The organism is Segeticoccus sp., from assembly GCF_035708005.1.
Genome location: NZ_DASSTI010000045.1, coordinates 1 through 48,355, shown reverse-complemented (window position 1 = coordinate 48,355; position 48,355 = coordinate 1). Strand labels below are relative to the sequence as shown.

Here is a 48,355-nt window from a genome sequence, read left to right as displayed (position 1 = left end):
CGCTGGCTGGACCCGCAGGCGCTGATGATCCGCGAGTCGCTGCAGCGCTGGGTCGGCGCGGCCGTCACCGGCGAGGTGACGCTGCGGCTGCGGCGCGGCGAGGACTACTCGATCCTCGACACCACGGGCCCCGCCTTCAGCTACCACCCGGACAAGCTCTCCATGGAGCGGACGCTCGACTCGGCGTTCGGGCCGGTCGACCGGATCGGCCAGCTCACGATGCGCAACCTGGACATCGCCGACTCCCGGGCCAAGCTCGAGCAGTATGCCGGGATCGGGATGGTGGGCAGCTCGCACCCGGCGCTCATCGGGGCTGCGCAGGCCGCTTCGACGGGCTTGATCGGCACGATGCCCGCCGGCGCCGCCAACGCGATCGCCTCACGCGGCAGGGCGTCCGCCGAGGACGAGCTGCTCGACCGTGCCGCGATGGAGTTCGGCACCGACTGACCGCCGCGCTCCCTGCCACTGACCACCTCGTTGGTGGCGTGTCGCACGCGATTTCGGGCGCGAAACGCCACACGCGAGGTGGTCAGTCGCGGTCGGGGACCGGCCGGCTCGCCGGCGGGGGTAGGGCCACCGTGCGGACCAGGTTCCGCACCATCGCGACGAAGGTCAGCACCCAGGCGGCGAACGCGACCCAGAGCTCGCCGTGCCCGATGCCACTGACGATGGGCAGGTGGTCGGCGCGGCCCAGGTAGAGGCCCGCGGCGGCATACATTCCGAGCGGGAAGATGATGCTCCACAAGGTGGCCTCGTAGCCCAAGGGGATGTGGTGGCGCCAGTGCCGCCACCAGCCCGCGGCCACGAGGACCGGGATCAGCCAGGTGGCGAACGCCCAGAACACCACGGAGGCGCCGCTGATCAGCCCCCGGGTGGCCGCGACCATGGGCGCGTCGGCCATCTCGACGATGCGGGCCCCGGCCAGCACGGTGATCGCCGCTGCCCCCATCGCCACCCAGTACGGCGGGGACAGGTCGATGGGGCGCAGCTCGTAGAGCAGCATGCGGGCGGCCACGAACACGCCGGCCGAGGCGTAGAGGAAGACGCCCACCGACCAGGAGAAGACCGCCACGACGGCCAGGACGTCGCGGGTGTAGCCGGTCGCCATCGGTTCCAGGGTCGCCGCGGAGGCCGCCACGGACTGGCTGGCCACCACCCAGATGAACCATGTCCCGTTGGCGGCCGTGATCACCGGGCGTTGGGTCCGGCTCAGCACGGCGGTCCAGGGGATGACGTAGCCGAGCACCACCCAGGTCAGAGCTGCGACCGCGAGCAGGCCGGCGGTCACCGTGTGCAGTCCGTCCAGGGCCAGGCGCACCCCGAAGACGTTCGTGCCCGCGATGAAGGTGAAGAAGCCGAAGGCCCGTCCGGGGTCGATGAAGTCGTCCACGATGGCGTCGCGGTAGGCCATCAGCCGCCACAGCGTGAGGACGACCAGCGAGACGTAGGCGATGCCGCACACCACCAGCAGCGCCAGCGACATCGTGACCCGGCCCGCGAGGTGCATCCCGATCGAGAGGATGCCACTGGCCATGACCAGCGCGAAGTAGCCGGGGGTCAGGCCCCGGACGGCCTGCTGCACGCGGCCCGCCAGCGACTCGCTCATCTGCGCAGGTTATCCGCGGCGGGGGGCCCCGGCAGGGTGCGCGGGCCCCTACCGCCTCGTGGTGGCGGTCATCAGCCCCTCGGGATCCACTCGTTCGAGGACGGCACCGGCGATGGAGGACAGCTGGGCCACCTGCTCGGGGGTGAGGGCGTCGATGACGTGCCGCCGCACGTTGGCGACGTGCCCGGGGGCGGTCTTCACGACCAGGTCCCGGCCGTCCCCGGTCAGCCGGACGTTGGTGGCGCGCCCGTCCTCGGCGCAGGGGAAGCGCTCGACCAGGCCGCGGCCCTCCAGCCGCCGCACCACGTGCGAGAGCCGCGGCAGGGTGGCGTTCGTGCGGCCCGCGAGGGACGTCATCCGCAGCGTCTGCTCGGGCGCCTCGGAGAGGACCGCGAGCACGAAGTACTCGAAGTGGGTCAGCCCCGCGTCCCGGCGGAGCTGCCCCTCCAGGACCCCCGGGAGCAGCTCGACGAGCGCCACGAGGCGGACCCAGGCGCGCAGCTCCTCCTCCTCCAGCCAGTCGGTGTCCATGGGGCCAGCGTACGATCTAGTTGACGGAACAACCAAATGCGTGAGAGTGTTGCTTGTAGCGACAACAAAGTCGAGCCGGCGACGTGCGTCCACCGCACGCAGCCCCGAGGAGCACCCATGAACACCGACGTGGCCCTGAGCACCACCGCCGCTGCCGACGCGCGCATCCCGGCGGCCCACCCCTTCGCCGCGCACCTGCAGAAGGCGGCTGCCGCCGAGCAGGCGCACCCGCACCGGCTGTGGACCCCCGAGGACGGCCCGCTGCCCAGCATCTACCTGAGCCACGGCGCGCCCATGCTGTTCGAGATGACGGACTGGATGGACCAGCTGCACCGCTGGGCCCACGACCTGCCCCGGCCCAAGGCCATCCTCATCGTGTCCGCCCACTGGGAGGCGGCGCCGTTGAGCATCAGCAGCACCGAGCCGACCGAACTGGTCTATGACTTCGGCGGATTCGCGCCGCTGTACTACTCCATGCGCTACGACACCCCGTCCGCGGCCGAGCTCGCGCAGCAGGTGGTCAGCCTGCTGCCGGACGAGGAGCAGGTGCACGAGCACCGCAGTCGCGGCCTCGACCACGGCGCCTGGGTGCCGTTGAAGATCATGTACCCCGAGGCGAACATCCCGGTCCTGCAGCTGAGCCTTCCCACCCAGGACGCCACGAAGCTGCTCGCCCTCGGCGACCGGCTGCGCCCCCTGCGCGAGCAGGGCGTGCTGGTCATCGGCTCGGGCTACATGACCCACGGCCTGCCGTTCATCGACTGGCGGCACACCGACCAGGTGCCCGGCTGGTCCTCCGACTTCGACCTGTGGGCCAAGGAGGCCCTCGCCCGAGGCGACGTGGACGAGTTGGCGGCCTTCCGGCAGCACGCCCCCGGTATGCCGTACGCGCACCCGACCGTCGAGCACTTCACTCCGCTGTTCGTCACCCTGGGTGCGGCCGCGGACCCGACGGCCCCGGTGAAGACCGCGATCGACGGCTACGCGCTGGGGCTGGCCAAGCGCTCCTTCGAGGCGGCCTGAGCCATCGGAGCCGGACCACCGGTGAGTCCACCGGTGAGTCCCGGTGCGAGCTGCGGCACGAACACGACCGTCACCGCGAGCACCAGCGACACCGCGCCGACGACCCGTGCGAGGCGGGGACCGGCCGGTGTCGCCTTCTCGAGGAGCACCACCGCCGCGAGGCCGGCCATCGCCCACACGTTCATCATCCCGAAGACGCCGAGCAGCACCATGAGGCTCCAGCAGCACCCGAGGCAGAACGCGCCGTGGTGCGCACCGGCCCGCAGCTCCCGGCTCGGACCACGCCACGACGCATAGCGCAGCAGCAGCGAGAACGGTGCCCGGCAGGTCCTCAGGCACCGCTCCTTCCACGGACTGAGCTGGTAGGCGCCGGTGAGGGCGAACGCGCCTGCCGCCACGGCAGTTCCGAGGACCGGTCGACCGGTCGCCACCCGGCCCGCCCCGAGCGCGAGCAGGTATGCCGGCACTCCGGCGAGTGCCCACACCACCAGGTAGCCCGCGGCGAACAGCGTGAGCCGAGCGAGCCGCTGGGTGGTGAGCGTCCGGGCATACAGGGTCGCCACCACGGCCGTGGCGGGCAGCATCATCGCCGCCATCATCACCGTCCAGGCCCCCAGGAAGGCGGCCGGCCCCAGTCCCGCGGCACCGGGCATCACTCCCATGTCGCGAGGCCGGGCGAGGACCCACGCCCACGCCGCCGCGGCGGCGGCGAGGAGGACGACGACATACGGCGCGGTGCCCTGGCGCGCAGCCGGGGTGAGGTTCACGCCGACCAGGCGAACGGAGCCGAGTGGCCGTTGCGGCCGGCGAAGTCCCAGGACCGGCCGTGCACCGCGCGGCCGCTCGACCGGAGCGCGCGCGCGAGGTTCACGGTGCTGTTCGCCGGGTGGAACACGCCGGACAGCGTCATCACCGGCCCGGCGTCGCCGTTCTGTGGCGCGACCTGGTCCTCGACCTCGATGTCGATGCTGTTCCCGACGAGCACGGTGTGCCGCCGGCCGTCGTCCTTGAAGCTGATCGGCACCCGCTCCACGCCGAGGACGTTGCCGATGAGCGGGGCGAGCGCCGCCATCGGGCCGCCGGCGGCGCCGGAGAAGACCGAGACGAGGGCGTCCGCCTGCCGGTCATCCGCGCGACCGTCCACGAACAGCGCCACGTTCCACCCTCCGTCGGCCATCACACGCGGCGCGTCGACCGCGAGGACCACGGTGCGGTCCGACACGTCGACCGGGTCGGTGCCATCGCGCTCCACCCGTCCGGTGTCGACGTGGAACGCGAGCGTCGCCTCACACCGTTCCTGGTCCGCGGGCGCGGTCAGCCCGGAGGTGATGCAGGGGCAGACGACGTCGCAGTTGCAGCTCTCGAGGTAGCTGCCGGTCAGATTCCACGTCATGGGGGTCCTCCTCGGCACGTGGTGGAGCGGTCGACCGGCACAGGTTGTCGGTGTCTCCGGTCTAGACGTGGCGAAGGCCAGGCGCCATGAGGGGTTTCCCGTAGTTGCCGGCACCGCCGCCGGCAGCCGCGCTCACCGTCCGGGAAGCGGGAGCCGCTGTGCCGTGGCCCAGCTCGCCACCTCGGCCCGGCTGTGGGCACCGATCTTGCGCATCACGTGGTGCAGGTGCACCTCCGCGGTCTTCTCCGAGATGCCCAGGGCCCGCCCGATCTGGCGGTTGGTCCGACCGACCGCGACCAGGGCAGCGACCTGTCGTTCCCTGGGCGTGAGCCGGTGGGCCGGCAGCCCGGTCTCCCGACTGGGCAGCTCGCCGTCCGCCGCGCGGATCGCCAGGTCGACCGCCGCCTCGACCGGCAGGGCCCGCCCGACCTGCCGCTCGCGCTCCAGGGCGTGGGGGCCCAGGTGTTCGAGGCAGTTCCGCTCCACGGTGGCGACGCGGACCCGCTCGGCCACCCCGACCGGTGCCATCAGCTCACCACGCTGCCGCCCGGCAGACCCGAGCAGCCGCGCGGCGGCCTCGGGCATCCCGCGCCGGGAGGCCAGCTCCGCGGCGGTGTCCAGGCAGTGGGCGATGCCCCGGCGGTCGCCCGCACCCCAGAAGGTGCGCAGGGCCTCGATGAGCAGCGGCGCGGCCCGGTCTGGGCCGTCGCCGTGCACGACCACCGTGGCCAGGGCCCACGACGACCAGGCGGCGGCCCAGGGGTAGTCGAGGTCGTGGAACTCCTGCAGGCTGGTCAGCAGGAGGGCCCGCGCGTCAGACGCTTGGTCCCGGTCGCGCGCGAGCAGGCCCTGCTCTTGGTGCGTCCACGCGATGCCCTGCCGGTTCCGCAACCGCTGAAAGCCCTCCATCGCCCTGGCGTGCCAGCGCGCCGACTCCTCGAACCGGCCGCGGCCGCGCGCGACCTGGCCGAGGAAGGTCGCCGCGACACAGGTCCGGCGCGGGTCGTCGGTGGCGGCGTCGGCGACCTCGTGCAGCCGGCTCCGGGCGGTCTCCACCCGGCCGAGCCCCGCCGCGAGGGCACCGCCCACCAGGAGGGCGCCTCGAACGGCCGCCGGGTCCGGGTGGTCCACCGCGCGAGTGCCGGCCCAGCGCAGCGTCCGCTCCACCACCGAACTGCCGCGCTCCAGCTCGCCGCGTGTGTAGCACCACCAGCCGATGGCGGAGGCGAGCAGCAGCGCGGGGCCCGGGTCACCGAGGTCGGAGACGAAGTCCAGGGCCGCGCGGAGGTTCGGCACGTGCACGTCCAGCAGCTGCCACGTCGTGCGTTCCTCCAACCTGCCGAACGTGGCCTCGAAGGCCCCTGCGAGTGCGGTGAAGTGCGCGGCGTGCGCCCGGTGCGCGGGCTCGGACTCGCCGTGGGCGAGGAGCTGCTGCTCGGCATACTCACGGATGCTGCCGAGCATGGCGAACGGTGCGGCGTCCAGCTCGGTGTCGCGCCGTTCGACCAGGTTCTTGTCCAGCAGGGAGCCGAGCTGGGGGAGGACCACGTCCGCCGGGGCCTGGCAGATCGCGGCGGCGTCATCGAGCAGCCACATGCCCGCCATGACCGACAGCCGCCGGAAGAGCCGTCGTTCGGCGGGGTCCAGCAGGTCGTGGCTCCACTCGATCGCCGCCCGCAGCCCGCTGTGCCGTTCGCAGACGTCCCGGTCCTGGCTGGCGAGCAACCGCAGCTGGTGGTCCAGCCGGAAGACCACGTCACCGGCGCTCAGGGTGCGCAGCTTGACCGCCGCGAGCTCGATCGCCAAGGGCAGCCCCTCGAGTCGCTGACAGGCCTCGACGACGGCGGCGGCGTTGCCGGTGGTCAGGGTGAAGGCAGGGTTGACGGCCGCGGCGCGGTCGAGCAGCAGGGCCACCGACGGGTTGTTCCGGGTGCGCGCCAGGTCGGTGGGGGCCATACCGTCGGGGGTGGGCAGGGGCAGGAGGCGCAGCTCCTCCTCCAGCTCGAGGGCGAACCGTTCCCGGCTGGTGGCGACGATGCGGATCGCTCGGGCGCTGTCGAGCAGCCGGGCCAGTGCCGGGCCGGACGCGAGCAGGTGCTCGCAGTTGTCGAGGACGAGCAGGGCGGAGCGCTCGTCCGGCTCGTCCGTGAGCGACTTCGGATCACCCTGCCCGGGGGCGGCCTGGCCGAGGGCGCGGTTGACCAGCACCAGCACCAGGTCCGGATCGGTCACCGCGGACAGGTCGACGAAGGCGGTCGGGGGGCCGGCGTCCGCGGCGCGCACGAACGCGGCCTCGACGGCGAGTCGCGTCTTGCCCACACCCGGGGGGCCTGTGAGCGTCAGAAGAGCCCCCGCCCCCTGCGCGAGCCAGGCCAACAGCGTGGCCATCTCGGCGTCCCGGCCGACGAATGCGCCGGTGAACCTCGGTGGTCGGTGGGGAAGTGGTCCCGGCCACCGCTCCGAGGGCGGCGGTGCCTCTGCGCGCCCCCGTTGCCGGCCAGGCGCCATCCCTGAAGTGTATTGCCGGACGCCCCACCGACCACCTGATTGCGCACATTGGCCGGGTGGCCGCGTCAGCCCATCGTCTTCTGCCCGTCCAGGGCCTCCCGGATGATGTCCGCGTGACCGGCGTGCTGGGCGGTCTCGGCGATGACCTGCAGGATCACCTGACGCACCGACCAGCGCGCACCCTGCTCGAACCAGGGCGCCTCCGGCAGCGGCTGCGTGGTGTTCAGGTCGGGCACCGAGGCGACGAGCTCATCGGTGCGCGCGGCGACGCGCTCGCTGACTGGAGCCGACGGTTCAGCGGGGCGACCCGCTGATGGCGGCTGCGGCAGCGACGAGCCCGGCGAACAGGCCAGTGTCCTCGCGCACCTCGGGGTGCCACTGCACGCCGAGCCAGAAGGGCCGGTCGGTGCGGTCGATCGCCTCGAGCGTGCCGTCGGCGGCGTGGGCGACGGCGGTGAGGCCGGGGTGGCTCACCACGGATTGGTGGTGGTGGCACCCGACCTGGACCTGGGGTCCGACGAGCTGGAACAGCCGGGAGCCGGGGGTGACGTCCACGGCGATCGTGCCGTAGACGTCACCGCCGGGGGAGTGGCCCTCGTGCCGCACCACGTCGGGCAGGTGCTGCTCCAGCGTCCCGCCGGCGTGGACGGCCATCACCTGCATTCCCCGGCAGATCCCGAGGACCGCGACCTCTCGGTCCTCGGCGGCGGCGAGCAGCGCGAGCTCCCAGGCGTCCCGGTCCCCGCGCCAGCCGATCGTGCGCTCGTCGGGGGCCTGTCCGTACCGTGCCGGTTCGACGTCCGCCCCGCCCGCGATGACCAGCCCCTCCAGGCGGGAGAGGACCGCGCGAGCCGTCAGCTCGTCGTCGCCCGCTGGGGGGAGCAGCACCGGGATGCCGCCCGCGGCGCGGATCGCGTCGGCATACGCGCTGGGCAGGAGGTCTGCGGTGACGTCCCACACTCCCCACCGGGCCTGCTCGCGGTAGGTGGAGATCCCGATCAGGGGCGCCATCTCAGCTCACAGCGGGGTGACGTAGGCGCCGGAGATGCCGCCGTCGACGAGGAAGGTGGAGGCGGTGATGAAGCTGGACTCGTCGGAGGCCAGGAACAGCACGGCGTTGGCCATCTCCTCCGGTTCGCCGAATCGACCCATGGGCACGTGCACCAGGCGGCGCTGGGCCTTCTCGGGGTCCTTGGCGAACAGCTCCTGCAGCAGCGGGGTGTTGACCGGTCCGGGGCACAGTGCGTTGACGCGCACCCCCTGGCGGGCGAACTGCACGCCCAGCTCGCGGCTCATGCTCAGCACGCCGCCCTTGGAGGCGGAGTAGGAGATCTGGGAGGTGGCGGCGCCCATCACTGCGACGAACGAGGCGGTGTTGATGATCGAGCCGCGACCCTGCTCGAGCATGGACGGCAGCGCCGCCTTGCAGCACAGGTAGACGCTGGTGAGGTTGACCTCCTGGACCCGCCGCCACGCGTCCAGGTCGGTGTCCAGGATGGAGTCGTCCTCCGGCGGGGAGATCCCGGCGTTGTTGAAGGCGATGTCCACCGAGCCGTAGGTGTCCTTGGCGATCCGGAACAGCTCGTCCACCTGTTCCTTGTCGGTCACGTCGGTGCGCACGAAGATGCCGCCGACACTGTCGGCGACCTGCTTGCCGGCCTGCTCGTCGACGTCGGCGAGGACGATGTGGGCGCCCTCCTGTGCCAGGCGACGCACGGTCGCCAGACCGATGCCCGAGGCGCCTCCGGTGATGACCGCGGTCCGGTCCTGCACGCGTCCGGTCACTGCTGTCCCTCCTTCACTGTCGTTGTCTGCCAGTCCTGCTCGGTCGTGGGCACTGGTCCCTCAGTCCTGCTCGGTGGCGATGAAGACGTTCTTCTCCTCGGTGAACGCATCGGGGGCGTCCGGGCCGAGCTCGCGGCCCAGGCCGGACTGCTTGTAGCCGCCGAACGGGGTCCAGTAGCGCACGGCCGAGTGCGAGTTCACGCTCAGGTTGCCCGACTCCACCCCGCGAGCCACGCGCAGCGCCCGCCCGAGGTCGCGAGTGAAGATGGAGCCGGACAGGCCGTAGTCGGAGTCGTTGGCCAGGGTGACCGCCTCGGCCTCGTCGCGGAAGGGCAGCACCGAGACCACCGGGCCGAACACCTCCTCCTGCCAGATCCGGTCGCTGGTGGAGCGGGGCAGCACGACGGTCGGCGGCACCCAGTAGCCGGCGCCCGCGGGAGCCGATCCGGTGAAGGCGACCTCCACCCCCTCGAGGTATCCCTGCACGCGCTCGCGTTGGCCGGCCGAGATCAACGGCCCCATCTCACTGTTCTGGTCGGTCGTCGGGTCGGTGACCCGCACGGCGGCGACCGACTTCTCCAGCAGGCCGAGGAACTCCTCATAGGCGCTGTCCTGCACCAGGATCCGTGAGCGCGCGCAGCAGTCCTGCCCGGCGTTGTCGAAGACCGCGTACGGCGCGGTCGCGGCGGCCTTGGCCAGGTCGGCGTCGGCGAAGACGATGTTGGCGCTCTTGCCGCCGAGCTCGAGGGTGCACCGTTTCACCTGCTCGGCGCAGCCCGCCATCACCTTCTTGCCCACCCGGGTGGAGCCGGTGAAGCACACCTTGCGCACGAGCGGGTGGGTGACGAACCGCTCACCGACCACGTCTCCACGACCCGGTATGACGGTCAGCACGCCCTCGGGCAGGCCTGCCTCGCGTGCCAGCTCACCGATGCGAATCGCGGTCAGCGGGGTGAGCTCGGCGGGCTTGAGCACCACCGTGTTGCCGGCCGCGAGGGCCGGCGCCATGCCCCAACCCAGGATGGGCATCGGGAAGTTCCACGGCACGATGATTCCCACTACGCCGAGCGGGTCGCGGAAGGTGAGGTCGACCCCACCGGGGACGGGAATCTGCCTGCCGAACAAGCGTTCCGGTGTGGCGGAGTAGTAGTTCAGCACGTCGCGGACGTTGCCGGCCTCCCACCGCGCGTTGTTCCACGTGTGCCCGGCGTTGCGCACCTCCAGCTCGGCCAGCTCCTCGACGTGCGCGTCCACCACGGACGCGAACCGGCGCAGCAGGGCGGCTCGCTCGCCCGGCGCGACGGCGCGCCAGGACGCGAAGGCCTCGTGGGCGGCCTCGATCGCGGCGTCCGCCTCGGCCAGGTCGGCCAACGGCACCTCGGCGACCGTCTCCTCGGTCGCCGGGTTGATCACGCGGTGGGTCTGGCTCACGTGGCGGGTCACATCCTCTCGAAGCCGCGATGCAGCTCCCAGTCGGTCACGGCGGCGTTGAACGCGGCGAGCTCGACGTCCGCCATGTTGGTGTAGTGGTCCACGACAGTGTCCCCGAACGCCTTGCGCGCCAGATCGGAGTGGTGGAACGCGTCCCGCGCCTGCTGCAGCGTCGTCGGCACGTGCGGCAGGCCGGAGGTGTAGGCGTTGCCGACGACCTCGGCGGGAAGCTCGAGCTCGTGGTCGATCCCGTGGAAGCCACCGGCGAGCATCGCGGCCAGCGCGAGGTAGGGGTTGACGTCACCACCGGGCAGCCGGTTCTCCAGCCGTGCCGAGGCGCCGTGCCCCACGAGCCGGACGGCGCAGGTGCGGTTGTCGGTGCCCCAGCCGATCGTGGTCGGGGCGAACGATCCGTCGGCATACCGCTTGTAGGAGTTCACGTTCGGGGCGTAGAGGAGCGTGAAGTCCGCCATGGTCGCGAGCACGCCGGCGATGAACTGGTCGTACATCGGCGTCCGCGCGCCGCGCTCCTCGTCCCAGAACACCAGTGACCCGCCCGAGCCCCGCAACGACAGGTGGATGTGGCACGAGTTCCCCTCGCGCTCGTTGTACTTCGCCATGAACGTCAGCGACTGCCCGTGCAGTGCGGCGATCTCCTTGGCCGCCGTCTTGTAGACCGCGTGGTTGTCGGCCGTGCGCATCGCCTCGTCGTAGAGGAAGCCGATCTCCATCTGCCCCGGGTTGCACTCACCCTTGGCGGACTCCACGTCCAGCCCCGCGGCATACATGCTGTTGCGGATGTCGCGCAGCAGCGGCTCGACCCGTGAGGTGCCCAGCACCGAGTAGTCGACGTTGTACTGGTTGGCGGGAGTGAGCCCGTGGTAGCGCAGGTCCCAGGCCTGCTCGAAGCTGTCGTTGAACACGATGAACTCCAGCTCGGTCCCCGCCACCGCCACGAGGCCGTCGGCCGCGGCACGCTCGAGCTGGGTCGCCAGGATCCGGCGTGGGGACTGCTCCACCCACGTGTCGTCCATCCACGCCAGGTCGCACTGGACCATCGACGTGCCCGGCAGGTGGGGCAGTAGCCGGATCGTGTCGAAGTCGGGCCGAAACGCCATGTCCCCGTAGCCCTTCTCCCACGAGGTCATCTCATAGCCGGAGACGGTGTTCATCTCCACGTCGGCGGCCAGCAGGTAGTTGCAGCCCTCGGTGCCGTGTCCCACCACCTCGTCGAGGAAGTAACGGGCGTGCAGCCGCTTGCCCTGCAGGCGCCCCTGCATGTCGGTGAACGCCACGATGACCGTGTCGACCTCACCCGCCTCGATGCGGCCCCGCAGCTGCTCCAGGGTCAGCATCCGGTCATTCCTCCGGACCGAGCTCATCAGTTCTCCTTCATTGGTCAGCCGAGCAGGCCGCGCAGCAGGGCCGCGGTGTCGTCGCAGTGCTCCTCCATGCTGAGCCGGGCCCCGTCGGCGTCGCCGGCGATGATGGCTTGCACGATCGCCTCGTGCTGGGCGCTGGAGTGGTCGATGTTGACCGCCAGCACCGGAATCGCCGTCAGCAGGGTGTGCAGGTCCGCCTGGACCCGCGTGACCGCGCCGACGACGTGGGAGGAACCGGTCAGCGTCGCGATCGCCAGATGCAGGCGCGAGTCCGCCTGCCGGTGCGCGCGCCGGCCCTCGGCCCGCGCCACGTCACCGAGGGCCGCGCGCAGGATCTCGTGCTGGTGCGGCTCCAGCCCACGGGAGGCGGCGAGCGCACAGGCACCCGGCTCGACGATGCGGCGGAACACCAAGGAGTCCAACAGGTCCTCACGTCGATCCCCCAGGTCCGCGGGCCGGTCGCGGACGATCTCCGGCTGGGCCAGCACCACCGTCCCGCCGCCCCGGCCGCGCACCGTCTCCAGCAGTCCGGCCTGCCGCAGCGCGGCGATCGCCTCGCGCAGCGTGGCCCGGGAGACCTCCATCCGGCCGGCCAGCTCCCGTTCGGGCGGCAGCATGCTGCCCTTGGGGTAGACCCCGAGCCGGACGGCCGTCGCCAACTGCTCCACGCACGACTCGAAGGCGTGGTGGGCGCGGACCGGCTGCAGCGCCACGTCGCGCAGCACCTCCGCGTCGAGCTGCGCCGGCCCCGGGTCGCGGACGGCGGCCGGGGCGGTCGGTCTGGCCACTAGTCCAGGACCTTGTCGGGTTCGTCGCCGCTGGTTCCGTGGCCGTGGACCTCCTCCTCGAGGACCTGCTCGGGGTCGGCCGCGTTGTGGTCCTCGGGGGAGGCTCCCTTCATGAAGTGCGTCCGTCCCCCGACGAACCAGGAGATGGTCGCAAAGAGGAACACGGCCACCACGGCGACCGGGGCGTAGTTGAACGTGTCCACGGTGATCGGCCGCACCGGCGGCAGGATGAACATGACGCAGATGACGCACACCCACACCACCGCGACCCAGCCGATCAACGGGCTCCAGCGGCCCAGGTGCCACGGCCCGGGCTGGAAGTTCTCCGCGCGGCGGCGCAGGAAGACCGGGGCGACGTAGGCGATGTAGAGCCCGATCACCGCGATCGACGTGACCGCGAGGTAGGCCGTGGCGTTGAACAGCGCCGGGCTGGCCAGCAGGATCGAGAGGACGACGCAGAACCAGATCGAGTTCGTCGGGGTGCCCGTGCGCGGGTTCACCTTCGCCCACCAGCGGGACCCGGGCAGCGCCTTGTCGCGTGAGAACGCGAAGGTCATGCGCGAGTTCGCCGTGACCGACGCCATCCCGCAGAAGTACTGGGCGACGCACACGATGAACAGGAGGAACTTCGCGACGCCCGGGTTGTTGAGGGCGTCGAGGAAGACCTGCGCCGGGGGCAGGCCGGTGTTGGTCTCGGCCAGCTTGGTCAGCCCGGCCGGGCTGCCGTCCGGGATCGCCGCGGTGATCGAGTAGAGCAGGATGAAGCCGCCGATGATCGAGACGACCACGCTCATGACGATGCCGCGCGGGGCGCTGAGCGAGGCGCCCCGGGTCTCCTCCGCCACGTGGGCCGAGGCGTCGTAGCCGGTGTAGGTGTACTGCGCCATGAGCAGGCCCATGAAGAACACGTAGGGCGTGAAGCCCCAGCCGGTGGTGTTGTGCCAACCGGTGAGCGTCCAGCTCACGCTCTGGTGCTTCTCCGGCAGGATCCACAGGAAGGCCACGATGACCAGCACGCCGACGACGTGCCACCAGGCCGACACCTTGGACAGCAGGCTGACCAGGTTGACACCGAAGGTGTTGAGCAGGGCGTGGGTGACGATGATCGCGACGAACAGGCCGAACACCCGGCCCGGGGTGACGTTCACACCCCACACGAGGTTCATGAACGCCGACCAGGTCGTGGCGCAGCCGAAGTCGATCGCCGCTGTCACGCCGATCTCCCCCATGAAGTTGAACCAGCCGACATACCAGGCCCAGACCTTCTTGTTCCGGCGGGCCAACCGCCCGGCCCAGAAGTAGAGCCCGCCGGCGGTGGGGTAGCGCGAGCAGACCTCGGCCATCGCCAGCGCGACGCAGGCGACGAAGACGCCGACGATCAGCCAGCCGAGCACGATCGTGGAGGGGCCGCCGGAGTTCAGCGCAATGCCGTAGGAGGTGATGCAACCGGCGAGGATCGAGATGATGGAGAAGGAGACGGCGAAGTTGGAGAACGCCGACATGCCGCGGTGCAGTTCCTGCTTGTAGCCCATCTCGGCCAGCAGGCGGGCGTCGTCATCGAGTTCGGTGGAGTGGCTGAGTTGGTCCTTGCTCATCGGGCCTCCCAAGGCCGCCGGCGGGGGTCGACAACGTCGAGGGGTGTCGACAACGCGATGAGGCAGGAGTATGGCGTGCCTCACACCTAGCGGTCAATGGTCCGGCCTCAGACCTTTTGCCGTCAGCGGCGCCGGACGGTCAGGCGGAGGGTGAAACCACGGTCGTCGCGCAGGTGCACGACCTCGTCGCACAGCTGGTGCGTGGCCCACAGACCATAGCCGCCGACCTCGTCGGCCCCGCGGGCCTTGACGAGTCCGGCATAGGGGTCTTGGGGGCCCGGCCCGGTGTCGTGGACGGTGGCCACGAGGCGATCCGCGCCGACCCAGACGCGGACCTCGACCGGTGGCGTGCCGTGCAGGTGGGCATTGGCCACCGCCTCGCTGACGCCGAACACCACGGTGTCGGTGGTGGCCGCGTCCAGCATGCGCCCCACGGCGAGCTGCTGCAGGGCCCGTCTGGCCTGCGCCGGAGTCGGGTCGTGCAGCTCGACCGCGGGTGGTGATGAGGGCAGGGAGTCCGGGCCGGGGGCGGCAGGACGGCGCAGGAAGGTGACCGGGTCGACATACCGCGGGCTGGGCCGCCACTCAGGGCCCAGGACGAGGGTGTGGTGGGTGCACTCGACGTCGTCGACCACCGCTGGCGGCGTGCTGCGGGCGTCGTACAGGCACAGTCCCGAGAACGCGAACTCGCCGAAGAGCGCGTTGGCCGCCGCCTCGTAGCGGGCCCACGGCCACCAGCCGGTCTGCGTCGCGTGGTCCGGCACCTGGCCGACCACACGCACGCGTCCCGCCGCGGGCGGCCGGGCACGGAGCAGCTCGAGCAGGTGGCGGATGGTCGTCGCCGGACGCTCGTACGCCCCCTCGAGCTGCGTGACCGTTGCCGTCGGTGGGAGGTGGGGCAGCAGCGTTGCCGCGGTCCGCGCACCCGCGGCGAGGATGAGCGCGTCGTCCCGGGCAGCGCCCTCGGTGAGGAACGGCACTGCGGCCTCGACCAGCTCCGCCTCGGTGCGGTAGATGGCGGCTGCGTGGACGGCGCTGGTGTGGTGGGGCTGGCCGGTCATCTGGCGGCCACCCCCTCCACGCGCAGAGCACGCAGCGGCAGGAGCTGGGCCAGCGTGCTCAGCGTCCGTGCCGTGCCCTGGAGCACCGCGGTGCGGCCCTGCCCGGCCAGGGCGTCGTCCAGCAGCATGAGGCCCCGGTGGTCGGCGAACTGCAACTCGGACGCGTCGATGCGGAGGGACGGCGCGGGCAGGAGGGGAAGGACCGTCTGGAGGGCGGCGGTGACGAGGACGGCGGAGGCACCGTCCGCCTCCCCCGCGACGGCGAGGTCCGTGCCCGGGTCGGCATACAGCCGCAGCGGCCCGGCGCCGGGGCAGCACACGGGATGGAGCGCGGCCAGGTGCGCCAGCGTGGCGTGGTCCACGAGACGGGTGTCGTAGGCGCACATCGCCGAGATCGGCAGTCGGCTCATCTCCACGTCGATCAGGTGCTCGAACTGCGCGAACGCCTCGCGGGCCCGGGGCGTGCGCACCACCGACGTCGCGTCCACCACGGCGCGGGACGCGCTGAACCCGGCGGCCATGGCCTGCTTGCCCGCCGTGATCCGGCTCTGCACCGACGCAACGGCGTCGACGACGCCCGGTTCCGTCATCACGAAGAACTGCTCGACCGGGCATACCCCCACCTGCCGCGTCCGGAGGCCGGCCTCCCCGCCGGGCAGCTCGCGCACTTGCGCGGTGAGCTCCTCGACGCTGCCCTGGCCCACGAACTCGACGTACTGACCCTCCACGATGCCGTCGTGGAGGAACTCCGCCGCCCGGGCGAGGAACTCCTCGCGGCCGCGGAAACCCCAGTACAGGTGCGCCCGCGGCACCAAGCCGCTGGCCGAGGAGACCACCCCGATCAAGCGCATCGCCACCACCCTACGGCGTGGCGGAGGCCCGATGTCCGCTCGAGCCGGATCAGTTCAGGTTCTGGAGCCGCACCTGCCCCCGCGCGACCAGCCGTTCCCGCGCGTCGAAGGTCTCCACGAGCCACACCTGCTGGCTGCGTCCCCGGTGCAGTGGCTGGGCGGCCGAGGTCATCTCGCCCTCGCGGACGGCGCGGTAGAAGTCGGTGTTGTTGTTGACACCGACCACGCCCCGGCCGCGGTCGCCGAGCCAGAGGGCGGCGCCGATGCTCGCGAGCGTCTCCACGACGCTGCAGTGCACTCCGCCGTGTACGAGACCGTAGGGCTGGTGGAACTCCTCCCGCGCCGTCCAGTGGGCGCGCACCTGGTCACCGTCGGCGGAGTCCAGCGTGATGCCCAGGTGGTCGGCGAAGGGGCCCAACGAGTCGATCGTCCTCACGGCGGCGATCCTCGCACAGCCGTCCCGCTGCGCCGCGGAATGGCAGGGGCGATGCTGGTGTTGACAGGCCCGAGCGAGGAAGGCAGGTGCGCCATGGACGAGATGACCTTGGAGGCCTACGAGCGGGGGCAGCTGTTCTTCGACAGCGGCGACTTCATCACGGCGGCCCAGATCCTCGAGGGCGTGGTCGAGGCCGCGCCGGACACGGTCGCGCCGCGGCTGTTGCTGGCCCGTTCCTACTACCACTCCGCGCAGCTGCAGCGCGCCGAGTCTGCCCTGCGTGGCGTCATCGACCGGGCCCCCACGGAGGCGTACGCGCACCTCATGCTCGGGCGAACCCTGCAGCGGCTGAGCCGGCGCGACGAGGCCCGGCCGTTCCTCAAGATGGCGGCCGCGATGTCGGGTGACCCGGACTACGAGCTCATGGCGATGCTGGCCTGACGACGACGGAGCGAGAATCCGACGGAGGAGGCTCGGAGCGACGAGGAGTCAGGCCCGAGGGCATGGCCTGACGACGACGGAGCGAGAATCCGAGTGCTCCTCTGCGACTGACGACCCGGTCGGTGGCGTGTCGGGGGTGATGACGGGCGCGAAACGCCACCGACGGCGTCGTCGGTCCGAGGTCAGCGCGCGCGGGGGCGCCAGGTGCGCGTGCGCGCGGCGGCGGCGAGGTGTTGCGCGAGGTCGGCCTGACCCTCGGCGAGCAGCCCGCAGGTGACGCGGATGTGGCCCTCCTCATCGTCCAGGACGGCGAAGGGGGCACCCGGCGTCACCCCGATGCCCTGGCTCGCCAGCCGCACGACCGTGGCCGTCTCGTCGTGCACGGGCACCCAGATGTTGATGCCGTCCGACCCGCCCACGGGTATGCCGTGCGCCTCCAACGCGTCCACGAGGGCTGACCGTCGGCGTGCGTACTCGACGCGGGCGTGCTCGACCTGCGCGATGCTCTCCTGCTCGGTGAGCAGGCTGAGCAGGATCCGTTGCAGCAGACGGCTGCTCCAGCCCTGGCCGACCTGACGCCGGGCCCGCACCTCGTGCATCAGCGGCGCCGGCCCGCTGAGGGCGGCCAAGCGCAGGTCCGGCCCGTGCGACTTGGAGAAGCTGCGGATGTGCACCGTCTGCCCGGGCAGCCACCGGCCCAGGCTCAGCGCGGGGCTGGTGGCGATGGCGCCGGCCGAGTCGTCTTCGATGACAAGGGTGTTCGTCGGCCGAAGAGCCTTGACCAGTTCGCGGGCGCGTCGTTCGCTCAGCGAGACTCCCGTCGGGTTCTGCGCCCGGGGCTGCAGCACCACCGCCACGATCGGTGAGGTGAGGGCCTCCGCGAGGTCCGCGGCCGACATACCGTCCTCGTCCACCGGGACGCCGACGGTCCGCACCCCCATCGACTCCAGCAGGTCCACGAGCGGGGGAAAGCAGGGATGCTCCACCGCGACCCGGTCGCCGAAACGCAGTGTGGTGCGCGCGATCTGCTCGATCCCGTCCATGGCGCCGTCGACGACGGTGAGCTCGGTGGCGGCGTAGGGCCAGTCGTCGCGCAGCACGTCGAGCAACCGCGGGAGGACCGGCTCCTCCAGGTAGCTGCCCGGCGTCCCGGCGGTGCGGAGCGCACGCAGGGCCTGGCCCAGGCTGGGCAGCAGGGCGGCGTCCGGGACGCCGGTGGACAGGTCGAGGGCGAAGTCGCTCTGGTGCTCCAGCGCCTGGCGGTAGCGGCCCGCGGCCGGGGTGCCCGGGTCGGTGACCGTCGTGCCCCGCCGACCCTCGGTGTGGATGGTGCCCGACCGGGAGAGCAGCGACCAGCTCGCGCTCACCGTGGTGGGGGAGAGGGCGAGCTGGGTGGCCACCTCGCGGATCGGGGGGAGCCGCGTGCCGGCGACGATCACGCCGTCCCGGACCGCGTTGCTCACGGCATTGGCCAGTCCGCGTGCCGACGGGTCCTCGAGGCGTTCCTCGATCGCGGACAGTGCGGCCAGGGAGTCGTGGGTCGGGACACCGTGCCGCCCTGCCCGGGAGGTCGAATGGGCACCTGCGGTCTGCGCCATGAACCTACTTTGTCACAGAACAACGAGGGGATTGTGTGGCGCAATGCCACTTCGTACTCTGGCGCCATGACGACGCGCATCTCCCACTGGATCGACGGACGCGACACGGCGGGCACCTCCGGCCGCACTGGTCCCGTCTACAACCCCGCCACCGGCGAGCAGAGCGGCGAGGTCGACTTCGCCTCCGCCGCCGAGGTCGACGCCGCGGTGACGTCCGCCAAGCAGGCGGCGGCCGAGTGGCGGCAGTCGTCCCTGTCCAAGCGCGCTGCCGTGCTGTTCGCGTTCCGCGAGCTGCTGCACCAGCACACCGACGAGATCGCGAAGGTCATCACCTCCGAGCACGGCAAGGTGCTCTCCGACGCCGCGGGCGAGGTGGCTCGGGGCCTCGAGAACGTCGAGTTCGCCACCGGCGTGCCGCAACTGCTCAAGGGCGACTTCTCCGAGCAGGCCTCGACCGGCATCGACGTCTACAGCATCCGCCAGCCGCTCGGCGTCGTCGCCGGCATCACCCCGTTCAACTTCCCGGCGATGGTGCCGCTGTGGATGTGCGCCAACGCCATCGCCTGCGGCAACGCCTTCGTGCTCAAGCCCAGCGAGAAGGACCCCTCCGCCTCGCTGGTCCTGGCCCGGCTGTGGAAGGAGGCCGGTCTGCCGGACGGCGTCTTCACCGTCGTGCAGGGTGACAAGGAGGCGGTGGACGCGCTGCTCGACCACGAGGACATCGCGGCGATCAGCTTCGTCGGCTCGACCCCCATCGCGCGGAGCATTTACGAGCGGGGCACCGCGAACGGCAAGCGGGTCCAGGCGCTCGGCGGCGCGAAGAACCACGCCCTCGTCCTGCCCGACGCCGACATCGACATGGCCGCGGACTCGATCGTCGGGGCGGCCTACGGCGCAGCCGGCGAGCGGTGCATGGCGCTGTCGGTGACGGTCGCGGTCGGCGACGTGGGCGACAAGCTCGTCGACGCCGTGGCGGCGCGGTTGCCCAAGCTCAAGGTCGGTTCCGGCGCGGACCCGGACACGGACATGGGCCCGCTCATCACCCAGCAGCACCGCGACAAGGTCGCGGGCTACATCGCCCAGGGCGCCGACGCGGGCGCGGCGGTCGTCGTCGACGGTCGCGAGGCCGAGGTGCCCTCGGACGGCTTCTTCCTCGGCACCACGCTGCTCGACCACGTCAAGCCCGAGATGACCGTCTACACCGACGAGATCTTCGGCCCGGTGCTGTCCGTCGTGCGGGTGGAGACCTACGAGGAGGGGTTGGAGCTGATCAATTCCAACCCGTTCGCGAACGGCACGGCCATCTTCACCCGGGACGGCGGCGCGGCCCGTCAGTTCCAGTTCGACGTCCACGTGGGCATGGTCGGCATCAACGTGCCGATCCCCGTCCCGGTGGCCTACTACTCCTTCGGCGGCTGGAAGGCCTCCCTGTTCGGCGACACCCACATGTACGGCCCCGAGGGCGTCAACTTCTACACCCGTGGCAAGGTCGTCACCTCGCGCTGGCCCGACCCGGCCACCTCGAGCATCGACCTGGGCTTCCCCCGCACCCGCTGAATCCCCCGGTGACATACCAGAACTGGTGAGAGGACGGCATACCGAATGACTGACACGACCGACCGGACCGCAGCGACGGCGGCCAAGGCAGCGACGCACGCAGATCCGGCCGAGGGCAAGCGGGTGCACGAGCTGGACCGTTCGCACGTGTTCCACTCGTGGTCGGCCCAGGCGAAGATCGACCCGCTCCCCATCGCGGGGGGTCAGGGCTCGTGGTTCTGGGACTACGACGGCAACCGCTACCTCGACTTCTCCTCGCAGCTGGTCAACGTCAACATCGGCTACCAGCACCCCAAGGTGGTCGCGGCGATCCAGGAGCAGGCGGCCAAGCTGGCGACCATCGCGCCGACCTTCGCCAACGACGCGCGCGGCGAGGCCGCCCGGCTCATCGCCGAGGTGGCGCCGCAGGGGCTCGACACCGTCTTCTTCACCAATGGCGGTGCGGAGGCGAACGAGAACGCGATCCGGATGGCGCGGCTGCACACGGGCCGGCACAAGGTGCTGGCCGCCTACCGCAGCTACCACGGCGCGACGGCCGGGTCGATCACCGTCACCGGAGACCCGCGCCGGTGGGCCTCGGAGCCCGGTATGCCCGGTGTCGTCCACTACTGGGGTCCCTACACCTACCGCTCGTCGTTCCACTCCGGCAACGACGAGGAGGAGTGCCAGCGAGCGCTGCAGCACCTGCGCGAGACGCTCATGGTCGAGGGCCCGCACACCGTCGCCGCCATCCTGCTGGAGACGATCGTCGGCACCAACGGCGTGCTCGTGCCGCCGGACGGCTACCTGCAGGGCGTGCGGGAGCTGTGCGACGAGCACGGCATCCTGCTCATCGCCGACGAGGTGATGGCCGGGTTCGGGCGCGCCGGCGAGTGGTTCGCGATCGACCACTGGGGGGTCACGCCGGACCTCATCTGCTTCGCCAAGGGCGTGAACTCCGGCTACGTCCCGCTCGGCGGCGTCATCATCTCCGACGACATCGCCGCGACCTTCCAGGAGCGGGCCTACCCGGGCGGGCTGACCTACTCCGGGCACCCCCTCGCCTGCGCCTCGGCCGTCGCCTCCATCCGGGCCTTCCACGAGGAGGGCATCGTCGAGCACGCCCGGTCCCTGGGCACCGACGTGATCGGCCCGGCCCTCGCGGAGCTGGCCGGCAAGCACCCGAGCGTCGGCGACGTGCGCGGTCTCGGGGTCTTCTGGGCGGTGGAGCTGGTCCGCGACCGCGCCACCCGGGAGCCGCTCGTGCCGTTCAACGCCGCCGGGGCCGAGAACCAGCCGATGGTGGAGTTCACCGCGGCCTGCAAGGAGCGCGGGCTGTGGCCGTTCGTCCACTTCAACGGCACCCACGTCGTGCCGCCCTGCACGATCACAGCCGACGAGGTGCGCCACGGCATCGGCATCCTGGACGAGGCGCTCGAGGTGGCGGACCGTTACTACACCGGCTCCTGACACCCCCGTTCTCGACCGGACACGGCGCCGTCGTGTCCGGTCGCGTGGGTGGAGCCGGCTTGGCGGTTCCCCGGGGCCGGAGCGGCGGACCCGGGCCCTTACCCTGATCGCATGACCAGCGTGCAGACCTCCGGACAGACCACCACCGAGCGGGCCGAGGGCCTCGTCGTCGGCGAGCAGACCGCCGAGCACCTGCGGTTGGCGGACACCTACGAGGCGCACAACTACCACCCGCTCGACGTGGTCATCGCCGAGGCGGAGGGGTCCTGGGTCACCGACGTCGAGGGACGGCGCTACCTGGACTGCCTGTCCGGCTACTCCGCGCTGAACTTCGGGCACCGCCACCCGGCGCTGGTCCAGGCGGCCAAGGACCAGCTCGACCGTTCCACGCTGACCAGCCGTGCCTTCCACAACGACCAGCTCGGGCCGTTCGCCCGGGAGCTCGCAGAGCTCGCCGGCATGGAGATGGTCCTGCCGATGAACACCGGTGCCGAGGCGGTCGAGACCGCCATCAAGGTGGCCCGCAAGTGGGGCTACGACGTCAAGGGCATCCCCGACCAGCAGGCCGAGATCATCGTGGCGGCCGGCAACTTCCACGGCCGGACCACGACGATCATCAGCTTCTCAGGCGACCCGGGCGCCCACGACGGGTTCGGCCCCTACACACCGGGATTCGTCACGGTGCCCTACGGCGACCTGGCGGCCCTCGAGCAGGCCGTGACCCCGCGGACCGCCGCCGTGCTCATCGAGCCGGTGCAGGGGGAGGCTGGCGTCATCGTGCCGCCGGAGGGATTCCTGCCTGGCGTGCGCGAGCTCTGCACCCGCGAGAACCTCCTGTTCATCGCCGATGAGATCCAGTCCGGCCTGGGGCGCACCGGCTCGACGTTCGCGTGCGACCTCGAGGGAGTCACCCCCGACCTGTACGTCCTCGGCAAGGCCCTCGGCGGCGGCATCGTGCCGGTCTCCGCGGTGGTGTCCCGCCGCGACGTGCTCGGCGTGATCCACCCCGGCAACCACGGCTCGACCTTCGGTGGCAACCCGCTCGCGGCCGCGGTGGGTCGTGCGGTCGTGGCGCTGCTGGCGACCGGCGAGTTCCAGCAGCGGGCCGCCGAGCTGGGTGAGCGGATGCGCGCGGGGCTCGACCGGCTGGTCGGCCACGGCGTGACGGCGATCCGCACGCGCGGGCTGTGGGCCGGCGTCGACATCGACCCGGCGCTGATGGACGGCCACGAGGCCTGCGAGCGGCTCGCCCGGAAGGGCGTGCTCGCCAAGGACACCCACGGTTCCACGATCCGGCTGGCCCCGCCGATCACCATCGAGGAGAGCGACCTCGACCACATGGTCGAGCAGCTCGCCGCCGTGTTGCGGGAGGCCGGCGCCGAGTAGCCCCCACTTCCCGGTCGCAGGGGATCAGTGGTCGGTGTGCTGCTCGGCCTCCATCTGCGCCTCGGCCCGGGCCTCCGACTCCTCCTCGCCGACCGCGCGGGAGGCCTGCCGGCTCTGAAGACCGGGGCGGCGCGGCGCCGGCCGCACCTGCGACAGGTCGACCTCGCTCGGCGCGGGTGGGATCGGCCGCTGGTCGTAGGGCACCAGGGGTAGGAGCGGCTCGTCCAGGAAGACGCGGCGCGCGACCCGCTCGGCAGCGTGGCCGTCATCGAACTCGCAGAACCGGCGCCGGAACTCCTCCAGCCGGGCCTTGGACTCCGCTGTCTGCCAAGCCCGTTCGCGCAACGCCGCGGAGAGCTGCTGCTGCGTCGTCGCCACCGGTCCCGGCGGCTCCTCCAGCAGGTCGAAGTAGACCCCGCGCACCTCGCGGTAGGTCTCCCAGTCGGGGGCGTAGACGATGATCGGCCGGGCGAGGTTGGCGTAGTCGAACATGATGCTCGAGTAGTCGGTCACGAGCACGTCCGAGGCCAGCATGAGCTCCTCGACGTCCGGGTGCTGCGAGACGTCGACCAGGAGGCCCCGCTCCTCGAGCTCACGGAGCTCGGGCAGGTCCGAGTAGAAGTAGTGCGTGCGCATGAGGACGACGAAGTCGTCGCCGAGGTCCCGCGCCAGGTGCGCCAGGTCCGCGCGCAGCACGAAGTGTCGGTCCCAGTCCCGGTGGGTGGGGGCGAACAGGACGGCCGTCTTCCCGGCGGGAAGGCCCAGCGCGCTCCGGGCGGCGATGACGTCTGGCGCCGTGGCGTTGACCAGCTGGTCGTTGCGGGGGTAGCCGGACTCCAGCGTGGTGAAGTCGCTGGGGAAGGCCCGCTCCCAGACCAGCGTGGAGAACCGGTTGGAGGACACGTTGTAGTCCCAGCGGTCGCTGCGGCTGAGCAGCTTCTCGAAATCCATGCCCTTCGCGGCGGCCGGGTGCTCCATGAGGTCGGTGCCCATGTGCTTCAGCGGGGTCCCGTGCTGGGTCTGCACGTGGATCTGCCCCGGGCGCTTCACGAGCTCGGTGGGGAAGTTCACGTCATTGACGAAGTACTTCGCCCGCGCCATCAGGTGCCAGTAGCGGCGCATCCCGGGGACGACGTAGTCCACGCCGGGCGGCACGTGCTCGCGCTCGCTCTCGCGGACGATCCACACACCGTGGACCTGCGGCGCCACCTGCAGCATCGCGTCGTAGACCGCCTTGGGGTTGCCGCCCACGGAGCGGTTCCACAGCGAGGCGTAGACGGCCACGTTCTCCCAGATCGGGCTGTGCAGCAGCCGGTGGTACTCCGCGATCTTGACCGCGGACTTGGCCCGGCTGCGGGCCCGGTGCGCCCGCTTGGCCAGGCGGCGCGCCTCGGTGAAGGCCCGGCGTTCGGCCCGGTTGAGCTGCTTGAGCAGGTGGAAGAGCCGCGGGTCGCCCTGGTAGAGCAGCCGGTGCAGCACGGCGTCCGACCGACTCGGCGCGTCGGACAGGTCCGGGTGCCCATACTTCACGAGGTGCTCGGAGGCCCGGCGGAAGAACTCCGGTCGATCCTCGTCGGCGATGCGGTGCTCCTTGCGCAGCACCGTCAGGTAGTGCCCGGCCATCCGCTCGGACAGGATGGGCCGCCAGTCGTCGAGGTCGGGCCGGCTGTCGAGGAAGTCGAAGACACGCTGCCACTGGTCGAAGGCCTCGAAGTGGCGGCGCGACCGGGTGCCGAGGATGCTGCCGTAGCGGCGCTGCCGGTAGTAGACGCACACGTACGGCAGCGCGGCGATGGAGCGGGCGGTGAGCACCGCCTTGTAGGTCCACGGCGTGTCCTCGTAGTACCCGGAGGGGAACGACAGCTTCTCCCGCTCGAGGAAGTCGCGCCGGCAGACCTTGTTCCAGGCCACGTGCAACAGCTCGAACAGCTCCGGGTGGCCCTCGGCGGTGAACACCTGGCCCGAGAGGTCCTCGAGGATGTAGGACCGGATGTTCTGCTGCACCTTGCCCCACCAGTAGGTGCGGGCATGGTCCAGCATCAGCATCTCCGGCCAGTCGGACTGCTGCAGCTTCTGCGCAATCGCCCCGAGCGCGCCCGGCGCGAGCAGGTCGTCGCTGTCGAGGAACTGGACGTACTCCCCGGACGCCACCTCGAAGCCCGCGTTGCGCGCCGGCCCCAGGCCGACGTTGCTGTCGAGGTGGAGCACCCGCAGCCGGGGCTCCCGCTCGGCCAGCTCGTCGAGCATCGCGGGCGAGTGGTCCGGGGAGCAGTCGTCGACGGCGATGATCTCGAAGTCGGTGAAGTCCTGCCGCAGGACCGAGTCCAGGCAGTCCCTGAGGTAGGCCTGCACGTTGTAGACCGGCACGATGATCGACAACAGGGGCACGGAACTACTCCTCGTCGCTCTCGTCATCGGTTCGGCAGGCAACGGGCATCGTCAGGACCGCTTCTTCGGCGGTTCCGGCGACGTGCCGCGCACCCGTCGCTGCAGCCGACGTGCGGCCCGGAGGGCGCTGCCGGTCGCGGCGGAGGCCCGCTCGCCCAACCTCGGGGGAGCCGGCGGCGGCAGCGGTGCCGGCGCGACCGTGGCCCGCGCCTCCTGCAGCTTCTCCTGCCACTCGGCGTTGACCGTCCGGCGCGTCTCCCGACGGGCGCGGCGCTGCTCGGAGCGGATCTCGTCGCGTGCCAAGGCGATCGAGTCGGCATACAACCGGTCGTAGCGGCTGCGCAGCGCATCCAGGTCGCGCTGCAGGTCGGCGCTGGAGAAGTCGCCGGTCTCTCCGGAGATGAGCTTCCAGGTGCCTTCCGCGATCTCCTTGAGCCAGTCGGGCACGGTGAGGTCGTCCCAGGTGAGGCGCACCCGGCGCAGGTCGGCATCGACGAAGTCGTCCACCGGGTGGTGCTCTGGTCCGATGTGCGTGGGGTCGGCGATGCCGTCGTAGGGCAGGTCGAGGACCTTCGCCACGTGCCCCATCGCGGAGCGCCAGTCCTCGAGCAGCTCGGAGTAGCCGAGGAAGATCCGCCGGTGCCCGCGCGAGGTGTACTCGTTGACGAGCGTGCTGTTGACCCAGCCTGCGAGGTTGGCGATCTCCCCGGCGGCCCGCTGGGCGGGCGTCTTCTGGTTCAGGTAGTACGCGTCACGGCTGCCGACCACCTCGGCGGGGTGGCGCACCATCGTCAGGAAGGACGTCTGCAGGCCGAACTCGTCGGCGACGTCCAGCCACAGGTCGCGGAACCAGAAGGTGCGAGGGTCCTTCACGACGAGGTTGCCGAAGGGCACCTGCTGGGCGAACCACGTGCGCAGCTCGTCGTGGGCCCGGGGGGTGTCGGCCGCGGCGCGCATGTGCTCCAGGGCCGAAGGGCGGGCGTCCAGGGCGGTGCCGTCGGCCTTGGCGATCAGGCGCTTGTGGAAGTCGACGGCCCACCGTGGCTCGAAGTGCCCCCGCGGGTTCGAGCGGTTCGCGGAGACCTCGGGCAGGGGCACGTGGTAGCCGAGCAGCTTCAGCGTCCCGGCCACCGTGCTGGTGCCGCTGCGCCCTGCGCCCGAGACGATGACCAGGTGGTGCGGGGCCGCCTCGGGGTGGTGTGCCGTCATGCTTGCTCCTGTGCCGTGGGACATGCTTGCGCCGCTGGAAACTACCTCAGGTCCGGCGGCCCTCCAGCGCTCCGGGGAGGGACCGGCAGCCGGGCCTGTGAAAGGCTCCGTCACCATTGTCCCGTATGCCGAGTGCGGCCACCTCGGTAGTCTCACCTTGGCATCCCCGGCCCCAGCGGCCCAAACCACGCCCGCCGCCGCGACCCGTCCCGACCCCCGGGAGCGATCCCGGCCGCCCAGAGCCCCCAGCACGAGGAGCAGCACGTGAGCAACCGCACCGTCATCACCTTCGGCACGTTCGACGTGCTGCACGTCGGACACGTCCGGGTGCTGCAGCGGGCCGCCGAGCTGGGCGACCGGCTGGTGGTGGGGGTCTCCGCCGACGCCTTGAACATCACGAAGAAGAACCGCGCCCCGGTGTTCACCCAGGACGAGCGGCTCGAGATCGTCGGTGCCCTGCGGGTGGTCGACGCGGTGTTCGTCGAGGAGAGTCTGGAGCAGAAGCGGGACTACATCCTCGAACACGGCGCGGACGTGCTGGTCATGGGCGACGACTGGAAGGGCAAGTTCGACTTCGTGTCGGACATCTGCGAGGTCGTCTACCTGCCGCGCACCCCCTCGGTGTCGACGACCGGCCTGATCGAGCACATCGCCAACAACGGCTGACGGCCTCAGGGGTCCGGCACGAGCGAGGAGCACAGCCAGGCGCGGGGGATCCCGAAACCCTCCACGAGCGCGAGGGCGTCCGGGCGCAGCTGCTCGCACAGCTGGTTGACCTGCGCGGTGACCGCCTTGGCGCGCCCGGGCGAGAGCCGGTCGTGCTGGAGCAGCCAGCCCTTGTCCGCCTCGAGGTTGGCCATGACGTGCAGGTCGCACAGCCGGGAGAGCACCTCCTGCGCCCGCGGGTCGGGGCACTCCGCGATGCCGTCGACGAACGCCTCGAGGACCACCCGGTCCACGTGGGCGCGGGCCGCGTGCAGCACGTGGTCCTGCGCCTGGTTGAACACCTGCCACGCGTCCGCTCCGGGCTCGGCGCCGGCCCGCATCCGCTGGGCGAGGGTGTCGAGCAGGTGGCGCTCGCGGTCCTCGAAGAGCCTGAGGTGCCAGCCGCGGTCGAGCAGCGGCAGGTCGTCGTCGCGCCCGGGCACGGCGTCGACCAGGCGTTGGACCAGCCCCCGTGCGGCCGTGCGCTCGATCGCGGTGCCGCCGAACTGCCGTGCCGCGAACTGCACCATCCCCAGCGTGTCCAGGTCACCCCACATCGCGCGATAGTGCGTGAGCAGCCCCTTGGCCACCAGCTGCAGCAGCACCGTGTTGTCGCCCTCGAAGGTCGTGAAGACGTCGGTGTCCGCGCGCAGGGTCGGCAGCCGGCTCCCGGCCATGTAGCCGGCGCCGCCGCACGCCTCCCGGCAGGCCTGGATGGTCTGCGTCGCGTGCCAGGTGGCCACTGCCTTGAGCCCGGCGGCACGCGTCTCGAGCTCGCGCTGCAGCCGCTGGTCCCGCTTCTCGGTGCTCTGCACGTCGTGCAGGCGGCCCACCAGCCGGTCCTGCGCGAAGGCCAGGGCGTAGGAGGTCGCCACGCGGGGGAGCAGCGTGCGCTGGTGGGTGAGGTAGTCGAGGAGCACGACCTCCGCGCGGTCCGCGGGGCGGGTGAACTGGCGTCGCTGCAGCCCGTAGCGGACCGCGATCGACAGCGCGGTCCGGGTCGCGCTGCCGGCGGCGCCGCCGATGCTGATCCGGCCGCGCACGAGCGCGCCGAGCATGGTGAAGAACCGCCGGTCCGGGTTCTCGATCGGGCTGGAGTAGGTGCCGTCCGCGGCCACGTCCCCGTAGTGGCTGAGGAGGCCTTTCCGCGGCACGCGCACGTGGTCGAAGGCGAGCGTGCCGTTGTCGACGCCGTTCAGCCCCGCCTTGACGCCGTTGTCCGCGACCTCGACCCCCGCGAGCACGGCGCCTTGCTCGTCGCGGACGGGCACGAGCAGGGCGTGCACGCCGTGCTGCTCCCCGCGGGTCTCGAGCTGGGCGAACACCACGGCCATCCGCGCGTCGCAGGCCGCCCCGCCGATGTAGGTCTTCCGCGCCCCGGCACCCGGGGTGTGCAGGACGAACTCACCGGAGCACTCGTCATACGTGGCCGTGGTCTCGAGGTGCTGCACGTCGCTGCCGTGGTCGACCTCGGTCATCGCGAAGCACCCCGGCAGCTCCCCGGAGACGATGCGGGTGAGGTACTCCTCGTGGTGCGCCCGCGTGCCGAGGTTGTACACCGCTCCGCCGAACAGGCCCCATTGCACCCCGCACTTGATCAGCAGCGACAGGTCGGCGTGGCCGAGCATCTCGAAGCTGACCGCGGACGCCCCGAGGTCGCCGCTGCCGCCGTACCGCTCGGGGAAGCTGTACTTCGGGTGCGGGGTGGCCGCGAGGTCGCGCAGGTGGTCGCTGACCCAGGCGCGGTGCTGCTCCATCGACAGTCCCGGATCGGGCAGGAGCCTGGGCACATCCAGCTCGCTGCGGATCTGCCGTCGCAGCCAGGCCCACCGGCGACCGTCGAGCGCATCGCGCAGCGCCGCCCCCAGTGGGGTGAGCTCCTCGGTCATCTGGTCCCGTCCTTCCGTGCCGCCAGCGCGGCCGCCAGTCCTGCCCCGGCCAGCGCGCTCACGTGGGCCACCACCTCCGCCCGCGACAGCCGGTCCGGACCGTCGAGCCAGGCGTCGGTGGCCGCACGGACCAAGCCGACCATCCCGTGCGCCCAGGTGCCAGCCGGGGCCGGGTCACGCCCCTGGGCGCGGAGGCGGGCGGCGAAGATCGCGGCGAGCTCGTCGGCGATCCGGTGCGTGAGCCCGGTGAGCGGGTCATCAGTGGGCGGCTCCGGGGCCTCCCGCGGCTCCGAGCGGGCGGGCCGGGTCACGACGAAGCGGTAGACCTCCGGGTCGCGCTCGACCAGCCGCAGGTAGCAGTCGACGAGTGCCGCCACGAGCCCCTGCGGGTCCTCGGTGAGCGCCAGCAGCCGGGCGTCACCGGTGCGCCCGGCGCCGGCCCGCGCGTCCATGGCCGCGTGCAGGTCGCCGAGGATCTGCTCGTCGACGGCCGCGACGACGGCCGCGTGCAGGCCGGCCCGGTCACCGAGGTGGCGGTAGACGACCGTCTTGCTGGTGCTGGCCGCCGCCGCGATCTCGTCCATGCCGACGCCGGCGCCGTGCTCGCGGACCGCCCGGAGCGCCGCCTCGACGAGCTCCCGCCGGCGGGACCGGCGGTGCGCGGCCCAGCGGGCGTCCCGGCCGTCGATCTGGGGCATGGGGGAACGGTATCGCGTACTCGAAGTACCTGCTACCGTCCGTATCAGGAACCTTGCCGCACCGGCACCGCCTCGACGGCCGGCCGCGGCTCCCCACCTCGGCACGGGAGACCCCATGGCAGCTCGGCAGGCCGTCGTCGTCGGCGGCAACCGCATCCCCTTCGCCCGCGCGGGCGGGCGCTATGCCCACGCCGGCAACCAGGACATGCTCATCGCGGCGCTCGACGGGCTCGTGGCCCGCTTCGGGCTGGCCGGGCAGGTGATGGGCGAGGTGGTGGCCGGCGCCGTGCTCAAGCACAGCCGGGACTACAACCTCACCCGCGAGAGCGTGCTCGGCTCGTCGCTGTCGGCCCGCACCCCCGCGTATGACGTGCAGCAGGCCTGCGGAACCGGGCTGGAGGCGACGATCCTGGTCGCCAACAAGATCGCGTTGGGCCAGATCGAGCACGGCATCGCCGGCGGGGTCGACACCGCCAGCGACGCGCCGATCGCCGTCGGGGAGGGGCTGCGGCGGGTCCTGCTCGACGTCAACCACGCGCGGCGGCCGGTCGACCGGGCCAAGGCCCTCACCGGCCTGCGGCACGGGGACCTGCTGCCGGAGACCCCGCGCAACGCCGAGCCGCGGACCGGGTTGTCGATGGGCGAGCACGCCGCCCGCACCGCCGCGCACTGGGGCATCAGCCGGGAGGCGCAGGACGAGGTCGCGGTGACGAGCCACCACCACCTGGCCGCGGCGTGGGAGCGCGGCTTCTTCGATGACCTCGCCACGCCCTACCTCGGCCTGACCCGGGACCAGAACCTGCGCCCCGACACCTCGACGGAGAAGCTGGCGAAGCTGCCCGTCGTGTTCGGCAAGGACGTGGAGGGCGGCGGCACCATGACCGCCGGCAACTCCACGCCGCTGTCCGACGGTGCCTCCACCGTGCTGCTCGCCAGCCGGGAGTGGGCCCGGGCGCACGGGCTGCCCGCCCTCGCCCGCTTCGTCGACGCGCAGACCGCGGCGGTCGACTACGTCCACGGCGGGGAGGGACTGCTCATGGCGCCGGTCTACGCCGTCCCCGTGCTGCTCGCCCGGAACGGCCTGTCCCTGCAGGACTTCGACCGCTACGAGATCCACGAGGCGTTCGCCTCGACCGTGCTCACGACCCTCGCCGCCTGGGCCGACGAGGACTACTGCCGGGAGCGCCTCGGCCTGCCGGGCGCGCTCGGCGCCCTCGACCGCGAGCGCTTGAACGTCAACGGCTCCTCCCTCGCCGTCGGCCACCCGTTCGCGGCGACCGGCGGCCGCATCGTCGCTTCGCTCGCGAAGGACCTGCACGAGCTCGCCCGTCGCGAGGGGCGGCCGACCCGCGGACTGATCTCCATCTGCGCCGCCGGCGGGCAGGGCGTCACCGCGATCCTGGAGGCCGACGGTGAGTGACTCCTACACCGACTTCGTCAACACCGGACTCGGCCGCCGGCTCGCCAAGCAGCTCGGTCTGCCCCGGCCCGTCCCGCTGCGGAGGTATGCCGTGGGGCAGGCACTCCTCGACGGCCCGGCCCTCGTGGCCGGGCTGGGAGACGCGCCCGCGGCCCGGTTCACCGTCGACCTGCTGAACGCCGCGGGGGTGGCCGTCGAGCAGTCCCCGGACGACGGCCGCACCGACTCATCGGGCCGGCTGGCCGGCCTCGTCGTCGACGCCACCGCCGCCCGACGGCTGGACGACCTCGAGCAGCTGCGGGCCGTGCTCTCGCCGGCGTTGAAGCGCCTCGCGCCGAGCGGCCGGGTCCTCCTGGTCGGGGTGCCGCCGGAGCAGGTCGCGGACGACGTCGAGGCCTCCGCGACACAGCGCAGCCTCGAGGGGCTGGTGCGCACGGTCGGCAAGGAGCTGCGGGCCGGTGCGACGGCCAACCTGCTGCTCGTGGAGCAGGCCGCGCTCGAGCGGCCCGCGGTGCTCGAGTCGCCCCTGCGATTCTTCCTGTCGGCCCGGTCCGCCTACGTCTCCGGGCAGCCGATCCGGGTCGGACCTGCCGACGTGCCGGGGAGCACCGACTGGGACCGCCCGCTCGCTGGGCAGGTGGCGGTGGTCACCGGCGCCGCCCGGGGCATCGGCGCCGCGATCGCGCGGGTGCTCGCCCGCGACGGCGCGCAGGTGGTCGGCGTCGACGTCCCCTCCGCCGGGCAGGCGCTCGCGGACGTGGTCAACGAGATCGGCGGCAGCGCCCTCCAGCTGGACATCACCGCAGCCGACGCCGGGGCGCGGATCGCCGAGTACGTCGCCACTCGTTTCGCGGTCGACGGGCGGCCCGGACAGCTGCAGGTCGTCGTGCACAACGCCGGCATCACCCGCGACAAGCTGCTCGTCAACACCGACGCCGAGCGCTGGCGCAGCGTGCTGCAGGTCAACCTGGCAGCCGAGCTGCGGATCAACGAGGCCCTGCTCGAGCCGGACCGCCCCGGCGGCCTGGCCGACGGCGGCCGGATCATCGGCGTCTCCTCCACGAGTGGCATCGGCGGCAACCGGGGCCAGGCCAACTACGCCACCAGCAAGGCCGGCGTGATCGGCGCCGTGCACGCCCTCGCCCACCGGCTGGCCGACCGGCGCATCACCGTCAACGCCGTCGCCCCCGGCTTCATCGAGACCGAGATGACTGCGCGGATGCCGCTCATCACCCGTGAGCTCGGCCGCCGGATCAACAGCCTCGCCCAGGGCGGGCGGCCGGTCGACGTGGGCGAGACGATCGGCTGGTTCGCCGAGCCGGCCACAGCCGGCGTGACCGGCCAGGTCCTGCGGGTCTGCGGCCAGTCCCAGCTGGGAGCGTGAGGCCGGTGCCCGGCACGACCCCCACGGCGCCCGCTCCTGTCGACCGTCCCGGCCGCGTCCTCATCCTGGACGACGCCCCGTCGCTGCCCGCCGTGCTCGCCCGCGCGGCGGTCACCGCGCCGCGCCGGCACGGCCAGCACCTGCCTGACCTCACGGTCGAGCAGCGCGAGGTGCGGACCGACGTGAGCAGGCTCGCGGCATACGACCGGGTGTGCGGCTTCGCGCTGCGCGACACCGTGCCGAGCACCTGGCTGCACGTGCTCACCTTCCCCCTGCAGGCCGTGCTCATGGCCGACCGGGAGTTCCCCCTGGCGCTGCCGGGGCTGGTGCACGTGCGCAACCAGATGGTGCAGCACCGCCCGGTGCGGGCGACCGAAACGCTGTCGCTGCGGGCCAGTGCCCGGGACCTGCGGCCACACCGACGCGGAGCCCAGGTGGACCTGGTCGGGCAGGCCCACGTCGGCGAGGAGCTGGTCTGGGAAGGCGTGAGCACCTACCTCGCCCGCGGGGTGCGCCTCCGCCCCGAGGCCGCGCCGGAGCACCCGCAGGACGAGGCGCAGCCGGCTGCCGCGGAGCTCCCCGCGCTCGATCCCGCCGAGGCCACCACCGAGACGCTCTGGCGGGTGCCGGCGGGGATCGGCCGGCGCTACGCCGGCGTCAGCGGTGACGTGAACCCGATCCACCTGAACCCGCTCGCCGCCAGGGCGTTCGGCTTCCGCCGCACCATCGCGCACGGCATGTGGGTGCACGCCCGTGCGCTCGCCGTGCTCGAGCCGCGCCTGCCGGAGCGGTATGCCGTGCAGGTCGCCTTCCGCAAGCCGCTGTTCGTGCCCGGGAGGGTCACCTTCCTCGCGCGGGCCGGCGAGCCGGCCGACGGAGGGAATAGCTGGACCTTCGCCGTGCGTTCACCCTCTCGAGATCGGGTGCACCTCCTGGGTCGGCTCGGCTGAGCGATCGGTCGCGAGCCGGCCGGGGGTGCGTCCCGATTTCTGCTGAAGGCACCTGAGCGTGTAACCTCGTCGCGGCATGACGGGCGGCTCGCGCCGCCTTCCTCGTGCAGGCCCCTATAGCTCAGTCGGCAGAGCGTCTCCATGGTAAGGAGAAGGTCAACGGTTCGATTCCGTTTGGGGGCTCCGACTCCGGCGGGGGTCGCCGCGGTGCTCGTCACGAGCGGCCCAGCGTCGGTTGGTCGCCCTTGGCGGGGTAGCTCAGGTGGTTAGAGCACACGGCTCATAATCGTGGTGTCGCGGGTTCGAGTCCCGCCCCCGCTACCAAGAGCGTGTCGAGTGGCACCCGTGGTCCCGTACCGTGGAGCGCCGAGACGCAGTCCCATCCGATAGTCCAGAGTTCGAGAGCAGGTTGCCCCGTGGCCAGCAAGAGCGCCGACGTCCGACCGAAGATCACCATGGCGTGCACGGTGTGCAAGGAGCGCAACTACATCACCAAGAAGAACCGCCGCAACGACCCGGACCGGCTCGAGATGAGCAAGTTCTGCCCGCGTTGTGGCAAGCACACGCCGCACCGCGAGACCCGCTGACCCCAGAGGTTAGCGAGTCCGCTCCACACGACGGCCGTCCTGGACCTGTCACCGACAGGTTCCCGGGGCGGCCGTTGTCGTGTCCTAGGCTCACGGGCATGCCAGTGAACGCCGACTTCGCCGGGCGCGAGTACCCGGCCACCCCGCCCTACGCGGTGGGCCGGGAGAAGATCCGCGAGTTCGCCGAGGCGGTGGGGGCCGCCGACCCCGTGCACGTGGACGTCGACGAGGCCCGTGCCCGCGGTTACGCCGACGTGATCGCGCCGCCGACGTTCGCGGTGCTCATTGCCCAGCAGTGCGACAAGCAGCTCATCGTCGACCCCGAGGCCGGAATCGACTTCAGCCGCGTGGTGCACGGCGAGCAGAAGTTCGTGCACCACCGGCCGCTCACCGCCGGTGACGAGGTCGTCGGCGTGCTGCACGTCGACAGCGTCCGCGAGGCCGGGGGCCACGCCATGGTCACCACCCGCAGCGAGCTGTCCACGACCGACGGCGAGCCGGTGTGCACGGCCACGTCCACGATCGTGATCCGGGGAGGCGAGTGATGGCGACGGGCACCGTACGCAGCTTCGAGGACGTGTCGGTCGGCGAGGAGCTGCCCGGCCGCACCCTCCACGTCGACCGCGCCACGCTGGTGCAGTACGCCGGCGCCAGCCTCGACCGCAACCGGATCCACTGGGACGAGCGCTTCGCCAAGGAGGTCGGCCTGCCCGACGTCATCGCGCACGGCATGTGGACCATGGGGGCGGCCGTGGAGGTCGTGTCCGCCTGGGTCGGGGACGCCGGGCGGGTGGTGGAGTACTCCACGCGGTTCACGAAGCCGGTGGTGGTGCCCTGGGAGGGCGGCGCCGATCTCGAGGTCGGCGGCACCGTCAAGAAGCTCGACGAGGCGACCCGCCGCGCCACCGTGGAGCTGAGCGTCACCTGCGACGGCACCAAGGTGCTCGGCCGCGCCCTCGCGGTCGTGGCCCTCGGCTGAGGCGCGCATGCTCGAGGAGCACGAGGTCACCCTCGCCGACCTGACCACCCTGCGGGTCGGTGGCCCCGCCGCCCGGTTGGTCACCGCCGAGAGCACCGACGAGGTGGTCGACGCGGTGCGGGAGGTCGACGACGCCGACGAGCCGCTGCTCGTGATCGCTGGCGGCTCCAACCTGGTGATCGCCGACGACGGTTTCCCGGGCAGTGCTGTGCGGGTCGCGACGGCCGGGGTCAGCGTGGAGCCGTCGCCCGGAGAGGACGACGACGTGGTGCTGGTGCGGGTCGCGGCGGGGGAGCCGTGGGACGACGTCGTCACGCGCGCCGTCGTGGAGGGATGGTCGGGCATCGAGGCGCTGTCCGGCATACCGGGGTGTGCCGGCGCGACGCCCGTGCAGAACGTCGGCGCCTACGGCCAGGAGGTCGCCCAGACCGTCGCGCAGGTGCGCGCCTGGGACCGCGCCGAGCAGCGCGTGCGGACCTTCACGAGCGCCGACTGCGGGTTCACCTACCGGAGCTCCGTCTTCAAGGGCCTGCTCTGGCGCGGAGCGGCTCGCTACGTCGTGCTCGACGTGCTCTTCCGGCTGCACCTGTCCGACCAGTCCCAGCCCATCGGGTATGCCGACCTCGCCCGTGGGCTCGATGTGGCGGTGGGCGAGCGGGTCCCCTTGGCGGAGGCGCGGTACGCGGTCCTGGAGCAGCGACGGCGCCGCGGCATGGTGCTCGACGCGGGCGACCACGACACGTGGAGCTGCGGCTCGTTCTTCACCAACCCGATCCTGTCGGCGGGGGCGTTCGCGGAGCTGTCGACGCGGGCCCGCGACCGGCTTGGCGTGGAGGCACCGGCGCCGCCGGAGTTCCCGGCAGCCGACGGACAGGTGAAGACCAGCGCCGCCTGGCTCATCGACCGGGCCGGCTTCGGCAAGGGCTACGGACTCCCCGGCCCGGCGGCGCTCTCCTCGAAGCACACGTTGGCGCTGACCAACCGCGGCGGCGCGAAGGCGGCCGATGTGCTGGCGCTGGCCCGCGAGGTGCGCGCCGGTGTCGAGGAGGCCTTCGGGGTCACCTTGGTCAACGAGCCCGTCCTCGTCGGCCTCACCCTCTGAACCGCAGCCCCGGTTCGGCTCCGCGCTGCCCCGGCGCCGGAGAAGTGGCTCGCCCGGTCAGTTGCCGGGGGACTGGTGCCAGGCGTCGATGTCCGCGAGCAGGCGCTTCTGCACGTGAGCCGGCGCCCGCGAGCCCCGGACCGACCCGGCGGCGAGTGCGGCCAGGGCCGTGTCGTCGAGGCCGTGGTCGACACGAGCGGATTCGTACTGCGCGGCGAGGCGGGAGCCGAACAGCAGCGGGTCGTCCGCGCCGAGTGCCATCTGGGCGCCCGCCGCCAGCAGCGCCTTGAGGGGCACGGCGGACGGCGCGGGGTAGACCCCGAGCGCCACGTTGCTCCCCGGGCAGACCTCGAGGGTGACCTGCTCCTCGACCACGCGGTCGAGCACGGTTGGGTCCTCGACGCTGCGCACGCCGTGGCCCAGCCGGTCCGGCGCGAGGGCATCGAGCGTCTCGCCGACCGCATCGGCGCCCAACAGCTCGCCACCGTGCGGCACGAGCGCGAGCCCCGCCTGCCGAGCGATCTGGAAGGCCTTCGCGAAGTCGGCGGTGACGCCGCGCCGCTCGTCGTTGCTGAGCCCGAAGCCGACCACGGTCCCTGCGGAGTCGCCGGCGTACTTCGCGGCCAGCCGGGCCAGGGTTCGTGCCTCGAGGGGGTGGCGCATCCGGCTGGCCGCGACGATCACCGCCACCTCGGTGCCGGTCGCTGCGTTCGCCGCCCGGGCCTCGTCCAGGACGATCTCGAGCGTGGGGGTGATCCCGCCCAGGTGCGTGGCGTAGGTCGTCGGGTCGACCTGGATCTCCAGCCAGCGCGACCCCTCCGCCGCGTCGTCCTCCGCGGCCTCCCGGACGATGCGGCGCATGTCGGCCTCGTCGCGCACACAGGCGCGTGCTGCGTCATACAGCCGTTGGAAGCGGAACCAGCCGCGTTCGTCGGTGGCGCGCAACCGGGGCGGCCACGACGCGGTCAGCGAGTCCGGCAGGTGCAGGCCATGCTTGCCGGCGAGCTCGCGCAGGGTCGAGATCCGCATCGACCCGGTGAAGTGCAGGTGGAGGTGGGCCTTGGGCAGCTCCTGCACCGGACGCGGCATGGGCGTCAGTCTGCCAGTCGCTGTTCAGCGACCGTTGCGGAAGTCCTGGTCCAGGTCCTCGTCGGTGTCGGCCTCCACGCCCTCGTCGACCGTGTGCATGGCGGCCTCCTCGCTGGAGGCCGCGCCGCCGGAGATGCCGACGTCCTCGGCCACCAGGTCGCTCTCGTCGTCCTCGTGCGCCCCCTCGTCGGGCGCCACCAGCCGACCGGTCCGGGCCTCGCCGACCTCGTCGTCGCCGAGGAAGTCCAGGTCGGCCGGGATCGAGTCGCGGTCGTCACCGCCGACGCGATCGTCCTCATTGAGCCCGCTCTCGTTCTCCGGAGCGCCGTAGGCGGACTCGGGGTCCGGCACCTCCTGGCGGATCCGCTGATCGATCGTCTCGCCGCGCTCCTGCTCCTCCACCGTGGTGCCGAAGCTGTCCACCCCCCGCGGTCGCTCGGGAGGGGAGTACCCCTCGTCCAGGGCATCCTCGAGGCCGCGGTCGTCGAGGGTGTCCTCCTCCGGCAGCTGCGTCTCGTCGTCGAGGCTGTAGCTGCCCATCGACTCCGCGCCCGTGCTCTCGTGATCGGTCATGGCTCCGACCCTGCCACCGCGCGCAGACGCCCGCGACCCCGAGGGGCCGCGGGCGTCCACATCGCGTCGGGCGGGGCACCGGTGCCTCACCGTGGGCGGCTCACCGCCGGGTCAGCGCGCCTCGGCCAGCAGCTTCTGGATCCGGCCCACGCCCTCTTCGAGGTCGTTGTCACCGAGTGCGTACGAGAGTCGCAGGTAGCCGCTGGGACCGAACGCCTCGCCTGGGACCACGGCGACCTCGACCTCCTCGAGGATCAACTCGCTGAGCTCGACAGACGTGCGGGGAGTGCGGCCGCGAATGGTCCTACCGAGCAGCCCCTTCACCGACGGGTAGACGTAGAACGCCCCCTGCGGCGTCGGGCACTCCACGCCGTCGATGGCGCTGAGCATCTCGACGATGGTGCGCCGCCGCCGGTCGAAGGCGACCTTCATCTCCTCCACGGCCTCCAGGGAGCCGTTCAGCGCGGCGATCGCGGCCCGCTGGGAGACGTTGGCGACGTTGGATGTGGCGTGCGACTGCAGGTTGGTCGCCGCCTTGACGACGTCGCGGGGGCCGATCATCCAGCCCACGCGCCAGCCGGTCATGGCGTAGGTCTTCGCCACACCGTTGAGCACCACGCAGTGCTCGGCCAACTCCGGCACGAGCACCGGCATCGACGGCGCCTCGGCCCCGTCGTAGGTGAGGTGCTCGTAGATCTCGTCGGTCACGACCCAGATGCCGTGCTCCACGGCCCAACGGCCGATCGCCTCGACCTCGGCGCGCGGGTAGACCGCGCCGGTGGGGTTGGAGGGGGAGTTGAACAGCAGCACCTTGGTCTGGTCGGTGCGGGCCGCCTCGAGCTGCTCGACGGTGACCCGGTAGTTCTGCTCCTCACCGGCGAAGACGTCGACCGGCGTCCCGCCGGCGAGCTTGATCGACTCGGGGTAGGTGGTCCAGTACGGCGTCGGCAGCAGCACCTCGTCACCGGGGTCGAGCAGCGCCGCGAACGTGTTGTAGACGGCCTGCTTGCCGCCGTTGGTGACGAGCACCTGGTCCGGCTGCACGGCATACCCGCTGTCGCGCTGGGTCTTGGCGACGATGGCCGCCTTGAGCTCGGGCAGCCCACCGGCCGGTGTGTAGCGGTGGTTCTTCGGGTCCGTGGTCGCCGCGCGGGCGGCCTCGACGATGTAGTCCGGCGTCGGGAAGTCCGGTTCGCCGGCGCCGAAGCCGATCACCGGGCGGCCCTGTGCCTTGAGCGCCTTGGCCTTGGCGTCGACCGCGAGCGTCGCGGACTCCGTGATGTTGCCGATGCGGCGGGAGACCCGCCGGGGGTGGGGACGGTTGCTGGGGACAGAGGTGGCGGTTGTCTCGGTCACGCGCCCCATGGTCCCATTGCTTCCTGTATGCCGGACCGCGCCGTCCGCGCAGTGGTCACCCACCTGCTCGGCCACCCGCGGGGTCGCCCGCCGGGTTCGCGTCCGCGGCCGGACCTCGCGTACACTCGTCGGTCGGGTGGTGGATGGCCGCCACGCTGAGTCACGTCGCGGCAGCCGCGGCCGTGCGCAGTGGGCCGGTCCGTCGATCGCCCGGCACCCCGAAGGGCAGTGGCTCAATTGGTAGAGCACCGGTCTCCAAAACCGGCGGTTGGGGGTTCGAGTCCCTCCTGCCCTGCGTCGTAGTGTGATGGTGTATCGATTGCCGACCACGCGGTCAGGTGTCGGCGACCTGCGTCGCTCGCACCTGAGCGCCAGAGATGAGGAACTGTGACCGACACGAGCACCGCGGGACGCCGCGGTTCCGGTCGATCGGGGCCGCCCACGCAGGAGAAGCGTGGCGTCTTTGGTGCCATCGCGCTGTTCGTCAGCCAGATCATCGACGAGCTCCGCAAGGTCGTGCGGCCGACGCGCGAGGAGCTGACCACGTACACCATCGTGGTCATCGTCTTCGTCGCGGCGATCATGGCCTACGTGTTCGGGCTGGACTACGCGTTCACCCGGCTCGTCCTGTGGGTGTTCGGCGGGGCGACCGCCTGACCTCAGCCGTGCCGGCGGGGGACGACGTCCGCCCCGGAGAGTTCCGCCCCGACAACCCGCCCGATGTTGCAGCAGTGAGGAAGCAGGTCAATGTCCGATCAGTCCCCGCAGTGGACCGCTGAGGCCGACGGCGCCGAGCAGGACGCGCCGAACGCTGCCGTCGAGCAGGACGCCCAGGTCGACGTCGCCGACCCGACCGAGGTCGCCGAGGTCGCCGACGAGGAGGTGGAGCAGCCCGCGGCGGAGGAGTCGGTGGCTGACGTTTCCGAGGAGCCCGTGGCTGACGTCTCCGAGGAGCCCGCTGCCGATGCGTCGGACGCCCCGGTCACGGAGACCGTGGAGCCGGAGGAGGAGGCTCCGCTGACCGCCGAGGAGTTCAAGCGGCAGTTGCGGATGCAGGAGGGCGACTGGTACGTCGTCCACTCCTACGCCGGCTACGAGAACCGCGTGAAGACCAACCTCGAGAACCGCGTCACCAGCCTCAACATGGAGCCCTACATCTTCGAGGTGCAGGTCCCCATGGAGGAGGTCACCGAGATCAAGAACGGCCAGCGCAAGCAGGTTCGCCGCGTGCGGATGCCCGGCTACGTGCTGGTGCGTATGGACCTCACCGACGAGAGCTGGGGCGCCGTCCGGCACACCCCGGGGGTCACCGGATTCGTGGGCCACACCCACCAGCCGGTGCCGCTGTCCGCCGACGAGGTCTTCACCATGCTGAACCCGGCCGTCGAGGAGGCCGCGCCGGCCGCCGGCGGGGCACCCGCCGAGCGGGGTGGCCGCCCGACCGAGGTCAAGGTCGTCGACTTCGAGGTCGGGGAGTCCGTCACGGTCATGGAGGGCCCGTTCGAGACGATGCCCGCCACCATCTCCGAGATCAGCCCCGACACCCAGAAGCTCAAGGTGCTGGTCTCCATCTTCGGCCGCGAGACGCCGGTCGAGCTCTCGTTCAACCAGGTCGCCAAGATCTAGACGCCCGGGGCTCTGCCCCCGGAAACCCCGCCCCGGGCTTCGTCCGGGCATGCAACCGGGTCATCGCCCATGGCGTGGGCCCACAACCACGAAAGAGGACGCACCCACATGCCTCCCAAGAAGAAGGTCGCCGGCTTCATCAAGCTGCAGATCCAGGCCGGCCAGGCCACCCCGGCCCCGCCGGTCGGCCCGGCCCTCGGCCAGCACGGCGTCAACATCATGGAGTTCGTCAAGGCGTACAACGCCGCGACGGAGAACCAGCGCGGCAACGTGATCCCGGTGGAGATCACGGTCTACGAGGACCGATCCTTCACCTTCGTCACCAAGACGCCGCCGGCCGCCGAGCTGATCAAGAAGGCCGCGGGTGTGCCCAAGGGTTCCGGCGAGCCGCACAAGACCAAGGTGGGCCACCTCAGCGCCGACCAGGTCCGCGAGATCGCCGAGCAGAAGATGGCCGACCTCAACGCGAACGACGTCGAGCAGGCCAGCCGGATCATCGCCGGGACCGCTCGGTCGATGGGCATCACCACCGACTGATCGACGACCGCGCCGAGGCAACGCAGCGAAGCGAGGCCCGAGGCGCCGAGGAGATCAGTCATCCCCACACCGCCTGATCTCCGTTTCCCGTGGGAGGGCCACGCGCTGGTCCGCACCACAACTCCACACCGAACACCAGGAGCAGACATGAAGCGCAGCAAGGCCTACCGGTCCGCGATCGCCAAGGTCGACGCCGAGCGGCTCTACAGCCCGCTGGAGGCCGTCCGTCTCGCGAAGGAGACCTCCACCACGAAGTACGACGCCACCGTCGAGGTGGCCATGCGGCTCGGCGTGGACCCGCGCAAGGCGGACCAGATGGTCCGCGGCACGGTGAACCTGCCGCACGGCACCGGCAAGACCGCCCGCGTGCTGGTCTTCGCCGCCGGTGACAAGGCGCAGGCCGCCACCGAGGCCGGTGCCGACCACGTCGGCACCGACGAGCTCATCGAGCGGATCCAGGGCGGCTGGCTCGACTTCGACGCGGTCGTGGCCACCCCTGACCTCATGGGCAAGGTCGGCCGGCTCGGCAAGGTCCTCGGCCCCCGCGGCCTCATGCCGAACCCGAAGACCGGCACCGTGACCATGGATGTCGCCAAGGCGGTCTCCGACATCAAGGGCGGCAAGATCGAGTTCCGCGTGGACAAGCACGCGAACCTCCACTTCATCATCGGCAAGACCTCGTTCAGCGACCAGGCGCTCGTGGAGAACTACGCCAGCGCGCTGGAGGAGATCCTGCGACTGAAGCCGTCCGCCTCCAAGGGCCGCTACATCGAGCGGGCCACGATGAGCACGACGATGGGGCCGGGCATCCCGCTCGACACCACCCGCACGCGCAACCTGCTGGCCGAGGACGAGGCCGTCAGCGCCTGACCTCGCCGCTCGCTGTCGAGCACTCGAGCGCAGCGACGCCCCGCCCGGGACTCCGGGTCGGGGCGTCGCGTCGTCCGGTGCCCGACCAGCGGCCCACCCGAGGGAGCCGTTTTGACCCTGCGGCGCGCCGGCCCGTATCCTGAAGCCACCCAAGACCGCCGGTTGTCACCGATGCGTGTCCTGGCCCGAGTGGCCACGCACGTCCGGTGTCCGAAGGTCCCGCGACCAGCGGGCGACCTGCGCAGGTGACGAAGCGAACGGCATACCGCTGGCAGCGACGCAAGACGTCGTATGCCCGGGTGGTTGACGTGCGAGCCCCGTGCCCTGCGCCGGGGCTCCTTTGCTGTCCAGCTCGATTGCGGGGCCCTTCCGCCGGCACTGGAACACCACCTGAAGGAGGCCCCATGGCGAAGCCCGAGAAGGCAGCTGCCATCGCCGAGCTGGCGGACAAGTTCCGTGGCTCGGATGCGGCCGTGCTCACGGAGTACCGCGGACTGTCCGTGGCCCAGCTCTCCGAGCTGCGCAGCTCCCTGCGCGGGAACGCGACCTACACCGTGGTGAAGAACACGCTCACCCAGCTCGCGACCAAGGAAGCCGGCGTCACGGCCTTCGACGGTCAGCTGCAGGGGCCTTCGGCCATCGCCTTCATCAGCGGTGACCCGGTCGAGGCGGCCAAGGGTCTGCGTGACTTCGCCAAGGCGAACCCCCTCCTCGTGATCAAGGCCGGCCTCGTCGAGGGCAAGGCCATGACCGCCGAGGAGATCAACAAGCTCGCCGACCTCGAGTCGCGCGAGATCCTCCTGGCCAAGCTGGCGGGCGCCATGAAGGCCTCGCTCAGCCAGGCCGCCGCCCTGTTCAACGCGCCGCTGTCCAAGACGGTGCGCACGGTCGAGGCCCTGCGGGCCAAGGTCGAGAGCGAGGGCACCACCGACGTCGCCGCGGGTGGCGACGAGGGCTGACGCGCACCCGCGCGACCGGTCCGCACTTCACATCCACGCCACTCACGGCAGGAACAGAAAGGACGCCACCATGGCGAAGCTCAGCACCGACGAGCTGCTCGATGCCTTCAAGGAGATGACCCTCATCGAGCTGTCCGAGTTCGTCAAGCAGTTCGAGGAGACCTTCGACGTCACCGCGGCCGCCCCGGTCGCCGTCGCCGGCCCGGCCGCCGGCGCCGCTGGCGGTGGCGAGGCCGCCGCTGCCGAGGAGCAGGACGAGTTCGACGTCGTCCTCGAGGCCGCTGGCGACAAGAAGATCCAGGTCATCAAGGAGGTGCGCGCCCTCACGAGCCTCGGTCTGAAGGAGGCCAAGGACCTCGTCGACGGCGCGCCGAAGCCGGTCCTGGAGAAGGTCGACAAGGAGGCCGCCGAGAAGGCCAAGGCCGCGCTCGAGGGCGCCGGCGCCACCGTCACCCTCAAGTGATCGTGTCTCCGGTGGGGGTATGAGCCCTACCGGGGAGCGCTCGCCAAGCGGCGACGTCGTAGGAGCCGCGAGCCAGTTCACAGGCGGGGCGGACCAGTCACTGGTCCGCCCCGCCTCGTGCGTGTCGACCAGACCCGCGGCACGCCATACCGGCGAATCCCTTGACGCGGGAGCCGCGAGGGGTCATTCTCAGGTGACGCGATCCGCTCCCGGTCCGAGCCGGCCCGCTGACCTCCCCCGCCGATCCGGCAGGGGTCGTAGGCGCGGGTGCTCCCGGGGGCGGCTGGACGAACGTGCCCGCGGAGAGTATGCTGTTGCTTTGCGCTGCCCCTGACCTCCTCTCCGCGCCCCTCTGCCGTTGTGCTGCCCAGCGTCACGCCGGCGGATCGGGCCCGGTCGGCGGCCCCGAGGTGGCGCGAACTTGCCGCTCTTGAACAGGCCCGTGGAAGGACCCTCCTTGGCTGCCTCGCGTTCTGCGACCCAGACTGTGTCCACTGCTCGTACGGCTTCCGGCCGTCTCTCCTTCGCGAAGATCAAAGAACCCCTCGAGATCCCCGATCTCCTCGCTCTCCAGACGGAGAGCTTCGACTGGCTGCTCGGCAACGAGCGCTGGCAGGCCCGTGTTGAGGCCGCCAAGGCCACCGGGCGCACCGACGTCCCGGACACCTCCGGTCTGGAGGAGATCTTCGAGGAGATCTCCCCCATCGAGGACTTCTCCGGCTCGATGTCCCTCTCGTTCCGCGACCACCGGTTCGAGGAGGTGAAGTACTCCGTCGACGAGTGCAAGGAGAAGGACATGACCTACTCCGCGCCCCTGTTCGTCACGGCCGAGTTCATGAACACCACGACCGGCGAGATCAAGAGCCAGACCGTGTTCATGGGTGACTTCCCGCTCATGACCGACCGCGGCACCTTCATCATCAACGGCACCGAGCGTGTCGTCGTGTCCCAGCTCGTCCGCAGCCCGGGCGTCTACTTCGAGCGGTCCCTGGACAAGACCTCCGACAAGGACGTCTTCAACGCCAAGGTCATCCCCTCCCGCGGCGCCTGGCTCGAGTTCGAGATCGACAAGCGCGACACCGTGGGCGTGCGCGTCGACCGCAAGCGCAAGCAGTCCGTGACGGTCCTGCTCAAGGCCCTCGGCATGAGCGAGGCCGAGATCCTCGAGAAGCTCGGCGACTACGAGGCGATCCGCGAGACCCTGGAGAAGGACCACACCTCCGGCCAGGACGACGCGCTGCTCGACATCTACCGGAAGCTGCGCCCGGGCGAGCCGCCGACCCGTGAGGCGGCCCAGACCCTGCTGGAGAACCTCTACTTCAACCCCAAGCGCTACGACCTGGCCAAGGTCGGTCGCTACAAGATCGACAAGAAGCTGGGCCTCGAGGCGCCGCTGGCCGACTCGGTGCTGTCCGTGGACGACATCGTCGGCACGATCCGCTACCTGTGCGCCCTCCACGCCGGTGAGACGACCCTGCCGGGCCGCCGCCACGGCGAGGACGTCAGCATCCGGGTCGAGACCGACGACATCGACCACTTCGGCAACCGCCGCCTGCGCAACGTCGGCGAGCTCATCCAGAACCAGGTCCGCACCGGCCTGTCCCGGATGGAGCGGGTCGTCCGCGAGCGGATGACCACCCAGGACGTCGAGGCGATCACGCCGCAGACGCTGATCAACATCCGGCCGGTCGTCGCCTCCATCAAGGAGTTCTTCGGCACCAGCCAGCTGTCGCAGTTCATGGACCAGAACAACCCGCTCGCCGGGTTGACCCACAAGCGCCGCCTGTCGGCGCTCGGCCCGGGCGGTCTGTCCCGTGACCGCGCCGGCATGGAGGTCCGCGACGTCCACCCCTCGCACTACGGCCGCATGTGCCCGATCGAGACGCCGGAAGGCCCGAACATCGGTCTGATCGGCGCGCTGGCCTCCTACGGGCGGATCAACCCGTTCGGCTTCGTGGAGACTCCCTACCGGCGGGTCGACAAGGGCCAGGTCACCGATGACATCGACTACCTCTCCGCCGACGAGGAGGAGGAGTTCGTCATCGCGCAGGCCAACGCCCGGCTCACCCCGGACGGCCACTTCCGCGAGGAGCGGGTCCTGGTCCGCACCAAGGGCGGCGAGGCCGTCGACGTGCCGGCCGAGGACGTCGACTACATGGACGTGTCCGCCCGGCAGATGGTCTCCGCGGCCACCGGTCTGATCCCGTTCCTCGAGCACGACGACGCCAACCGTGCGCTCATGGGCGCCAACATGCAGCGCCAGGCGGTGCCGCTCGTGCGCTCGGAGGCCCCGCTCGTGGGCACCGGCATCGAGTACCGTGCGGCGCTCGACTCCGGTGACGTGGTGCGGGCCCAGAAGGCTGGCGTGGTCCAGGAGGTGTCCGCCGACACCGTGACGGTGGCGGCCGACGACGGTACCTACCAGACCTACAAGATCGCCAAGTTCACCCGGTCCAACCAGGGCACGTCCTACAACCAGCGCGTCCTGGTCGACGAGGGCGACCGGCTCGAGGTCGGCGGGGTCATCGCCGACGGGCCGGCGACCGACGGCGGCGAGATGGCGCTCGGCAAGAACCTGCTCGTGGCGTTCATGCCGTGGGAGGGCCACAACTACGAGGACGCGATCATCCTGTCCCAGCGCCTGGTGCAGGACGACGTGCTCTCCTCGATCCACATCGAGGAGCACGAGATCGACGCCCGCGACACCAAGCTGGGTCCGGAGGAGATCACCCGGGACATCCCGAACGTCTCCGAGGAGGTCCTCGCCGACCTCGACGAGCGCGGCATCATCCGCATCGGTGCCGAGGTCCGCGACGGCGACCTGCTCGTCGGCAAGGTCACCCCGAAGGGTGAGACCGAGCTGACCCCCGAGGAGCGGCTGCTGCGCGCGATCTTCGGTGAGAAGGCCCGCGAGGTCCGCGACACCTCCATGAAGGTGCCGCACGGCGAGACCGGCACGGTCATCGGCGTCAAGGTGTTCGATCGCGAGGAGGGCGACGAGCTGCCCCCGGGCGTGAACCAGCTCGTCCGCGTCTACGTCGCCAACAAGCGCAAGATCACCGACGGCGACAAGCTCGCCGGTCGCCACGGCAACAAGGGCGTCATCTCCAAGATCCTGCCCGTCGAGGACATGCCGTTCCTCGAGGACGGCACGCCCGTCGACATCGTGCTCAACCCGCTCGGCGTGCCGGGCCGCATGAACGTCGGGCAGATCCTGGAGCTGCACCTGGGCTGGGCGGCCTCCCGCGGCTGGAAGATCGAGGGCGAGCCGGACTGGGCCAAGAACATCCCGCAGGACGCGCGCGAGGCCGGTGCCGGCACCCGCGTCGCCTCGCCGGTGTTCGACGGCGCCCGGGAGAAGGAGATCACCGGCCTGCTGGACTCCACCAACCCGACCCGCGACGGTGACCGGCTGGTTGACGCCTCGGGCAAGACCCGACTCTTCGACGGCCGCTCCGGCGAGCCGTTCCCGGAGCCGGTGTCGGTGGGCTACATGTACATCCTCAAGCTGCACCACCTGGTCGATGACAAGATCCACGCGCGGTCGACCGGTCCGTACTCGATGATCACCCAGCAGCCGCTCGGCGGTAAGGCCCAGTTCGGTGGCCAGCGCTTCGGTGAGATGGAGGTCTGGGCGCTCGAGGCGTACGGCGCGGCCTACGCGCTGCAGGAGCTGCTGACGATCAAGTCCGACGACGTGACCGGCCGGGTCAAGGTCTACGAGGCGATCGTCAAGGGCGACAACATCCCCGAGCCCGGCATCCCGGAGTCGTTCAAGGTGCTCATCAAGGAGATGCAGTCCCTCTGCCTCAACGTGGAGGTGCTCTCCAGCGACGGCACGCAGATCGACCTGCGCGACCCCGACCAGGAGGTCTTCCGCGCGGCCGAGGAGCTCGGCATCGACCTGTCCCGGCGGGAGCCGGCGAGCGTCGAGGAAGTCTGAGAAGGAGGAACGGTATGCCGGGTGCTCGCGTCCGTGAGCCACGGCACCCGGTGCGTGCCCGGCATACCGCTCCCGTCACCACGTACTGACTCACCACGTACTGACGATCACCACTGATCACTGCTAGAGATTTAGCGAGAGAAGGACACACGTGCTCGACGTCAACTTCTTCGACGAGCTGCGCATCGGCCTCGCGACCGCGGAGGACATCCGCGAGTGGAGCCACGGCGAGGTCAAGAAGCCGGAGACCATCAACTACCGCACCCTGAAGCCGGAGAAGGACGGGCTCTTCTGCGAGAAGATCTTCGGTCCCACACGGGACTGGGAGTGCTACTGCGGCAAGTACAAGCGCGTCCGGTTCAAGGGCATCATCTGCGAGCGCTGCGGCGTCGAGGTGACCCGCGCCGGCGTGCGTCGTGAGCGCATGGGCCACATCGAGCTCGCCGCCCCGGTCACGCACATCTGGTACTTCAAGGGTGTGCCGAGCCGCCTCGGCTACCTGCTCGACCTGGCGCCGAAGGACCTGGAGAAGGTCATCTACTTCGCTGCCTACATGATCACCTCGGTCGACACCGAGGCTCGGCACCGCGACCTGCCCTCCCTCGAGGCGCAGATCGAGACCGAGAAGAAGGAGCTGGAGAACCGCCGCGACGCCGACGTGGAGGCTCGGGCCAAGAAGCTCGAGTCCGACCTCGCCGAGCTCGAGGCCGAGGGTGCGAAGGCGGACGCCCGCCGCAAGGTGCGCGAGAGCGCCGAGCGGGAGATGAACGCCATCCGCAAGCGCGCCGACCAGCAGGTCGAGCGGCT

43 protein-coding genes, 3 tRNA genes and 2 pseudogenes are annotated in these 48,355 nt (G+C 71.4%); 25 read left to right on the top strand and 23 right to left on the bottom strand.

Going from position 1 to position 48,355, the window contains the following annotated elements:
* Nucleotides 1-447, top strand: a pseudogene (locus VFL99_RS05590) (argininosuccinate synthase); the annotation flags it as partial.
* An 82-nt stretch (nucleotides 448-529) separates the two neighbouring features.
* Here the strand turns inward: VFL99_RS05590 and VFL99_RS05585 are convergent.
* On the bottom strand, nucleotides 530-1,606 hold the full coding sequence (locus VFL99_RS05585; protein ID WP_325105346.1) for a tellurite resistance/C4-dicarboxylate transporter family protein: 1,077 nt from the start codon (nucleotides 1,604-1,606) through the stop codon (nucleotides 530-532).
* 48 nt (nucleotides 1,607-1,654) lie between these two features.
* A complete protein-coding gene (locus VFL99_RS05580; RefSeq protein WP_325105345.1) occupies nucleotides 1,655-2,137 on the bottom strand; it encodes a MarR family winged helix-turn-helix transcriptional regulator in 483 nt (160 codons plus the stop codon).
* Between the two features lie 117 nt (nucleotides 2,138-2,254).
* Here VFL99_RS05580 and VFL99_RS05575 point away from each other — a divergent pair, with 117 nt between their 5' ends.
* Complete coding sequence (locus VFL99_RS05575) at nucleotides 2,255-3,160, top strand: dioxygenase family protein (protein WP_325105344.1); 906 nt, start codon at nucleotides 2,255-2,257, stop codon at nucleotides 3,158-3,160.
* Here VFL99_RS05575 and VFL99_RS05570 read toward each other — a convergent pair.
* From VFL99_RS05570 to VFL99_RS05510, 13 genes are all read right to left on the bottom strand, one after another.
* Nucleotides 3,118-3,927, bottom strand: coding sequence for a DUF2182 domain-containing protein (locus VFL99_RS05570; protein ID WP_325105343.1), 810 nt, complete (start codon nucleotides 3,925-3,927; stop codon nucleotides 3,118-3,120). The genes VFL99_RS05575 and VFL99_RS05570 overlap by 43 nt on opposite strands.
* Nucleotides 3,924-4,553 carry a DUF1326 domain-containing protein gene (locus tag VFL99_RS05565; RefSeq protein ID WP_325105342.1) on the bottom strand — a complete coding sequence of 210 codons (630 nt, stop codon included), beginning with the start codon at nucleotides 4,551-4,553 and terminating at the stop codon, nucleotides 3,924-3,926. The genes VFL99_RS05570 and VFL99_RS05565 overlap by 4 nt, the downstream gene beginning before the upstream one ends.
* A 132-nt stretch (nucleotides 4,554-4,685) precedes the next feature.
* The gene (locus tag VFL99_RS05560; RefSeq protein WP_325105341.1) at nucleotides 4,686-6,872 is read right to left on the bottom strand and encodes an ATP-binding protein; all 2,187 of its coding nucleotides are present in this window, start codon (nucleotides 6,870-6,872) and stop codon (nucleotides 4,686-4,688) included.
* A 254-nt stretch (nucleotides 6,873-7,126) separates the two neighbouring features.
* Nucleotides 7,127-7,390 carry a mycothiol transferase gene (locus VFL99_RS05555; protein ID WP_325105347.1) on the bottom strand — a complete coding sequence of 88 codons (264 nt, stop codon included), beginning with the start codon at nucleotides 7,388-7,390 and terminating at the stop codon, nucleotides 7,127-7,129.
* Entirely contained in the window at nucleotides 7,356-8,072 is a 717-nt protein-coding gene (locus VFL99_RS05550; RefSeq protein ID WP_325105340.1) for a gamma-glutamyl-gamma-aminobutyrate hydrolase family protein, read from the bottom strand. The genes VFL99_RS05555 and VFL99_RS05550 overlap by 35 nt, the downstream gene beginning before the upstream one ends.
* A 6-nt stretch (nucleotides 8,073-8,078) precedes the next feature.
* Nucleotides 8,079-8,846, bottom strand: coding sequence for a 3-oxoacyl-ACP reductase (locus tag VFL99_RS05545; RefSeq protein WP_325105339.1), 768 nt, complete (start codon nucleotides 8,844-8,846; stop codon nucleotides 8,079-8,081).
* A gap of 60 nt (nucleotides 8,847-8,906) precedes the next feature.
* Nucleotides 8,907-10,277 carry an aldehyde dehydrogenase family protein gene (locus VFL99_RS05540; protein WP_325105338.1) on the bottom strand — a complete coding sequence of 457 codons (1,371 nt, stop codon included), beginning with the start codon at nucleotides 10,275-10,277 and terminating at the stop codon, nucleotides 8,907-8,909.
* Nucleotides 10,278-10,285: 8 nt separating this feature from the next.
* On the bottom strand, nucleotides 10,286-11,659 hold the full coding sequence (locus VFL99_RS05535; protein WP_325105337.1) for a glutamine synthetase family protein: 1,374 nt from the start codon (nucleotides 11,657-11,659) through the stop codon (nucleotides 10,286-10,288).
* Nucleotides 11,660-11,676: 17 nt separating this feature from the next.
* Nucleotides 11,677-12,447, bottom strand: a complete 771-nt coding sequence (locus VFL99_RS05530) for a FadR/GntR family transcriptional regulator (protein ID WP_325105336.1) — start codon at nucleotides 12,445-12,447, stop codon at nucleotides 11,677-11,679.
* Nucleotides 12,447-14,042: an amino acid permease gene (locus VFL99_RS05525; RefSeq protein ID WP_325105335.1), complete on the bottom strand. Its 1,596-nt coding sequence runs from the start codon at nucleotides 14,040-14,042 to the stop codon at nucleotides 12,447-12,449. Before VFL99_RS05525 ends, VFL99_RS05530 begins: the two co-directional genes overlap by 1 nt.
* A gap of 122 nt (nucleotides 14,043-14,164) precedes the next feature.
* On the bottom strand, nucleotides 14,165-15,103 hold the full coding sequence (locus VFL99_RS05520) for a sensor histidine kinase (protein WP_325105334.1): 939 nt from the start codon (nucleotides 15,101-15,103) through the stop codon (nucleotides 14,165-14,167).
* Nucleotides 15,100-15,954, bottom strand: a complete 855-nt coding sequence (locus tag VFL99_RS05515) for an MEDS domain-containing protein (protein WP_325105333.1) — start codon at nucleotides 15,952-15,954, stop codon at nucleotides 15,100-15,102. The genes VFL99_RS05520 and VFL99_RS05515 overlap by 4 nt, the downstream gene beginning before the upstream one ends.
* A 49-nt stretch (nucleotides 15,955-16,003) precedes the next feature.
* On the bottom strand, nucleotides 16,004-16,390 hold the full coding sequence (locus VFL99_RS05510) for a PaaI family thioesterase (protein ID WP_325105332.1): 387 nt from the start codon (nucleotides 16,388-16,390) through the stop codon (nucleotides 16,004-16,006).
* Between the two features lie 93 nt (nucleotides 16,391-16,483).
* Between VFL99_RS05510 and VFL99_RS05505 the strand changes: the two genes are divergently transcribed.
* Nucleotides 16,484-16,831 (top strand): tetratricopeptide repeat protein, encoded by a 348-nt coding sequence (locus tag VFL99_RS05505; protein ID WP_325105331.1) that lies wholly within the window; start codon nucleotides 16,484-16,486, stop codon nucleotides 16,829-16,831.
* Between the two features lie 182 nt (nucleotides 16,832-17,013).
* On the opposite strand, the gene VFL99_RS05500 is transcribed toward VFL99_RS05505, so the two are convergent.
* On the bottom strand, nucleotides 17,014-18,429 hold the full coding sequence (locus VFL99_RS05500) for an aminotransferase class I/II-fold pyridoxal phosphate-dependent enzyme (protein ID WP_325105330.1): 1,416 nt from the start codon (nucleotides 18,427-18,429) through the stop codon (nucleotides 17,014-17,016).
* A 66-nt stretch (nucleotides 18,430-18,495) separates the two neighbouring features.
* Between VFL99_RS05500 and VFL99_RS05495 the strand changes: the two genes are divergently transcribed.
* From VFL99_RS05495 to rocD, 3 genes are all read left to right on the top strand, one after another.
* The gene (locus VFL99_RS05495) at nucleotides 18,496-19,986 is read left to right on the top strand and encodes a CoA-acylating methylmalonate-semialdehyde dehydrogenase (RefSeq protein ID WP_325105329.1); all 1,491 of its coding nucleotides are present in this window, start codon (nucleotides 18,496-18,498) and stop codon (nucleotides 19,984-19,986) included.
* Between the two features lie 45 nt (nucleotides 19,987-20,031).
* The gene (locus VFL99_RS05490) at nucleotides 20,032-21,435 is read left to right on the top strand and encodes an aspartate aminotransferase family protein (RefSeq protein WP_325105328.1); all 1,404 of its coding nucleotides are present in this window, start codon (nucleotides 20,032-20,034) and stop codon (nucleotides 21,433-21,435) included.
* A gap of 111 nt (nucleotides 21,436-21,546) precedes the next feature.
* Nucleotides 21,547-22,821, top strand: a complete 1,275-nt coding sequence (gene rocD / locus VFL99_RS05485; protein ID WP_325105327.1) for an ornithine--oxo-acid transaminase — start codon at nucleotides 21,547-21,549, stop codon at nucleotides 22,819-22,821.
* Nucleotides 22,822-22,845: 24 nt separating this feature from the next.
* Here rocD and VFL99_RS05480 read toward each other — a convergent pair whose 3' ends face one another.
* Together VFL99_RS05480 and VFL99_RS05475 are read right to left on the bottom strand one after the other, a co-directional pair.
* Nucleotides 22,846-25,209 carry a bifunctional glycosyltransferase/CDP-glycerol:glycerophosphate glycerophosphotransferase gene (locus tag VFL99_RS05480; protein WP_325105326.1) on the bottom strand — a complete coding sequence of 788 codons (2,364 nt, stop codon included), beginning with the start codon at nucleotides 25,207-25,209 and terminating at the stop codon, nucleotides 22,846-22,848.
* A gap of 51 nt (nucleotides 25,210-25,260) precedes the next feature.
* Nucleotides 25,261-26,418 (bottom strand): sulfotransferase family protein, encoded by a 1,158-nt coding sequence (locus VFL99_RS05475; RefSeq protein WP_325105325.1) that lies wholly within the window; start codon nucleotides 26,416-26,418, stop codon nucleotides 25,261-25,263.
* Nucleotides 26,419-26,682: 264 nt separating this feature from the next.
* On the opposite strand from VFL99_RS05475, the gene VFL99_RS05470 reads away from it, so the two are divergent.
* The gene (locus VFL99_RS05470; protein ID WP_325105324.1) at nucleotides 26,683-27,084 is read left to right on the top strand and encodes an adenylyltransferase/cytidyltransferase family protein; all 402 of its coding nucleotides are present in this window, start codon (nucleotides 26,683-26,685) and stop codon (nucleotides 27,082-27,084) included.
* A 5-nt stretch (nucleotides 27,085-27,089) separates the two neighbouring features.
* Here VFL99_RS05470 and VFL99_RS05465 read toward each other — a convergent pair whose 3' ends face one another.
* Both VFL99_RS05465 and VFL99_RS05460 read right to left on the bottom strand, forming a co-directional pair.
* Nucleotides 27,090-29,012, bottom strand: a complete 1,923-nt coding sequence (locus tag VFL99_RS05465; protein ID WP_325105323.1) for an acyl-CoA dehydrogenase family protein — start codon at nucleotides 29,010-29,012, stop codon at nucleotides 27,090-27,092.
* The gene (locus VFL99_RS05460) at nucleotides 29,009-29,710 is read right to left on the bottom strand and encodes a TetR/AcrR family transcriptional regulator (protein ID WP_325105322.1); all 702 of its coding nucleotides are present in this window, start codon (nucleotides 29,708-29,710) and stop codon (nucleotides 29,009-29,011) included. The genes VFL99_RS05465 and VFL99_RS05460 overlap by 4 nt, the downstream gene beginning before the upstream one ends.
* Nucleotides 29,711-29,825: 115 nt before the next feature.
* Here VFL99_RS05460 and VFL99_RS05455 point away from each other — a divergent pair, with 115 nt between their 5' ends.
* From VFL99_RS05455 to VFL99_RS05415, 9 genes are all read left to right on the top strand, one after another.
* The gene (locus tag VFL99_RS05455) at nucleotides 29,826-31,130 is read left to right on the top strand and encodes an acetyl-CoA C-acetyltransferase (protein WP_325105321.1); all 1,305 of its coding nucleotides are present in this window, start codon (nucleotides 29,826-29,828) and stop codon (nucleotides 31,128-31,130) included.
* A complete protein-coding gene (locus VFL99_RS05450; protein WP_325105320.1) occupies nucleotides 31,123-32,514 on the top strand; it encodes a 3-oxoacyl-ACP reductase in 1,392 nt (463 codons plus the stop codon). The genes VFL99_RS05455 and VFL99_RS05450 overlap by 8 nt, the downstream gene beginning before the upstream one ends.
* A 5-nt stretch (nucleotides 32,515-32,519) precedes the next feature.
* A complete protein-coding gene (locus tag VFL99_RS05445; RefSeq protein WP_325105319.1) occupies nucleotides 32,520-33,464 on the top strand; it encodes a MaoC/PaaZ C-terminal domain-containing protein in 945 nt (314 codons plus the stop codon).
* A 110-nt stretch (nucleotides 33,465-33,574) separates the two neighbouring features.
* A tRNA-Thr gene (locus tag VFL99_RS05440) sits at nucleotides 33,575-33,647 on the top strand.
* 64 nt (nucleotides 33,648-33,711) lie between these two features.
* Nucleotides 33,712-33,788 (top strand) — tRNA-Met (locus tag VFL99_RS05435).
* A gap of 92 nt (nucleotides 33,789-33,880) precedes the next feature.
* A complete protein-coding gene (gene rpmG, locus VFL99_RS05430) occupies nucleotides 33,881-34,051 on the top strand; it encodes a 50S ribosomal protein L33 (RefSeq protein WP_325105318.1) in 171 nt (56 codons plus the stop codon).
* Between the two features lie 98 nt (nucleotides 34,052-34,149).
* Nucleotides 34,150-34,596 (top strand): FAS1-like dehydratase domain-containing protein, encoded by a 447-nt coding sequence (locus VFL99_RS05425; RefSeq protein ID WP_325105317.1) that lies wholly within the window; start codon nucleotides 34,150-34,152, stop codon nucleotides 34,594-34,596.
* Entirely contained in the window at nucleotides 34,596-35,030 is a 435-nt protein-coding gene (locus tag VFL99_RS05420) for a MaoC family dehydratase (RefSeq protein ID WP_325105316.1), read from the top strand. Before VFL99_RS05425 ends, VFL99_RS05420 begins: the two co-directional genes overlap by 1 nt.
* A gap of 7 nt (nucleotides 35,031-35,037) precedes the next feature.
* Nucleotides 35,038-36,132, top strand: coding sequence for a UDP-N-acetylmuramate dehydrogenase (locus VFL99_RS05415; protein ID WP_325105315.1), 1,095 nt, complete (start codon nucleotides 35,038-35,040; stop codon nucleotides 36,130-36,132).
* Nucleotides 36,133-36,189: 57 nt separating this feature from the next.
* Here the strand turns inward: VFL99_RS05415 and VFL99_RS05410 are convergent, their stop codons facing one another.
* The 3 genes from VFL99_RS05410 to VFL99_RS05400 form a co-directional block, all read right to left on the bottom strand.
* Nucleotides 36,190-37,221: an adenosine deaminase gene (locus tag VFL99_RS05410; protein WP_325105314.1), complete on the bottom strand. Its 1,032-nt coding sequence runs from the start codon at nucleotides 37,219-37,221 to the stop codon at nucleotides 36,190-36,192.
* A gap of 24 nt (nucleotides 37,222-37,245) precedes the next feature.
* Nucleotides 37,246-37,794: a DUF5709 domain-containing protein gene (locus tag VFL99_RS05405; RefSeq protein WP_325105313.1), complete on the bottom strand. Its 549-nt coding sequence runs from the start codon at nucleotides 37,792-37,794 to the stop codon at nucleotides 37,246-37,248.
* A 111-nt stretch (nucleotides 37,795-37,905) separates the two neighbouring features.
* Nucleotides 37,906-39,150 carry a pyridoxal phosphate-dependent aminotransferase gene (locus tag VFL99_RS05400; protein ID WP_325105312.1) on the bottom strand — a complete coding sequence of 415 codons (1,245 nt, stop codon included), beginning with the start codon at nucleotides 39,148-39,150 and terminating at the stop codon, nucleotides 37,906-37,908.
* A 222-nt stretch (nucleotides 39,151-39,372) separates the two neighbouring features.
* On the opposite strand from VFL99_RS05400, the gene VFL99_RS05395 reads away from it, so the two are divergent.
* The 9 genes and pseudogenes from VFL99_RS05395 to VFL99_RS05355 form a co-directional block, all read left to right on the top strand.
* Nucleotides 39,373-39,445: transfer RNA gene (locus VFL99_RS05395), tRNA-Trp, on the top strand.
* A gap of 92 nt (nucleotides 39,446-39,537) precedes the next feature.
* Entirely contained in the window at nucleotides 39,538-39,807 is a 270-nt protein-coding gene (secE, locus tag VFL99_RS05390) for a preprotein translocase subunit SecE (RefSeq protein ID WP_325105311.1), read from the top strand.
* A 90-nt stretch (nucleotides 39,808-39,897) separates the two neighbouring features.
* Entirely contained in the window at nucleotides 39,898-40,776 is an 879-nt protein-coding gene (nusG, locus tag VFL99_RS05385) for a transcription termination/antitermination protein NusG (RefSeq protein ID WP_325105310.1), read from the top strand.
* A gap of 108 nt (nucleotides 40,777-40,884) precedes the next feature.
* On the top strand, nucleotides 40,885-41,313 hold the full coding sequence (rplK, locus tag VFL99_RS05380; protein WP_325105309.1) for a 50S ribosomal protein L11: 429 nt from the start codon (nucleotides 40,885-40,887) through the stop codon (nucleotides 41,311-41,313).
* Nucleotides 41,314-41,460: 147 nt separating this feature from the next.
* Nucleotides 41,461-42,183: a 50S ribosomal protein L1 gene (gene rplA / locus VFL99_RS05375; RefSeq protein WP_325105308.1), complete on the top strand. Its 723-nt coding sequence runs from the start codon at nucleotides 41,461-41,463 to the stop codon at nucleotides 42,181-42,183.
* A gap of 404 nt (nucleotides 42,184-42,587) precedes the next feature.
* The gene (gene rplJ / locus VFL99_RS05370; RefSeq protein ID WP_325105307.1) at nucleotides 42,588-43,142 is read left to right on the top strand and encodes a 50S ribosomal protein L10; all 555 of its coding nucleotides are present in this window, start codon (nucleotides 42,588-42,590) and stop codon (nucleotides 43,140-43,142) included.
* A 70-nt stretch (nucleotides 43,143-43,212) separates the two neighbouring features.
* Nucleotides 43,213-43,605 (top strand): 50S ribosomal protein L7/L12, encoded by a 393-nt coding sequence (rplL, locus tag VFL99_RS05365; RefSeq protein ID WP_325105306.1) that lies wholly within the window; start codon nucleotides 43,213-43,215, stop codon nucleotides 43,603-43,605.
* A 457-nt stretch (nucleotides 43,606-44,062) separates the two neighbouring features.
* Complete coding sequence (rpoB, locus tag VFL99_RS05360; protein ID WP_325105305.1) at nucleotides 44,063-47,548, top strand: DNA-directed RNA polymerase subunit beta; 3,486 nt, start codon at nucleotides 44,063-44,065, stop codon at nucleotides 47,546-47,548.
* A 151-nt stretch (nucleotides 47,549-47,699) separates the two neighbouring features.
* Nucleotides 47,700-48,355: pseudogene (locus VFL99_RS05355) on the top strand (DNA-directed RNA polymerase subunit beta'); the annotation flags it as partial.

Coding starts and splice junctions, on each gene's coding strand:
- VFL99_RS05475 (WP_325105325.1), bottom strand. CDS start 26,418: ATGACGGCACACCACCCCGAGGCGGCCCCGCACCACCTGGTCATCGTC.
- VFL99_RS05465 (WP_325105323.1), bottom strand. CDS start 29,012: ATGACCGAGGAGCTCACCCCACTGGGGGCGGCGCTGCGCGATGCGCTC.
- VFL99_RS05425 (WP_325105317.1), top strand. CDS start 34,150: ATGCCAGTGAACGCCGACTTCGCCGGGCGCGAGTACCCGGCCACCCCG.
- rplL (WP_325105306.1), top strand. CDS start 43,213: ATGGCGAAGCTCAGCACCGACGAGCTGCTCGATGCCTTCAAGGAGATG.
- VFL99_RS05405 (WP_325105313.1), bottom strand. CDS start 37,794: ATGACCGATCACGAGAGCACGGGCGCGGAGTCGATGGGCAGCTACAGC.
- VFL99_RS05515 (WP_325105333.1), bottom strand. CDS start 15,954: ATGCGCTTGATCGGGGTGGTCTCCTCGGCCAGCGGCTTGGTGCCGCGG.
- rplA (WP_325105308.1), top strand. CDS start 41,461: ATGAAGCGCAGCAAGGCCTACCGGTCCGCGATCGCCAAGGTCGACGCC.
- rocD (WP_325105327.1), top strand. CDS start 21,547: ATGACCAGCGTGCAGACCTCCGGACAGACCACCACCGAGCGGGCCGAG.
- VFL99_RS05415 (WP_325105315.1), top strand. CDS start 35,038: ATGCTCGAGGAGCACGAGGTCACCCTCGCCGACCTGACCACCCTGCGG.
- rplK (WP_325105309.1), top strand. CDS start 40,885: ATGCCTCCCAAGAAGAAGGTCGCCGGCTTCATCAAGCTGCAGATCCAG.
- VFL99_RS05490 (WP_325105328.1), top strand. CDS start 20,032: ATGACTGACACGACCGACCGGACCGCAGCGACGGCGGCCAAGGCAGCG.
- VFL99_RS05455 (WP_325105321.1), top strand. CDS start 29,826: ATGGCAGCTCGGCAGGCCGTCGTCGTCGGCGGCAACCGCATCCCCTTC.
- VFL99_RS05505 (WP_325105331.1), top strand. CDS start 16,484: ATGGACGAGATGACCTTGGAGGCCTACGAGCGGGGGCAGCTGTTCTTC.
- VFL99_RS05585 (WP_325105346.1), bottom strand. CDS start 1,606: ATGAGCGAGTCGCTGGCGGGCCGCGTGCAGCAGGCCGTCCGGGGCCTG.
- VFL99_RS05580 (WP_325105345.1), bottom strand. CDS start 2,137: ATGGACACCGACTGGCTGGAGGAGGAGGAGCTGCGCGCCTGGGTCCGC.
- VFL99_RS05535 (WP_325105337.1), bottom strand. CDS start 11,659: ATGAGCTCGGTCCGGAGGAATGACCGGATGCTGACCCTGGAGCAGCTG.
- VFL99_RS05525 (WP_325105335.1), bottom strand. CDS start 14,042: ATGAGCAAGGACCAACTCAGCCACTCCACCGAACTCGATGACGACGCC.
- VFL99_RS05550 (WP_325105340.1), bottom strand. CDS start 8,072: ATGGCGCCCCTGATCGGGATCTCCACCTACCGCGAGCAGGCCCGGTGG.
- VFL99_RS05500 (WP_325105330.1), bottom strand. CDS start 18,429: ATGGCGCAGACCGCAGGTGCCCATTCGACCTCCCGGGCAGGGCGGCAC.
- VFL99_RS05520 (WP_325105334.1), bottom strand. CDS start 15,103: ATGACCGGCCAGCCCCACCACACCAGCGCCGTCCACGCAGCCGCCATC.
- VFL99_RS05410 (WP_325105314.1), bottom strand. CDS start 37,221: ATGCCGCGTCCGGTGCAGGAGCTGCCCAAGGCCCACCTCCACCTGCAC.
- VFL99_RS05420 (WP_325105316.1), top strand. CDS start 34,596: ATGGCGACGGGCACCGTACGCAGCTTCGAGGACGTGTCGGTCGGCGAG.
- rplJ (WP_325105307.1), top strand. CDS start 42,588: ATGGCGAAGCCCGAGAAGGCAGCTGCCATCGCCGAGCTGGCGGACAAG.
- VFL99_RS05495 (WP_325105329.1), top strand. CDS start 18,496: ATGACGACGCGCATCTCCCACTGGATCGACGGACGCGACACGGCGGGC.
- nusG (WP_325105310.1), top strand. CDS start 39,898: ATGTCCGATCAGTCCCCGCAGTGGACCGCTGAGGCCGACGGCGCCGAG.
- VFL99_RS05460 (WP_325105322.1), bottom strand. CDS start 29,710: ATGCCCCAGATCGACGGCCGGGACGCCCGCTGGGCCGCGCACCGCCGG.
- VFL99_RS05565 (WP_325105342.1), bottom strand. CDS start 4,553: ATGACGTGGAATCTGACCGGCAGCTACCTCGAGAGCTGCAACTGCGAC.
- VFL99_RS05575 (WP_325105344.1), top strand. CDS start 2,255: ATGAACACCGACGTGGCCCTGAGCACCACCGCCGCTGCCGACGCGCGC.